The sequence below is a fragment of the Streptomyces albipurpureus genome (assembly GCF_023701525.1).
Lineage (GTDB): Bacteria > Actinomycetota > Actinomycetes > Streptomycetales > Streptomycetaceae > Streptomyces > Streptomyces albipurpureus.
The window spans coordinates 27,112-84,782 of the sequence record NZ_JAMQAW010000083.1; the positions used below are offsets into that span (position 1 = coordinate 27,112).

The window sequence follows — 57,671 nt, forward strand, 5'->3', positions numbered from 1 at the left end:
GCCGGGCAGCTACATCCAGGTCGTCGGCTCCCGCGAGGAGGCCGAACGGCTGTCCCGCTCGCGCTACCACAACATCCAGGCCCTCGGCGCACAGCGGGCGCTGGACGAACTGCGGACGCGTTACCCCGGGCTGCGCCTGGACGGCGCGAGCCCGGGCGGCCGGCTCCCGGCCGATGCGCTCCCGGAGGATCCGGACGCGGTGTTCGCGGCCTTCGGCTCGCGCTATCTGCCGCTGTGGGACCTCGCCCGTACCCCCGGGCAGACCGCTGCGGAGTTCGCCGCGGAGGTGCTCGCCCTCAGCGAGCACGCCAGCTTCATCGGCACCCCCGAGCAGATCGGGGACGAACTGCGCCGCTGGTACGACGACGGTGGAGTCGACGGATTCCAGACGATCCTCGGCAATGACTTCGAGGCGCTCTGCGAACGCGTCATCCCCCGCTTCCGTGGCGACGACGCACGCGGCGCCCACGGGGGAGCGCAGCCCTACCCGGTGAACCGGCCGGCCCACCGGACCGCCTGAGGTGATCCCGCCCCACGTTTTGACCAGAGGGCCGCGTCTCCGCTCAGGGGTGCGCCGCATCCGTCGCCGCGCGCTGACCCACCCACCCCGTGCGGAACAGCCCTCTGCAGAGCAGGTCTCACGGAGCAGGAGAGGCAATCACGCATGACCGAACAGCAGCGGGCGCCGGACTCCGGCACCCCCACCTTCAGCCCGTCCGACACCACGCGCCGCACCGCCCTGTGGAGACGCCGTCTCTTCGAAGCCGAGGCGGGGCTGACCCGGTTCCTGGTCGAGGCCCGAGCCGGCGTGCACATGCAGGAACTCCTCCTCGTCAAGCAGGCCATCTTCGAGTCGCTGCCCGAAGGCGAGGAGGAGAACGACTGGAAGGCGGCGTTCTTCCGCGGGCAGGCCCTGATGGAGGAGTTCGTCGTGGCGCACTTCGGCCTCGACGACCTCGCCGCCTGGGCCGAGTCGAACAGCACGATCTACGCGGCCGTCGACCCGGGCCCCAAGCACGACGCCGCCGTCCCCCTGGAGCGGCTCAACGCCCAGGCCGACCTCTACGACTCCGACACCGAGTGGGTCGAGCACGGCGCCGATCGCTCGGTCCTGCGGATACGGCACTGCGCCATCTGGGACTACCGCGAACTCGCCCGGAAGCGCGGAGTCACCATCACCCTGGGATCCCCCTGCGAGTACTGCGTCCCCGCCACCACCGGAATGATCACCAACAAGGGTCTCAGCGCCACCCACGAGCTGACCGAGGACCAGAGCGGCAAGGGATGCGTCTGGACCACATCGCGCAATGTCTCCCGGCCCGCCGAAGGCCACCGCGCCGTTTCCGAAGGATAGCCACCATGACCGGACACACCGCACACACCGGAGTTGACTCCAACGCGCTGGGGGAGACGGACCGGGACCGCTTCAGCGGACTCCCCGCCCGCCAGCAGCCCGACTGGCCCGACCGCGAGGCGCTGCGCGAAACCCTGGCCGCGCTCCCGCCGGAGGACCTCGTGAGCCGTGCGTCGGTGGCCGAGCTGAAGCGCGAACTGGCAAACCTCGACGCCGGTGGCGGGCTGATCCTGCAACTCGGCGACTGCGTCGAGAACATCGAGACCGATGTGAACGCCAACACCCGCAACATGATCGCCTTCCTGACACACTTCCGGTCGCATCTGCGCACCCGTACCGGCCGGCACGTCGTCGGCGTCGGGCGGCTCGCGGGCCAGTACGCCAAGCCGCGCTCGCAGGACCACGAGACCGTGGACGGGATGACGCTGCCCAGCTTCCGCGGTCCCATCGTCAACTCGCACCATCCGACTCCGCAGGCGCGCCGGCCGTCACCGCACCGAGTCGCGCTGGCGCACGCCGCCGCGCAGACGTCCTACGCCGCGATAGCCGACTACCACCGGGCCACCGCGCACCTCGATCCGATCTGGACCAGTCATGAGATGCTCCTGCTGGACTACGAACTCCGGTATCTGCGCCGGAGCGAAGGCGACGGCCACCACCTCGCGACCGCCCACTGGCCGTGGATCGGAGCGCGCACCCGGCAGCTCGACGGGGCGCACATCGCCGTCGCGGCCACCCTCTCCAACCCGGTCAGTGTGAAGATCGGGCCGGACACCGCGCCGGACGAGGCGGCGGAGCTGGCGGCCGTCCTCAACCCGCGCGACGAACCAGGCAAGCTCACCTTCATCGCCCGGCTGGGCCACCAGAAGACGGACCGACTGGGGCCCATCGTGCGCGGTGTGCACCGGCGGGTCGAGCATGTGCACTGGATCAGCGACCCGATGCACGGCAACACCGTCCAGGGCGCTCACGGCTTCAAGACCCGCCATGTCGAGCACATCATCGCCGAGTTGACGCGGTTCCAGGAGATCGTCGTCGCCAACGGCCGGCGCCCCGCGGGACTCCATCTGGAGGCGACGCCCGAGGACGTGTACGAGTGCACCGAGAACTCCCACGAGCCACAGGACCCGGCCCGCTACCGGACGCTGCTGGACCCCCGCCTCAACCCCGAGCAGACGGCGCGCGTGCTGAGCCACTGGTCCGTGTGATCCGACGCAAGCCCCGATGTGGAGCACCCATGACACGTTCACTCCTCGAACTCGAAGAACTCGACGATGCCGCGACCGTCGACCCGGAAGAGTATCTGCGGGCCGCCCTGCGCTGGCACTTCTCGGAAGACACCGGGTCCCGGCTCTGGCTGGAGCTCGCGGGCAAGCTGGACTTCGACCCCCTCGCCGACATCCGTTCCTACGACGATCTCGCCAGGTTCCCCGACATCGCCGAGCACCTGCGGGACAGGCCGGTCGAGGACCTCGTACCGAGGGGGCTGGCCCATGAACCGCCCCCGTCGGTGTTCGAGACCGGCGGGACGACCGGGGCCCCCAAACGCCTCCTCTACACCGATCGCTGGATCAAGCGGGCCCTTCGCTGGAAGACGGCCGAACTGCGGGCGGCCGGATTCCCCGCCGGTCAACCGTGGCTGGTGGCGATGCCCTCGGGGCCGCACGCCTTCGGGCACACCACCCGCCTCCAAGCCAACGCCCTGGGCTCCGTCCTCCACACCGTCGACCTCGATCCGCGCTGGGTGAAGAAGCTGATCCTGTCGGGCGGCAGTCCCGACGCCTACCTCACCCACCTGACCGACCAACTCGGTCACATCATCCGCACCCAGAACATCGCCGCCATCACCATCACCCCGCCGATCTTCGCCGAACTGCTGCTGAACGACGAGCTGACCGAACGGCTCCGGCGCAGCCTCACCTACCTGGCCTTCGCCGGGGCGCATCTCGACGACGACACGCGCGACATCATCGCGGAGACCTTCCCCGGCACCGTCATCCAGAACATCTACGGCAGCACCATGGTCCTGACCACCGCCCGGGTGCGCCCAGGCACCGACCCCTCGGCCACCGTCTACGACGGCTACCCGCCCTTCGTCGTCTTCGCCGTCGTCGACCCCGAGACCCGCCGGCCCGTGGCGTACGGCGAACGGGGGCAGGTACGCATGACCCACCTCAGCAGCGGGGTGTTCATCCCCAACAACGTCGAGCGGGACTCGGTGATCCGCGTGCCCGCTCCCCAAGGGGCGATCGGTGACTCCCTCGGCTCGCCCCGGCCGCTCGCCGCGTTCGACGGGGAGCCGGTCATCGAGGGGGTGTACTGATGACGCCGACCGCGTCCGGCGCGGCCGAGGAGGACGATCGCCTCGCGCTCCCGCTGCTGACCCACCGCGGCGAGCTCACCACCCGTGCCCGCGAGGTCCTGTACGGAGTCGACGGGCGCCCGCTCGCCTCCCTCTCGCTCGCGCCCGACCTGCTCGTCTCGCAGAGCGTCCAGGCCCAGGGGCGGGCCGAACCGCTGCCCGCCGAGGAGCGCGCGGAGCGCCTCGCCCAGGCGTCGCGGCGCTTCCTGGACGACGTCCTGGGCGGGCTCTCGTTCGACGAGCACCTCGCGTACGTCAACCGGGCCTCCGGGCACAACGCGCGGCTCACCGAGGAGCTGAGCCGGGCCGTCGCGGTGGCCATCGCCGAGGCCCCGGCGCGGGTCGACCGGGCCCGGCCGAACGGCTCGGCCCGCTCCTGGCGGGAGGCCGCCGACGGAGCCGGGAGCGGAGTGTGGACACGGCGCGGCGAAACCCTCGCGGCCGTGCTCTCGGGCAACGCGCCCACCATCCAGAACGGTTGGCTGCAGGCGCTCGCCCTCGGGTACCGCGTCGCGGTGCGGCCCTCCCGCCGCGAACCGTTCACCGCCCGCCGGGTGATCCTGGCGCTGCGGGCGGCCGGCTTCCCCGACACCAGCGCCGTGTACCTACCGACGACGCACGCCGGAGTGCCGACCCTGCTGCGCCGCGCCGACCTCGGGTTCGCTTACGGCGGGGCCGATGTCGCGGCCCGCTACGGCTCCACCGCGACGGTCAAGGTCGGCGGCCCGGGCCGGTCCAAGACACTGGTGACCCGGGGCCACCTCACCCCCGCCACCCTCGACGCCGTCGCGAACTCGGTCGCGGCGCTGTCGGGCGCGGCCTGTGTGAACACCACGGCCGTACTCGTCGAGGGCGACCACCGGCGGTTCGCCCGCGACCTCGCCGACGTGCTCCGCGGCAGGGCCGGCGAACGGCAGACCACCCGGCAGCACCTCGGGCCCCGGGTGACCCGGGAGTCGGCGGACGAACTGCTCGGTCATCTGGAGCGGAGCGCGTCCCACGCGATCGCGGAGATACCGCTCAAGGAGGTGGCGACAGCGCATCCGGACGGCGGGGTGGTGCTCGGTCCCGCGGTCTTCACCGTCGAGGATCCCCGGGACCGGCTCCTCGGCACCGAGCTGCCGTTCCCCTGTGTCTTCGTCGCGCCCTGGACGGCGGCGGACGGGGTCGGTCCGCTGCACGACTCCCTGGTGGTCAACGCGATCACCGAGGACGCGGACCTCGTCGGCGCGCTGCTGCGGGCTCCGAGCGTGGGGAATGTGCACGTCAATGTGGAGACCGTGCACAGCGACGGCAACCTCCCGCACGAGGACTACATCGGCGACTTCCTGATGCGGAACAAGGCGGTCGTGTCCCTCTGACGGGCGAGGGACATCGGCGTCCCGTCGGACGGTCGCGGCACCGCAAGCGTCCCCGCCCCACCGCCACGCGCGGTGGGGCGGGGACGGCCGCACGAGGTGTCCGCCCCGGCTCCCTACCGGGACCGGCCGGCTCCCTGCTCCTGCCGCTGGGAGCCCAGTGCCGGCAGAACCGTCTCCGCCACCCGGTAGGCCTCCTCCAGCAGGGGGTTGCCCGACAGGATGAACGTGTCGACGCCGAGGGACTCGTACTCCGCGAGTCGCTCCACGACCTGAGCGGTGGAGCCCACGACCGCCGTGCCGGGGCCAGGCCGGAACAGGCTCATGCCCGGCCAGATGCTGCGGTGCTCCTCCAGGTCGCGGGCGCGTGCGGGGATCCGGCCGCCGTGCCGGAACTGGCGTTGCCAGCCGACGCCGTCCTCGGTGGCCTTCACCCCGAGTTGCCGGGCGTAGGTCGCGTCGCTGGTGACCTCCAGCAGACGGTCGGCCGCGGCCCAGGCCGCGTCCTCGGTGTCCCGGACGATCAGATGGACCCGCAGCCCGATCCGCAGGACCCGTCCGTACGCGGCGGCCCGTTCGCGTACCCGGTCGAGTTTCTCCTTCAGCAGGTGCGGCGGCTCGGCCCAGGTGAGGTACACGTCCACGTGTTCGGCGGCCATCTCGATCCCGGCGGGGGAGGAGCCGCCGAACCACAGGGGGATGTGCGGTTCCTGGACGGGGGCGAGTTCACGCAGTCCCGCGCCCGCGTCCCGCAGGTCGTAGTAGCGGCCCTTGTGGTCGAACACCTCGCCCGCGGTCAGCCGTTTCACGATCGACCAGTACTCGGCGCTCAGTGCGTACCGTTCGTCATGCTCGACGTGCAGCCCGTACTCGCGCAGGGACGCGGTGGAGCCGTTGACGACATTGAACCGCAGCCGCCCGCCGAACAGGGTGTCGAACGTCAGCGCCATCTTGGCGAGCAGGGTCGGTGCGATCAGTCCGGGGTGGACGGCCAGCAGCGGTTTGAACCCGGGCCCGGTCGCCGCGGCGAGGGCGCTGCCCAGCGGCCATACGTCGTGAAGGTCGGTGGCCAGCAGCGCGCCGCTGTACCCGAGTCTGTCCACGGTCCCCGCGAGTTGCTGGAGATAGCCCAGGTCCACGGGTCGGCGGCCCTCGGGTTCCCAGGGATAGGCGCCTTCGCGGGGGATGATGTACCAGAGGAAATCGGAGGTCATCGATCAGCCCGCCGTACGCGCGACGGCGTGTGCGGTGGTGACCGGGCGGGACAGGAATCCCGCCCGGTGCAGGATGTCGGCGGCCTCCTGCTGCTCCGCCAGGAACGCCTCGGTGACCGGTTCGACGCGCCAGGGCAGGGCGGCGAGGGCACTCTCCCAGTCGTCGGTGGCGCCCCCGAGGTCGCCGGCGGCGATCCTGGCTGCTTCGCGGGGGTGCGCGGCGGCCCAGTCGTCGGCCTGCTGGAGGGCGGTGACCAGGGCGGCGACGATCTCGGGGCGTCGCTCGGCGAAGTCGCGGCGGGCGAAGAAGACGGAGCGGTCCGCGATGACGTCGCCGGAGCGCAGCAGGACGCGGGCGTCACCGGTCCGCAGGGCGGCGGCGAGGTCGGCGCCCTGGGTGATCCAGCCGGTGACCGTGCCGTCCGCGAGGAGCCGGGCGCTGTCCGGTCCGGCGGCGGCGGGGGTGATGTCGGTGCCGTAGGAGAGTCCGGCCGAGTGGAGTGCCTTGGCGAGCAGATGGGTCTGCCAGGACCCGATGCCGAGATGGACGGTGCCGCCCTTGAGTCCCGTGATGTCGTGGACCGGTCCGTCCGCTGCGACCAGCAGGGCGCCGTGGTCGGGTCGGGGCGCCGAGACGGCGGTGTAGACGATGTCGTGGCCGTCGGCCTGTGCGCTGATCGGCGGGGTGGAGCCGGTGCCGCCGAAGTCGAACACCCCCTCGCCCAGCAGGGCGCCGGTGGTGACTCCGTTGGTGTAGTGGTGGAAGGCGACACTCTCACCGAGGGGCGCGAGGGCCCGCTGCGCGTGGTCGAGCCGGGAGAGATAGGTCAGGGTCGGGTTGTTGGCGTGGACGCCGATGGTGACGGTCATGACAGGGTCGCTCCAGTGGGTGCGGGTGTGGGTGCGGGTGCGGTTGCGGGTGATTCGGGTTCGGGGGACGCCGGGTCCTGGGTGTCCTGGTGCACACCGAGGTCGCCGAGGAGACGGCGGCGCAGTGCCGCGAAGGCGGGGTGCGCCGGGTCGCGGGGATGGCCGATGCCGACCGGTGCGTCGGTGACGAGACGTCCGTCGCGCAGCACCGCCACCCGGTCCGCGAGCCGGACGGCCTCGTCGACGTCATGGGTGACCAGCAGCACGGCGGGCCGGTGACGGCGGCACAGTTCGCCCACGAGGTCCTGCATCCGCAGCCGGGTCAGCGCGTCGAGCGCGGCGAACGGTTCGTCCAGCAGCAGGAGTTCGGGACGGCGCACCAGGGCGCGGGCGAGGGCGACCCGCTGTGCCTCGCCGCCGGAGAGGGTGCCGGGCCAGGCGTCGGCGTGTGAGTCGAGTCCGACCTCGCGCAGTGCCCGTAGCCCGGTCTCCCGGGTGGCGGCGCCGCGCGGCATGGCGACGACGGTGTTGGCGAGTACCTTCTTGGAAGGGACGAGCCGGGGCTCCTGGAAGACGATGGTGCGGACCTCGGGTACCAGCACCTCGCCGCCGTCGGAGCGGTCGAGGGCGCCGAGGATACGCAGGAGAGTCGTCTTGCCGCTGCCGCTGGCACCGAGCAGGGCGACGAACTCCCCCCGGGCGATGGTCAGATCGAGCCCGTCGAGGACGGCCCGCTCGCCGAACACCCGGCGCAGTCCACGGACCCGGACGGCGGTGTCGGTCATCGGACCGACCCCAGCCCGCGCCAGGGCATCAGGAACCGCTCCAGGAGCCGGACGAGGCCGTCGGCGGTGAGTCCGAGCAGGGCGTACACGAGGATGCACACCGCGAGGACATCGGTCCGGGCGTAGGCCTGGGCCTGGGACATCAGATAGCCGATGCCCGCGGTGGCGTTGATCTCCTCGGCGGCGACCAGCGCGATCACGCTCAGGGTCATGGACAGACGCAGCCCGGAGAGCAGCGACGGCAGCGCGCCGGGCAGCACGACCTCGCGGACGAGGGCGAGCCTGCCCATCCCGAAGGACCGCATCGCCTCCAGGAGTTTGCGGTCGGTTCCCCGCACCCCGCCGGCGGTGCTGACGTACATGGGAAACGTCGTCGCGAACGCGATCAACAGGATCTTCGCCGTCTCGGTGATCCCGAACCACACCATGAACAGGGGGACCAGGGCGAGGAAGGGGATCGTGCGCATCGCCTGGAGGGAGGAGTCGAGGAGTTCGTCGCCTGATCTGCTGAAGCCGGTGACGACTCCGAGCACGACGCCCGCGACCAGTCCCAGCACCAGCCCGGTGCCGGAGCGGGTGAGTGAGGCGGCGAGGGCGTCGGGCAGTTCGCCGCTGCCCCACAGTTCGCCCACCGCGCGGACGACGTCGGGGGGTCCGGCGAGGATGTCGGGGGTGAGCAGCCCGGTGGCGGACGCGGTCCACCAGGTGCCGATCAGCAGCAGCGGGCCCAGTGCCCGTACGGTGAGGGAGACGGGCCTTGGCCTGTCCGCGGGCAGATCGGGCCGCGGGGTGACGAGCTTCCCGGCCGGCCGGGTCGCGGTGCTCATCCCAGGGCCTCGGCGTCAAGGATGTGCGGCTTGATGTCGACCGGCTTGCTGAGCACCTTCTGGTCGAGGTAGAAGCGCGCCACGGACTCGAAGCGCGTGATGTCATCGGCCGCGATCGGCTCGACGGTCCCGCCCTCGCGCAGGATGCGGAGCTGGAGCTCCCGGGCAGCGCCGGTGACCGCGGTCGGGCCGCGGTCGGTGAAGACGTTGACGTACTTCTCAGGGGCGGCCTTCTGGGCCGCGCTGCCGGTGCGGAGGTAGTCGTAGAGGGCTTTCACCACCTTGGGGTGCTTCTCGGCGAAGCCGGTGCGCACGGCGTGGAAGCTGTAGTTGTCGGAGCCGACGGCGGCTCCGTCGGCGACGAAGCGGGAGTCGCCGCTGCCCAGTTCCGCGACGGAGTAGGCCGCCCAGGAGGCCCAGGCGTCCACCTGACCGGTCTTGTAGACGGAGGCGGTCTGGTCGGGACGCAAGTAGACGCGCTCCACCTTGTCGGCGGGGACGCCGTGCCGGGCGAGCGCCTTGAGGAGGAGGTACTCGCCGGTGCCGCCCCGGTTGACGGCGACCTTGCGTCCGGCGAGGTCCTTGACGCTGCCGATCCCGGAGTCCTTGCGGACGAGGATGCCCTCCCCGGCACCGTCCGGGGTGGTGGCGCCGAAGAGCTTGAACCCGGGTTTCTGGGTGAGGGCGGTGACGCCGGAGGTGATGGACCCGGTGGCGATGTCCAGTTGGTCGGCGTTGAGTGCCTGGGCGGCGGGGGCGAACGGCCCGGTGCTGCCGGTCCATTCGACGCGGGCCCCGGCCTTGGCGAGTGCCTTGCCGAGGCTGCCGTCCTTCTTACCGAGGGCGAGGACACCGGCGTTCTTCGGATCGGGGATGCGGACGACGACGGTGTCCTCGCCCGCCGCGGTGTCCCCCGCGGCGGAGCCGCACGCGGTGAGGGGGAGGAGAACGGCGGTGGCGGCGGCGAGGGCGGCGGCGGAGCGCGCGGCTCGGCGGGTCAGGGGATTCACTTGCGGTCCTCGGTGATGTCGGTGATGTCAGTGGTTGAGGGGCTGGGGGTGAGGTCGGCCGCCCGCCGGAGGGGTTCGGGGGCGACCCACTCCCGTACGTCGACGGGTTCGGCGAGGAACCCGTGGGCGCGCAGGGCGTGTTCCTGCCGGGCGAGCAGGTCGAGGCGTTCGCCGGACAGGTCGATCCGCAGATCGCGGTGGCCGCGCGCTCGATAGGCGCCGGCCACGCCCGTGGCACCCGCGCCGGTCTCCCGGCTCAGCACCCGGGCGAGGTCGTCGGGGTGGCCGGCGGCCCAGTCCGCCGCCCGCACGAGGACCGCGAGGAAACGGGCGACCAGCTCGGGGTGGTCCTCCAGCAGGCTCTCGCGGACGGTGATCGGACGGGGGGTGCCGTTGTTGACACGGGTGCGTCGGTCGGGGTGGTCGTCGAGCTCGACGGCGATCCGCGCGCCGGAGCGGGCGGCGGCCTCGACGGCGGTGGCCCCCTTGGCGTACACCGCGTCGACCAACCCGGCTCGCAGGGCGTCCAGTTCGGCCGACCACTGGTCCGCGTGGGCCTCGGCCGGCACGTCGACGGGAACGGTGTCGGCGAGGGTCAGCCCGGCGCTGGACAGCGCGCCCTCGAAGCCGCGCAGGGCCATCGCCCGCCAGAAGTCGATCGGCAGCGGATGCCGGGGGACGGCGAGCCGTCTGCCCTTCAGGTCCCCGGCCCCCTCGATGGCGGAGTCGGCCGCGACGAGCACGACCTGGCGTTCCTCGATCCAGGTGAGGCCGATGAGACGGGTGGGTTCACCGCGCGACCGGGTCCACAGGGCGGGGACATTGCCGCCTTCGCGGAACAGGCCGTCCAGTGCGTGGGTGTAGTGGTGGTCGCGGGCGGTGGTGGCGGGTGCGTTCTGGAGGGAGGCGACGGTGATTCCGTCGGGGCCGAACTCGTCGGCCAGCCAGCCGAGATCGGCGGCGATCCCGGTAGCGGTGGGCACGGGGCAGCGGGTGAACCACAGGGTGGCGGGCAGTGTGGAGTGCGTCATGGGCCCTTCTCGGCCAGGGAGACGGTGGTGACCGCCGTACGGATCGACGGACGGACGTCCGGGGGTACGGAGGTGCGGTGATCGGTGGGGTACCGGGGATGCGTGGATACGTCGTGGTGCGGCGCGCCGGAACGGCAGGTGTCAGCGGGGTGCCGCCCGTTTCGGCGCGTGCTTCGGCTCGGGGAACGTCACACGGTGGGACGGGGGAGCGGGGGCGGTTTCGGCGCTGGGCCGGGGTCCGCGGTCAGCGACAGCCGGAGCTGGCGACCCGGACCAGGTCGATGTGGCGACGGCTGCTGAGCGCAGGCGTCACCAAGGGCACCAGGGCGGTGAAGGTCCGGCGGACGGTCACGGCGGTGCTCCTCTCGACAAGCGACGGGATCGGTGCGGCGACTCTCGCACGGCCCTTGCCCCACGGACAAGTTGCTTCCCACATCGTGGGACATCCGGCTATCTGTTCATCTCCCGCACACACGGTCCGAGCCCTTGATGCCCCTACGGCCAGCAGGACACGGTGAGTTGACCCGGCCGCCGAGTCAGGGAAGGCTGCCACATCATGGGAACCTCACCCGACGACACCCCGACCGTGCCACCTCCCGCCCGGCGCTCACGGGCCGCCGCGCCACCGGTGGACCCCGTTGTCGACCCTGGGCGTACGGCCGCGACAGCCCCGGCCGCCCCCACCGGATCGCAGGCCGTGAGCCGGGCACTCGGAGTCCTGAACTGCTTCCGTGACAACGGAACCCCGCTGAGCGCCTCGGACATCGCGCGCCGCACATCACTGTCGGTCTCGACGGCCCACCGGCTGGCCAGGACCCTGGTGGCGGCCGGATTCCTCGAACAGGACGCCCATACCGCCCGCTACCGGCTGGGCCCCGCCGTCACCGAACTCGGCCAACTCTCCTACCACCAGCGGGGACTGCACCTCGCCGTCCCGGAACTCGCCGACCTCGCGGCACGCACCGGGGCCACCGCCGACCTCGCCCTCCGGGACGGCGTCCACGCGCTGATCCTCGTCGGCGGTTCGGTACGCCACGACACCGGCATCGGACTGCGTCGGCCGCTGCATTCCACCGCGCTCGGCAAGATCCTGCTCGCCTGGCCCGGCGACGATCCTGACCCGGTCGGAGCCCTGCCCGGGCTGGCCGCCTTCACGGACCGCACCATCGTCGACCCGCACGCCCTGCGCGCCGAACTCGACCAGGTGCGCGAGCGGGGCCATGCCGTCAACGACGGCGAGTCGGCACACGGTGTCCGCACCGTGGCGGTCCCGGTGTTCGACCACACCGAACGGGCCCGCTTCGCCCTCGCGCTACGCGCGACCCCGGCCGTGCTCACGGACGACCGGCTGTCCTGGTTCGCGGGCCAGGCGCTGGCCTGCGCCGCCGCACTGGAGGTACTGCTCCTGCCGCCGGCCCAACGCCGCGCCGCCGCCCGGCCATGAGCCGACGGCTACGCCGCCCGGACAGCGCGGAACCGCGCCGGTACGGGCGGCGGTCATTCTCGGCACGCACAGCCGGCGCCTGGGGCCCGTACGCACACGCGTACCGCGATCAGAGGCCCGTGTGTCCACCACGCACGGACGCGGTGAAACGCCGTCGCAGCATCCGGACCGTGGTTGACGAGAAGCGCGATGTACTGCTCAATTGGTCGTATGACTGCCGATCAGCGTCTGGTCACCCGTGATCACATCGACTTCGGCCGGGTGTGGTCCGCGGCGTGTTGTGGCTGAGGCGGCAGCGAGCCATCCGCCCGGCTCCTCCTCCCCGGTAACCCCGTTGCGGGCCGGTTCCCGTCCTCGCGGCACCCTCGTACGCACGCGCTGAGCAACCAGTGGGTCCGCGTACGGACGGTCCAGCCAGACGCGCTCGCGCTGCCGCCGCCCGATCGCGCCCGAGGTCCCGCCCCGGCGTCGTCCCACCCGTTCAGCTACCTGTTCCCAAGCCCTGAGGCACCGTCATACCCGACTGCCGAGGGCTGCTCCGCCGTACCCGGGTGCTGTCCGCGGCACGGCCTCCGAGGATCTGAGGAAAGGCCATCTCCCATGCCAGTGGGGTTCCTTGGCGCCGCCACCGACGACGGCTTCGCAACGGCCCCGCGCTCCGCGCTGGCAGAAACCCCGTCCGCCCGGGGTGGTCGGACCCCGTCAGATCAGGCCGGGCCCAGCCGGCTCCTGTCGGACCCAGCCCCACCCGCCCGCACAGGGCGGACCGCGCTGCTCCGGCGAGGCCCCCCCCCGTAGCTCCCGTACCGTCGTGCCGCGCGGCGAATCCCACCTCACCCCACACTCCCGAAGGGCCCACCATGGCCACCGTCCTGTCCGTCTCCGGAAGTCCCTCCGCCACCTCTCGTACCGCGCATCTGCTCCGTCATCTGGACGAGCGGCTCACGGACCAGGGGCACGAGGTGATCTCGCTGGATGTCCGCACCCTTCCCGCCGAGGCACTGCTCGGCGCCGACTTCAGCCACCCGGCGATCGCCGCGGCGACCGCGCTCTTCGACCGCGCCGAGGGAGTCGTCATCGGCACGCCCGTCTACAAGGCCGCCTACTCCGGGGTGCTGAAGGCCCTGCTGGACCTCTTGCCGCAGCACGCCCTGGCCGGTAAGACCGTCCTGCCGCTGGCGACCGGCGGGACCACGACGCATGTCCTGGCGATCGACTACGCCCTGCGCCCGGTGCTCAGCTCCATGGGCGCCGGACACATCGTCCAGGGCTGGTTCACACTCGACAAGGACATCGCGGTGGGCGACGACGGAGTCGTGACCGTGGCACGGGACACGGCCGAGTCCCTCGCACGGGTCGTGGACCGGTTCTCCGAGGCTCTGGGCGGGCGAACCGCCCTCCTGGCGGGCGTCGGCGGCCCGCCGTGACCGTCGGCGGTGAACGGCGGACCACGGGCCGGATCCGGGCGGCGCGAGGTGTGGGAACCGAGCCGCGCGGCCACAGCGAGCGGGGCGGCTTCACCGGCGCAGTCGCCCGGTCCGGCGACCTGCCAGACCGGTCCGCGCCCCGTCGTCGTCGCGAAACGCCCGCGGGGCCGCTCATTGCGCGGGGAGGGCACGCGGGCAACCAGACCCTGTTGGCCCGCCGCCCCTGAGAGACAGCTCGCCGGGCCGCGACCGCACCATGGATCGGGCTCCGGCTGGTGAAGGTGCCCGGGCGGCGGAGGCTCCTGTATGACCTGAACCCGACCGGTGCCCTCGACCGGGAATCGACGCGTCCGGCTGAGTGCCCCGTCGTCGGACGGGTTCACCGCGTCTGAGCCGGAGCGGTCCCGCGTCATCTATGGGCCGTCGGCAGGACGCGCATGCGGGTCGGCGGGGCCATGAGGAGGGTGCCGATCAGGGGGCGGTCGGTGACCGGGCCCGCGTGCTCAAGGTGCCAGCGGCTGAGGACGGCGGCCACGGCGACCGTGGCCTCGATGACGCCGAAGACATCGCCGATGCATTTGCGGCGGCCGACTCCGAAGCCGAAGAACGCCTGGCGCTGTGCGGGCGTGACCTGCTCGGGGCTCCAGCGCTCGGGGACGAAGGCTTCCGGGTCCGGGAAGAGTTCCGGGTCGCGGTGGAGCGCGTAGGGGCTGTAGAACACATCGGCGCCGGCGGGGATGTGCCCTTCGCTCCACTGGACGTCGGCGGTGGTGGATCTGCTGACGATCCAGCCGGCCGGGTACAGGCGCACGGTCTCGGTGATGACCTGCTGGGTGTAGGGCAGGTCGGGGAGGTCACTGTGATCAGGCGGGCGTCCGCCGAGTGCCGCGGTGATCTCCGCCAGGAGTCTCCGGCGGATGTGGGGGTGGCGATCGAGTAGGCGCAGCAGCCATACGAGGGTGGCGGCGGTGGTTTCCACCCCTCCCATGAGGATGGTGACGACCTGGTCGTAGATGGCCTGCTGGGGGTCGGCTTCCTTCTCGCAGGCGGTGATCACCATGGAGAGCAGGTCCCCGTAGTCGGTCGTCGTCGAGCGGTAGTGGGAGACGACCTGGTCGAGGACGTGGCGGGTGAGCCGCATCTGCCGGTCGAACCGACGGTTGACCGGCAGCGGGATGCGGGGGAAGAGCCTGCTCGGGATCACCATGCGCCAGTACAGGCCCCGCAGGACCTCCGGGAGGGCTCGGGCGATCTGCGCCGCCGCGGGTCTGGCCTCCACGGCCGAGATCAGGGTCCGGGAGGTGACCTTGGAGGTGATCCGATGCATCTCCTCGTTGAGGTCGATGACCCGCCCGGGCCGCCAGGAGCCGGTGACCTCCGCCACGCAGTCCTGCATGATTCCGGTGTATCGAGAGAGCTGGGCCGGGTGGAACGCGGGTTGCATCAGGGGGCGTTGGCGGGCGTGGTCGGCGGCCGGGCAGGTGGCCAGGCCGTTGCCGAGGAAGAGTCGGGACTTCTCGATGAGAGGTCCGCCCTTGTCGAAGAGCCTCTGGTCGGCGAGGTGGAGCCGGCGCACCAGATCGGGCCGCGTCACCACGTACGCGGGACGGTTCCCCAGCCGGATGCGCACGACGGGGCCGTGATCGCTCAGCCGGTGGAAGAAGGCCAACGGATCGGGTGCGAGCCGGGGCACGTGGCCCAGGAGCGGCCATGCCCCGGGGACAACGGGGCACGGGGGGACGGGCGTTTCCATACTGTCCTCGTGGAGTGGTCGGGCTGTGCGCGGGCGGTCGTCGACTGGCGCCGGGCTGCGGATCGGGCTCAGGCGGCGGGGCAGGCGGTTCGCGCGCGTGGGGTGAGCGTCAGGTGGTGGGGGCGGACGGTGGTGCTGGCGACGGGTCTCACCGGGCGGTTGCGGTGGGGGTGGAGATCCCAGCGGCCGGCGATCTCGGCGACGGTGAGGAGCATCGCGGTCCAGGAGAAGTTCTCACCGAGACACTGGCGGCTGCCGAGCCCGAAGGGGAGATAGGACGAGCGGGGCACGGCGAGTGCGTTCGGCAGCCAGCGATCCGGGTCGAAGCGCTGCGGGTCCGGGAAGACGGCAGGGTCGTGGTGGACGATGTACTGGCTGTAGGCGACATTGGCGTGCGCGGGAATCAGGTAGCCGCCCAGGTCGACCGGTGCGGTGGTCCAGCGGGTGAAGAGATAACCGGGCCCGTGATGGCGCATGGTCTCGGTGAGGACGCGGCGGGTGTACTCCAGGGATGCCAGATCGGCGTGGGCAGGCGACCGGCCCCAACACGCCGCGTCCACCTCGCTCTGCACCCGCCGCTGGATCCCCGGGTTCCGGCTGATCTCGTGCAGCGCCCACGCGAGGGCGGTTCCCGGCGCTTCGCCGGTGGTGCCCAGCATGGTGACGGCCTCGTCCACGATCTGAGCGTCGGTCATCCCCTCACCTGTGTCGGGGTCCCGTGCCGCCAGCATGGCCTGGAAGACCCCTCCCACCGTCCCCGGATTCTCTCGACCCTCGCGGATGAGGGAGCCGACGATCCCCCGAAGCCGGGCCAGGGCGCGGTCGAACTCCCGGTTGGCGGTGACCATGACCCGGTTCGCCCAGGACGGTGCGACCGTCTTGCGCATGACCCCTTTCATCAGGGTCCGCAGCAGCCGGTAGAACTCCTCTTCCCTCGGCGCGGGGAGCGTGGGCCCGAACAGGGTCTTCAGGAACGCGGCCACCATGATCCGGTCCATTTCAGCGGCGGCTTCGAAGGGGGCACCGTCCCGCCAGCCGGAGACACGCCCCCGGACGGCATCCGCCAACACATCGGAATGGGCCGTGATGTACGACCGGTTGAACAACGGCTGAAGAATGCGCCGTTGACGCAGGTGCCCCGCACCGTTGATCGTGCCGACTCCATTGCCGAAGATCAGCGCGAGATTGTCACCCATGCGGCCTCCGGTCTCGAAGTAGCGGGATTCGGAGGTGAGTACTCTGCGTGTCAGTTCGGGATCGGTGACCATATACACCGGCAGCGTTCCGATGTTGATACGGACGACGCCTCCATAGGAACGGAGGGAGTCCAGGAATGGAAGGGTGTGGCGCCAGAGTTGGTAGGCGTGCCCCAGGGCCGGGAGATTTCCCCGGGCCACGGGAATCAGACGTGGTGATTCCTGTGCGGTGGGTGCTGTCATGGTGCGGTCTCCTGCTCGCGGGGGGTGTTCTCGGTCGCATAGCGGCCGGACTGCTCGGCCCAGTCGTAGTCGCCCCGCATGACGGCTCGCAGAGCGTCGGCGAAGCGGTGGACCGACACGCGCCGCGCCTCCGTGAGGCGGAAGCTGTCGCACAGGCCGGTCAGTCCGGTTTCCAGAACCAGGAATCGTTCCGTGCGGGAGCGGATCATCCGGCGCATCTCCTCGACGGCCTCGGCGCGAGTGCACCCTTGCCGCTCCAAGATCAGCAGCAGATTGTGGATCTCCCCGCGGGCCTCCTCCTTCTCCACCGAGCAGAGATCGTTGTGGATGGTGTCCACTTCTGCCGCGATATGCCGCATCGCCGTCAGACGGCCGTCGGCGTAGACATGCTCAGGCACCTCGAAACCGCCGATCCGCTCGGCCAGGTCCACGGTCGGATAGACGCCGATGGTCTCCCGGCGCAGCAGTAGATGCTCCTCGACCGTGGGCATGAGGCCGAGCTGCCGGTGATTCGCCTCCAGGACGTAGCCGGAGAGATAGGTGCGCCAATGCTCCGCGGCGCGCTGACGCCACTGAGGGGACATACCGTCACAGCTCCGCCGCCATAGATCGGAGAACGCCCGGACCGCGGGGGGATCGGCGGGTGTCGCCGGGCGCCGCAGGACCTGGGTGACGCTTTCAACGAGGAGCCCAGCCCTGGCGGGGTCCTCACCATCCGGCCCGTCAAAGGTGTCGTCGAACAGGAAGAACCAGCTCATCAGGTCGACGCCGAGATCGAGTTCCTCGCCGACCGCGTCGGGATAGAAACGTGCCGCCAACTCCGCGTAGCGGGCTCCCGCATGCCTTCTGACGACCTCCTCGCCCTCCAGGAGGCCATGCGACCGCGGCCAGTGAAGGTGCTGATCCCTCGCGCGGTCGACATCACGACTGATCCGACGCGGGAACGGAATATGAAGATCGATACCTCTGGGCACGGCTTCTTCCTCACAGAGTGGTCGGCGTCGATCAACTCCGGACGGTCCCCGCGGACTCAGGCTCACCGGACGGCGACCCCAACGCCCCGCGTCCCGACGGCCTGCCCACGGGTGACACCAGATCTCCTGAACGGCACCTCCTGGCAGTCGGAGTCCGCAGCGAACCGACGCCCATACCGGAGGCGGCTCTGTGCCACTTCGTCTCAACGTCGCGTGAAGCGGCCTTCCCTCTGGGTGCTCGACGGCCGGAGCCACTCCCTGTTCTGGCGATATGGGCGCCACGGAGAAAGGAGAATCCGGGGACCGCCGGTCAGCAGATCCTCGAATACGCGTGGGCTGGATATATGTACGAACAACGAAGGGATTCCTTATGTACTGAGCCGCTTGCCGGTCACAGTCCCGCGACCTATCCAGAATGCGCTGGCCGCCGTTTTCGGTAAATGCTTGCCAGTCCGGATAAGTTGCGCCAGAGTCCTTCCATGGGTGCACCGCCGTATCTGGGATCGACCAATCCTGACCAGCTCACCCGCACCCTCAAGGTCACCGGTGCCCGCTGCGTACTCGCTCGCGGTCTCACCGCCGGGGGAGCCTGGGCCCTGAGGTTTCCGGCCCCCGGCAGACTCAAGGTCCACGCCGTGTTGCGCGGCGTCACCTGGCTGACGGTCGACGGCGACGAGCGACCGGTGTTGCTGGAGACGGGGGATGTGGTGGCCTTCAGCGGAGGTCTGCCCTACGTCCTGGCCGCCGATCCGTCCGTGCCCCCGCAGGACGCACTGGCACTGCTGGGGACCTCCCCCCACCTCTCCGCCCACGCCGGGGACGAGGGCATCATCGAAGTGTTATCGATCGGGGCCCATTTCGAACTGAACACCGCGGGCGAGGACTTGCTGCTCCAGGTGTTGCCCCCGGTGATTCACCTGCCCCGTGACGGTCAGGAGGCACCCACGCTGTGCTGGCTCCTCGAACAGGTGCTGTGCGAAATGAGCTCCGACCGTCCAGGGGGGAACTATGTGACCGAGCACCTCTCCCAACTGGTCTTCGCCCACGTCCTGCGCGCCTATCTCGCCCGGAGCGAGTCCTATCCCGCCGGCTGGCTCCGCGCCCTCGCCGACGAACGCATCGCCCCGGCCCTGCACCTGATGCACACCGATCCCGGCCGGGCCTGGCAGCTGACCGAACTCGCCCGGGCGGCGGCCATGTCCCGCAGCGCCTTCGCCGGAGCCTTCACCTCCGTCGCAGGCGTACCACCGCTCACCTACCTCCACCAATGGCGCATGCGCCTGGCCGAACAGGCCCTGCTGGATGACGACACACCGCTGTCGGAACTGGCGCTCTCCCTCGGCTACGCCTCGGAGAGTGCCTTCAGCCACGCCTTCAAACGGGAGACCGGAGTCGCCCCCAAACGCTTCCGCGACGCGGCTCGCGCGCCACGGGACCGCGACGAAGTCGAACGATCGGTCGCCGCCGCCTTCGGAGGGGTGCCCCAACCCGGCGGGGAGCGCCTCCAGCCGGTGAACCACCCATCGCGGCAACGGCGCGGGCAGGACGGCTCGTAGCGTGTTCGCCGCCGTTCCGTTGCTGTGTTCCTTGGGCGCGTGGACCCCGGCGCGTACGGCCGAGGCGCTTCCGGATACCCATGGCGAGGTTGTTCCTTCTGCCTCTGCCGCAGTGCCGAGGGTGCCGTCCGCGCCGCTCGGACGGGTTGAGTCATCCGCCGGTTGCCGGGGTTTGGCGCGGGTGGGGGACGACGTGAAGTTGTGCGGGGCCGTTGAGGGAGAGCGAGGGGACCGGGAGCGGGGGCTGGTCGGGGTGGGCGAGGGCGAGGTGGGGGAAGCGCTCGAAGAGAGTGGTGAGGGCGATGCGGGTTTCCAGACGGGCGAGGTGGGCGCCGAGGCAGAAGTGAGGGCCGTGGCCGAAGGCGAGATGGTCCTTCCCGGCACGGGTGGGGTCGAAGGCGTCGGGGCGCTCGGGGTGAATCCCGGGATCGCGTCCGGCGGCGGCGAAGGCGATGATGACCGGCTCGCCCCTGCGGATGACAACGCCCTCGCCGAGGTCGATGTCCTCGATGGCGTAACGCATCGGGTGGTGCATGATCGGGCCGTTGTGGCGCAGCGTCTCCTCGATGACGTCGTCCCAGCCGATGGTGCCCAGACGGACGAGGGCGAGGTGTTCGGGTTGGGAGAGCAGGGCGTGGACGGCGCTGGTGATGAGGTTGACGGCGGTCTCGTATCCCGCCGCGAGCATGAGGAAGAGATGGTCGAGCAATTCCCCATCTGTCAGCGGCGCCTCCCCGTCCGCGGCCGGGGCCAGCAGATCACTGGTGAAGTCGGCACTCGGGTGTGCCTTCTTGTACGCCAGCAACTCGACCAGCCGGGTGTTGAGTTCGCCCAGGCGGGCCTGTCCCTGTTCGGGGTCGGCCGTGGTGTCCATCAGCGCGTCGATCGAGGCGCCGAGCCTTTCCCGTAGGAAGTCGGGGACCCCGAAGAGGTCGCAGATGACCGTCATGGTCAGGGGCAGGGAGAGCGCACGCCGGACATCGGTGCTCTCTCCGCGCTCCAGGGCGTCGAGTGCGTCGATCAGTCGGTCCGCGGTCGACTGGATCTGCGGCCGCAGCGCCTCAACCCGCCGGGGTGAGAACGACGGGGCCATCCGGCGGCGCAGCTTGCGGTGTTCCTCACCGTAGGCGTTCAGGAAGTTCTGCATGAGGCAGGAGACGGCGAGCGGCCAGCCCTGGGGTACGTCGGCGATGCCGGGCCAGTGCCGCCGCGGGTCACGGGAGACACGGGGGTCGCTGGTCAGCTTCTGGATGACGCTGTGGCGCGTGACCGACCAGGCGCGGACACCTCCCGGGAGTTCGACCGGTGTCGCCGGGCCCATGGCCCGCAGGGCGGCCGCCTCTGCGTGGGCGGCGCGGGCGGTGGGATCGATGACGGGGCACGGGGAGTCGGACAGAGCGGTCATAGGGTGGTCCTCTCGGCTGTTGTGCCTCGGGGCACGTGTCGCAGCGGCCTTCGCCGGATGCGGAAAGCCCCGAACCGAGCCGCCGGCCGTCGTGGCTCGTCGCGCTTGTCCCCACCTCTTTTACGCGCCGATCCGGAACCTGGCAACGGTGACGAATCCGCCACCCGCACATATGTGCGTTCATACTTCGAAAGCCGTATGTGTGTTCCCTGTCGGTGTGACCTTCTGTGCGGGGTCAGATCCAGATTCCCAGGTCCCTTCAGCGGCCGTCTCCTGACCTGTCCACCCGCTGTGGACCGTCCAGAAGGCCTGAGCTGCCTCCCGCGTGGGACCGCCATGGGTGTTGGTGTGCTCCCGACAGGTTCCGACGAGCTCCCGCTCAGCACAGAAGGGAGCCGGATGAACTGCCACGGTGTGACGGGACAGGATTGTTGGTTAGGGTGGCAAGTGGCGAATGATTGCGCTGCCCTTGACCGGGTGGTGGACAGACTGGCGAGTGCGGGGCGGCGCAGACCGACGGCTTCCACACGGGTCACGTCTGAGACGACGGGGGCACGTTGGCGGTGTGTCGGCGCCAACGGACGCCGAAGGCCGCGGCGACCGGCGTCCAGTGGCGTGGGAGTGTTCGGCCGGAGCGGGCCGGGAAGCCGGCGCTGCCCTGTTCGCGTCTGACATGTTCGCCGTCCTGCTCGGTCCAGCCGCACAGCCCGCGGCATCCGCACGGACCCGGCCATGTCGGCGGCGCCAGCGGGCAGTTCCCGGGAGCGCGCCATCGCGGTAGCGCCGGCTGGCATGGCGTCATGGGTACCGATGGGAAGAGGAGGTGCATCGCATCCACCGGATGGTCTTCGACGGTGTGCGGGCTCTTGCGCGTCTCGGTCGTCAGCCAAGTGTCCGGCACGACCGCCACCATGTCGGGGGTCGCGGCGCGGTCAGGTCCGGTGCTGAAGTGCGGGCTTCCGCCGGTCGACCGGACGCGGTGGGCGGGTGAGCGGCCGGCCGGCGCCCGCGGTGCTGCCCGTATCGCTGCGCGCGTGCCTCGCGCCGATCGCGGCCCTCGCCACCCTGGTGGTCGTCGTGCTCGGGGTCCTGTACGCCGGCGACAGCCGGCCCGGCACGGTGGACGCGTGGATCCAGTCGGCGGTGGACGGTGCCCGGCCGCCCTGGCGGGATGTCGCTCTGGCCATCGACTTCCTGGCGGAGCCCGCCGGGGCGGTGCTGCTGGTCGGGGTCGCCGTGACGGGTTGTCTGCTGCTTCGGCGACCTCGCGCGGCGGTGCTCGTCGTTGCCGGCTCCGGCCTGACCGTGGCGGCGACGACGCTGATCAAGCCTGTGGTGGGGCGCACCATCCACGGCGACCACCTGTCCTACCCGAGCGGGCACACCGCCTTCCTCACGGCGTTCGCCCTCATGGCGGCGCTGCTCGCGACCGGCTGGCTCGGCCTCGGCAGGACGGCCGGCACCTCACTCGTGCTCGTGGCGGCGCTGGTTGCCGGCGCCGCCATGGGCTGGGCGCAAGTCGCTCTGGGGGCGCACTACCCGACCGATGCCCTCGGCGGCTGGTGCACCGCGCTGGCGGTGGTCCCGGCGAGCGGGTGGCTGGTCGACTGGATGGCTGACGCCAGTCGGCGCAAGCGCCGCTGACGTCACGTCACCTCATGCCAAGCGGCGGAACACGGGCTTCACCGGTTGCCCGGCCAGCCAGGGGCTGGGGTCCCCGGCGTCCAGCGCCTTCCGGTACACCGCACAGGCCTGGGCCACCGTGTCGACGGTGTGTTCGATGTCGGCGTCGTCCAGCGCGCTGCTCACCACGAACGAGGGGGCGAGCACCCCGCCCGTGAGGAGCTGGCGCAGGAACAGGGTGCGGTACCGCTGTGACGGCCGCCGGTTCTCGTCGAGGGTGGCGAAGACCAGATTGCTGGCCCGGCCCCGGACGACGATGTGGTCGCCGACGCCCATGCTGGCCGCGGCGTCCCGGATACCGGCGGCCAACCGCTCGCCGATGGCGTGCAGTCGCGCGGTGACACCCTCCTCGACGTAGGTGGTGAGCACGGCCATCGCGGCGGCCAGGGAGTGGGTTTCCGCACCGTGCGTGGTGGACAGCAGGAACACCCGGTCTCCGGAGTGGCGCAGCCCGCCCCGCTCCATGAGATCGCGGCGCCCGGCCAGCGCGGAGACAGCGAAACCGTTGCCCAGCGCCTTGCCGAACGTGGAGAGGTCGGGGACGACGCCGTACAGGCCCTGCGCGCCCGCCTCGGACCAGCGCAGGCCGGTGATCATCTCATCGAAGACCAGTACGCAGCCGTGCCGGTCGGCCAGCTCGCGCAGACCGGCGAGGTAGCCGGGAGGCGGCTCGGTGTGGGTGGCGGGTTCGAGGATCAGACAGGCGACCTCGTCCCGGTACCGGGTGAGCAGCGCCTCGGTGGCGGCCAGGTCACCGTAGGGGAACGCCACGGTGAGCTCGGTGGTCGCCGCCGGGACACCGGCGGACATCGGCGTGGTGCCGATGAACCAGTCGTCGACGGAGTAGAACGGATGGTCGCCGCAGATGGCCACCCGCAACCGCCCGGTGACGGCGCGGGCCAGGCGCACCGCGGCGGTGGTGGCGTCGGAGCCGTTCTTCGCGAACTTCACCATCTCGGCGGTCGGCACGGTGGCAAGGAAGCGTTCCGCGGCCTGGACCTCCACGATCGATGGCCGGACGAAGTTGCTGCCGCGGTCGAGTTCCCGCCGCACCGCCTCGATCACGCGGGGGTGGGCGTGGCCGAGGCTGACCGACCGCAGGCCGGAGCCGTACTCGATGTAGCGGTTGCCGTCGATGTCCCACACATGGGCACCGTGACCGTGGCTGATGACCGGGGCCAGGTTCTCGGGGTACTGGTCATCGCCCTTGGCGTAGGTGTGCGCGCCCCCGGGGACCATGGCGTGCAGCCGCTCGTTCGCCAGCCGCGAACGGGGCAGGAGGAACTCTTCGGTGTCCACGCTGACCTCACCTCTCCTTTTGCTGGAGGACCTCGGCGAGGCTCGGCGCCTCCCGGTCCCGCTGGGACATCGATGTGACCGGCAGCGGCCAGGGAATGGCGAGCTCCGGGTCGTCGAAGGCGATCGTCACGTCCTCGGCCGGATCGTGCGGGCGGTCGATCCGGTACGAGACATCGGCGGTTTCGGTCAGCGCCTGGAAGCCGTGAGCGCACCCCGCCGGGATGTACAGGGTCGACTGGGTCTCGCCGGACAGCTCGAAGAAGGCCCGGTTGCGGTAGGTCGGCGAGTCCGCCCGCAGGTCCACGACGACATCGAAGACCTCCCCGTACGAGCACCGCACCAGTTTGGCCTCGCCGGCTCCGGAACGCAGGTGCAGCCCGCGCAGCACCCCCGCGACCGAGCGGGACACACTGGCCTGGACGAAGGCGTCCGGGTCCAGGCCCACCGAGCGGACCACGTCAGCGTCGAAGGTCCGGCAGAAGAAGCCGCGCTCGTCGGCGTACGGCGTCGGTTCGAACAGGTACGCGCCGACGATCGAGGGGATTGGGGTCGCCTTCATGGGGCCTTCCGCAGGGCGTGGGTGGGGGTGTGGTCGGTCGCCGGGAACAGGGCCGCGGTCAAGGCGGTGAACTGGTGCGCAAGGCGCCGGGTGGCGACCGCGTTCCGCTCGGTCAGGGTCCGCCGTAGCTCCGCCGAACTCCGCTCCAGCGCCCGGAACTGCTCAAGCAGCCGGTCGGCGTCGACCTCGCGAGCCGGGTGGCAGTACGCGGCAAGACCCATCTGGGCCATGAGCGCGTCGCTCTTTGCCGCATAGCTGAGCGCGAGTGTCGGCGTGCCGACCTTCAGCGCGCAGACCAGGTTGTGGTAGCGGGTCGCCACCACGGTGTCGGCGGCCGCCATCTCCTTCATCAGATCGGCGAGCGAGGACGTCTCGGCAGCGGTGACCAGCGGCGAGTCCACCGCCTCCAGGATCGCGGCGACCACCGACACATCGACCTCGTCGCCGGTGAGCAGCCGGACCGGCCTGCCGTCCTCGACCAGCGCACGGACGAAGCGGGTCGTCCCGTCGAGGTAGCGCCGGTAGATCTCGTCCGCCCTGGCGCGGTCGTCGTTACCGCCGTGGAAGGCCATCACCCCCACGCAGACCCGGCCCGGTGGGCCCGGGGGTGCGCTGACCTGCGGGGTGGGCAGGGCGAACGCGAGGTCCGGGTAGACCTCGTCGCGCGAGGTGTCCACACCCATCGCCCGCATGGCGTCGCGGGACTGGGCGTCCCGGTACGACCGGTAGGTGGCCAGCCGTGCCGACCAGCTCACCAGGGCTCGGGTAGGCCGGCGGCTGATCGCGGCGGCGCCGACGCTGACCAGCGCGACCCGGGTGCCGAACAGCCGGCCGGTCGCGCTGAGCAGGAACAGCGAGTAGGGGAAGCCCCACGGACGCAGCGGCAGGGTGGCCTCCAGGACGCCCATGCCCGGCACGATCACCACATCGTGCCGGCGCACCCAGGCGGCGGTGCGGAAGACGTCGACGATTTTGCCCAGGCCCTTCCCCGCGATCGCGCCCGCACGCGACGCGGTCCGGTACTCCCCGCGGTACCAGTGCAGCCGCGTCGCGGGGATCCGGTACCGGGTCGCGACGACCTCGGGTACGCCGCACAGCGCGTCCACGACCGCGTCGGGGTGCTCGGCGCGTAGGTACCCGAGCACGGCCTCAAGCGACCCGTCGTTGCCGAGGTTCCCGGAGCCGAGGAGGCCGAACACCCCGACGCGCGCCGGAGTCCCGTTGCCGGACCTCACGCCCGCCTCCCGTCACGGCCGGCGACGAGGGCGTCGACGGAGAAGGCGAGCCGGTCCGGGTCGACCGGGGCGCGGTCCTCGACCCGCTCGCCGGCGCCAGGCCGGACCCGGCTCGCCATCCAGGCGGCCAGATGGCGGTGGCACGCGCGCCGGTCGGCCGGCGACAACGGCGCCCGCCGGATCGTCGAGACGAAGCCCCAGACGTACTCGGCGAGCAGCCGGGGCGTCGGGTGCAGCGGGCCTGCCCGGCGCGGGTCCAGGTTGACGCATCGGGAGCGCTTGCCCGGGTTCGCCCGCTCGGCGCGGGTGGGGTGGTCGCGGCGGAAGTACAGCAGCTCCGGCACCTGGTGGAAGGGTCCGTGCAGGGCGATCTCGGCGACGAATGTGCGGTCCGCGTGGTGGTAGCTGTCGTGCGGCTTCACCCGGCGCAGCACATCAGCCCGCATCACCCCGTAGAAGTCGTCGCCACCGGGCTCGAACAGCAGACTGCGAAAGCGCTCCGGCGCGTGCGGCGAGTCGGTGGTGAGCCCGTACTCGTAGGGGACCTTCACCTGGCCGTCGCCGTCGATGACCGCTTGGCCGCTGTGCGCGAGGATCATGTCAGGCTGCTCGTCCAGCGCCTCCACACAGCGCCGCAGCAGGTCCCGGGCGTAGAGGTCGTCGTGCGAGGCCCACTTGAACAGCTCGCCACGGCACTCGGTGAACACCTGGTTGTGGTTCGGCGCGGCACCGATGTTCCGGGGCAGCCGGATGTACCGGATGCGCGAGTCCCGTGCGGCGTACCGGCGGCAGATGCCCTGGGTCCCGTCGGCCGAGGCGTTGTCGGAGATGACCAGCTCGAAGTCCTCATAGGTCTGGCCGAGCAGGGCGTCCAGGGCCTCCGCGAGGTACTCCTCGCCGTTGTACACGGGCAGGCCGATGCTCAGCCGGGGAATGCGGCGAAAACCAGTCATGACGTCCTCACTTCGCGGATGGTGTTCTGGTGGTGCTCGCGTAGGGCGGATCGCAGCTGGAGCCACCACACGGCCGAGCCGCTCAACGTCGCGGCGGCCACACCCCAGGCCGAGCCGACCGTGCCGGCCACGGCCGCTCCGCCGAGCCCACCGCTGACATAGCAGGCGGAGGCGAACAGCTGGCAGCGCAGGCTGCGCCGGGCCGCGGCGAGTGCGCGCAGCCCGGCCGCCGCGCCGACGCCGAGGCTGGCGCCCACGACGCCGAGGGTGGCCGGCACGATGAGCTCCGAGGCGGAGTGCCAGACATCGCCGAGCACCAGCTCGCCGACGTGGTCCGGCACCAGCAGCAGCGCCGCGCCCCAGAGCAGTGCGGCGGCGGCCTGCGCGCCGCCGAGCAGCAGGCAGAACGCGCCCAGCCGGTGCGGGGCCTGCCGCAACACCCGTGCCGCCTCCGCGACGGTGACCAGCGAGAGCCCCATCAGCACGGCGAGGAACGGGCCGAGCAGGAGCTCGGCGCCCCGGACCACTCCCACCGCGCTGACCCCGACGATCAAGCCCAGTCCGTACGCCCGCAGTTGGGCCGCGCCGCTGACGCCGACGTTCTCGACCAGATACCGGTAGCCGAGGTCCCGGTGCTCGCGGATCCACTCGCGAGCTCCGGTCAACCGGGGCCGGATACCGGACTGGAGGCAGCCGTACCCCGCGGCCACCGCGGCGGCCGCGCCCCAGGCGAACACAAAGGCGGCCACACTGCCCACGCGGGCCGCCACCAGCATGGCCGGGATGAGCGCGACGCCCCCCAGCAGGTCGTTGACGAAGGCCTTCCGCCCGGTGCCGGCGGCGAAGAACGAGAACCGCCAGGCGTCCTGGAGCAGCAGCCCCGGCAGCATGATGCCGAGGGCGGCGAACGCGGGTCCCACCCGGCCGCCGAGGCCCAGCCCGACCACCAGACACACCGAGCCGATGGCGACACCGACGCCGAGCGCGGTACCCGACGACCGGGCCGCCGCCGCGCGCCAGGACGCGACCGGCACGCCGCTGAAGCGGACCACCAGCGGGTCGGTGGCCAGCCCGCGGGAGACGCTGAGCACCACGCCGTAGGTCACCCAGGCCAGGCTGAACACGCCGAACGCGGCCAGTCCCAGCGAGCGTGCCACACAGATGCCCACCGCGAAGTTGGTCATGCTGCAGACCGCTTGGTCGGCCAGTCCCCAGGACAGCCGGCCGACGATGGCCCGTTTGGCGGTGGGCCGGGCGGGCGCGGCCCGGGCCGCCGAGGTCGTCGCCTTCTCCCCGTCGGTGGTCATCGGCGTCATGCCTTGATCAGCCCGGCGGCGCCCAGGGCGTCGGCGGCGACGGCGACGGTGTCGAACGGCAGCCCGGACCGCTCGGCGACATCCAGCAGGCTGTGCTCGCCGTCGGAGAGGTTGAGCACCCAGAGCATGGCCATCTGGGCCTGCTTCGCGTCGCTGCGGCCGCCGAGCGAGTCGTACAACCCACGCCGACCCAGCTGTGGTTCGCCGTAGGGGCTGAGGTTGACGTACCGCCGGTTGCGGTCAAGCACGGCGAAGGCCTCACGGCAGACGGCGAGGGTGTCCGCCATCGCCTGAGGGGAGACGAAGTCCAGATTGTCCGCCGAGGTGTGGTATTCGGGGTATCCGGCGTAAGGGGTCCGACTGAGCGAGCCCACGCCGAGATTGAACCCGGGCGAGCAGAACTGCCGCTCGTCGTAGCCGTACGGAGTGAACTCGGCGACGTGGTGCGGGCGGTCGGAGGCCGCCAGCACATGCCGCATCACCCGGTCGATCTCCGCGTCGCCGCGCCTGCTCCGCTTGTACGTCAGCCGACCCGAGTCACCGGCGCAGGCCAGCACCAGGCCGTGCTTGACCTGCTCCACCCGCTCCGCGTTGCGGGCCAGCCAGGTGATCGCGCCGATGGTGCCGGGCGCGAACAGGAACCGGTAGGTGTACCAGGGCGTTCGCTCCGCCAGCGCCCGGGCCAGGAACACCGCCACCGCGATCCCGGCCAGATTGTCGTTGGCCAGCGAGGGGTGGCAGACATGGCAGGAGACGATCACCTCGTCGGCGACCTGCCCGGGGACCACGTGCTCGGCGTAGGTGAGGTGGCCATCCGCGAGGGTGGAGTCGATGCGCACCTCGTACTCGTCGTCCGGCAGCGCGTCCAAGGTCTCCTGGGCCAGGCAGAACCCCCACGCCGGCTTGTAGTAGCTGGTGCGGTACGGCACCCAGGTCGGGTGGTCCGGCAGGGTGTACAGGTGTCCACGCAGCTCGGCCAGCGGCATGGTCGCCGACACCGGCAGGCTGTAGCCGAGTACGTGCAGGCTGGACTCGGCGAAGTCGACGACCCGGTTGCCCGCGGTGTCGGCGATATACGCGTCCCGGATGTTCCACTCCTGTGGCACCGTCCAGTCGAGCACCTGGGTCCCCGTCGGCACCTCGTGCAACTGAAGCGGAATGTACTCGCCGACGATCTCCAGGGTGGCGCGCACACCGTCGCCCGTGATGCTCCGGCACAGCGGGTACAGCCGCTCCACCAGTGCGTGCATCTGCTCGCCCGCCGCGGTCATCGGCGCCACCGCAGGGTGTCGTCGACGGGGCCGGTGCCGGACGCCGCGCGCAGTACGGCCAGCCGGGTGAAGCGTCGCTCGAAGTCCTCCCGGGTCAGCCCGTGTTTCCGGTAGGCGTCGGCGAGTTCGAGCGCGCCCTGCTGCACCGTCCACTCGCAGTCGAAGCCGGGCACCGCGGCGCGGAACCGGGAGAAGTCCACCCGGTACGACCGCGGATCGGCACCGTTCTCCCCGGTGATCACCACCTTTGAGCCGGACACCGCATCGGCGACCTGCTCGGCTATCTCGGCGACCGTGACGTTGTTGACCTCGCTGCCGATGTTGAACGCCCGGTCGTGCACCGCCTCCCGCGGCGCGACCAGCGCGGCCGCGAAGGCCCGTGCGATGTCGACGGCGTGCACCAACGGGCGCCAGGGCGTGCCGTCGGAGAGCACCAACACCTCGCCGGACAGCAGCGCGTGGCCCACCAGGTTGTTCAGCACGATGTCGGCGCGCAGTCGGGGCGAGTAGCCGAAGGCGGTGGCGTTGCGCATGAACACCGGGCTGAAGTCACCGTCGGACAGCGCGTGCAGGTCGTCCTCCACCCGCACCTTGGACTCCGCGTACGGTGTCACCGGGCGCAGCGAGGCGTCCTCGGACACCAGGTCGCCACCGCCGGCGGCGCCGTAGACCGAGCAGGTCGACGCGTAGAGGAAGCGTCGCACTCCGGCGTCGCGGGCCAGCCGGGCCAGCCGCACGGACGCGTGGTGGTTGATGTCGTAGGTGAGGTCGGGCGCCAGCGCTCCCAGCGGGTCGTTGGACAGCGCGGCCAGGTGGATCACCGCGTCCACCCCGGCCACGTGTTCGGCCGTGACGTCGCGCAGGTCCACCCGATGCCCCGGCGGGTCCGCGGGCGGCGGGCCCAGCACGCAGTCGGCGAACAGACCGGCGTCAAGGCCGACGACTTCGTGCCCGGCGGCGTTGAGTATCGGGGCCATCACGGTGCCCAAGTAGCCCTGGTGTCCGGTCAGCAAAACGCGCAAGGTTCATTCCCCTAGATTGAGAGTGAGTTTGGTGACGGCGAACGCCTCGGCATAGCGCGCGTGGCATTCGATGCCGCGGATTCGAGCGAGGCCGAGGAAGGCCTCCCGGTCGTACCAGGGCCGGTGCCGCTGCGAGGGGTAGTGCTCCTGCAGCAACTGCACCTTCCGCTCGGCGATCTGGGGCGACAGCGGCTGGTACGCCGACGGACGGCCGAGATCGCCGTCCCACTTGGCGATCTCGTAGCCGAGCACGAGGTGGTCGCGGAACGCGGTGGGTATCAGCTTCGCCAGGCCGCGGTGATCCTGGTGCGCGTCGTCGGTACGCGGGGCCAGCACGAGATCGGGCTCGCTGCGTCCACGCAGCTCCTCGACCGCGGCCTTGGCCTCGGCCCAGTGTGTCGGCAGCCTGCCGTCCGGCAGTTCGAGCACCGTCAGCCGCAGTTCGGCACCCGGGCAGAAGGCGGCGAGCGCGGCCCGCTCCTCCTGCTCCCGGTCGCCGCCACCGCCGGAGAGCACCAGCGCGTCGACGCGGATGCCCGGCCGCGCGAGGCACATCGTCAGCAGGGTGCCGCCGGCGCCGATGGCGATGTCGTCGCAGTGCGCGCCGACCGCGACGAGCCGCTCCAGGCGCCCGGTCCCGAGCCGGATCACCCGGTCCTCACCGCGGCGCCGTCCCCGCTGCCGTGCTGGTACGCCCCCGCCCCCGCGCCGTCCCGTTCCCACACGGCCCACGGGCGATCGCCCCGGGTGTAGGCGGTGTCGAGCGCGGCCCGCTCCTTCACGGTGTCGGTCGGCTTCCAGAAGCCCCGGTGCTGGTACGCCACTAACCGGCCGCGCTTGGCCAGTTGGGCGCATCCGTCGGCGACCAGGTCCCCGTTCTCGGGGATGTGGTCGAAGACCTCCTGACGGAGCACGAAGTAGCCGCCGTTCTCCCACAGCGGCAGTTCGCTCACCGCGGTGATTCCTCCTACCAGTCCGTCCTCGCCCAGCTCCACGCAGTGGAACGAGGACTGCGGCGGCACCACCGTCATCGACGCACCGGCGTCGCGCCGGGCGAACTGGTCGATCATCTGCGGCAGTGGGGCATCGGTGAGCACATCGGCGTAGTTGGCGAGGAACATCTCGTCGCCGTCCAGATGGTGCCGCACCCGGCGCAGCCGCTCCCCGATGGGTGACTCGATACCGGTCTGCACGAACGTGATCTTCCAGGAGGCGATGTCGGTGGACAGCAGCTCGGTCCGCCCGTTGCTCAGCACGAAGTCGTTGGACGTCGTCTCCTCGTAGTTGAGGAAGAAGTTCTTGATGTGGTGCGCCCCGTATCCGAGGCACAGGATGAACTCGGTGTGCCCGAAGTGCGCGTAGTAGCGCATGACATGCCAGATCAGCGGCCGCGGGCCGACCATGGCCATCGGCTTGGGTATGTCGTCGTCGGACGCTCCGTTGCGCATGCGCAGCCCGTAACCGCCGCAGAACAGTACGACCTTCATGCTGTGACCTCTCTCACGACGCGACCTCGACAATGCTCAGTTCCGGGATGGGAAAGACCAGCCGGCCGCCCCAGGCGTGCACGAAGGACAGCTGCTCGACCAGCTCGGCCCGCAGGTTCCAGGGGAGGACCAGCACATAGTCCGGTTTGTCGATGCTGATCTGCTCGGGCGACAGGATCGGAATGCGGGTGCCCGGGGTGAACCTGCCGTGCTTGTAGGGGTTGCGGTCGACCGTGTAGGGGAGCAGGTCGGGCCGGATGCCGCAGTGGTTGAGCAGGGTGTTGCCCTTGCCCGGGGCGCCGTAGCCGACGACCGTCTCCCCGCGCTCGGCCGCGTCGATGAGGAACCGCAGCAGGTCCCGGCGCACCTTGGCCACCCGATCGGAGAACTCGGTGTACCCGGACAGCTCCTGGAGCCCGGCGGCCTTCTCCTGGTCCAGCACGTCGGCCACCCGGCGGGTCGGCTCACCGGCCGTCTCGGTCGGCCGGGCCCACAGCCGGATGGAGCCGCCGTGCGTGGGCAGCAGTTCGACGTCCACGAGTGTCAGTCCGCCACTCGCCAGCGCCCGGATCGCGGACGCGACCGTGTAGTACTGGAAGTGCTCGTGGTAGATCGTGTCGTACTGGTTCTTCTCGATCAGGGTCAGCAGGTGCTGCACCTCGATGGAGACCCAGCCCTCGTCCGAGACCAGGGCGCGAAGCCCCCGGGTGAACCCGACCACGTCGGGGATGTGCGCGTACACGTTGTTGGCCACGACCAGGTCCGCCGGGCCGTGTTCGGCGCGCACGGCCGATCCGGTGGCCGGGTCCAGGAACTCGGTGAGCGTGGGCACACCCGCGTCCCGCGCCGAGGCGCCGACGTTCACCGACGGCTCGATGCCGAGGCAGCGGACCCCGCGGTCCACCAGGTGCTTCAGCAGGTACCCGTCGTTGCTCGCGACCTCGACCACGAAGGCGTCCGGGCCAAGGCCCAGCCGCTGTACGGCGCCGTCGACGAAGGTGCGCGCGTGCTCCACCCAGGAGGTCGAGTAGGAGGAGAAGTACGCGTACTGCGTGAACGTCTCCTCCGGAGTGATCAGCGGAGGGATCTGCGCGAGCCAGCAGTCGGTGCAGACCCGCAGGTGCAGCGGGTACGACGGCTCCGGTTGATCCAGTTGGTCCGCGGCGAGGAAACTCTCGCACGGCGGGGTCGTTCCAAGGTCGACGACGCTTGCCAGCGCCGCCGAGCCGCAGAGTCGGCATCGTGTCATCTACTGCCCCCATCTCCGCTCGCGCGGGTGCCCCACCGCGAGCCAGTGCTTCCGTCCCCTGACGGCGGCGGGCTGTCCCCGCCGCCTGACCGCACCGCGATCGCGGTGCGGTACCCATCCACCAGGCGCTCCAGCCCGACGGTCGGGCTGAAATCCCGCTCGTAGCGGTTCCGGGCCGCCTGGCCCATCTCCCCGTTGCGGACCGGCTCCGCCGTGATCCGGCGCAGACAGGACGCGAGCGAGGCCGACTCGCCCGGCCGGTGCAGCAGTCCGGTCACCCCGTCCTCGACGAGCTCGACGAACGCGCCGTGACCGGCGGCGACGGCCGGGACCCCAGCCGCCATCGCCTCCGCGACCACCAGACCGAACGCCTCCAGCCACGTCGAGGGAGCCACCACCGCGACCGACCGCGCGATGGCCTGCCGGCACTGCGCCGCGTCATACAGGCCGACGTATCGCACATCGTCCCGGCCCGCCGCCCAGGCGGTCACCTCCTGCTCCAGCGGCCCCGCGCCGGCGATCACGAGCGGCACGCCCACACCGCCCTCCGCGGCGATCTCGTCCCACGCGGCCATCAGCAGCCGCACGCCCTTGGCCTCCGCGAGTCGGCCGAGATAGAGCAGATGCTCACCGGCGCCCGATCGGCGGGCGCCCGGGTCGGGCACGAAGTTGTGCTTCACCGCCAGCCGCTCCGGTGGCATGCCCGCCCGCACCAGCACATCGCGCTGCGCCGCGGAGATGCAGAAGAACCGCTCCACACCCGACCACCACCGCCGCCGGTTGACGAGAAGGCTGACCGCGAGCGGTACCGTCGCCAGCCGGGAGTTCCGGTAGCAGCCGTGCCGGACGGCGGGCAGCGGCGCCGACCCGACGCACTCGGTGCACGGCCGACCGTCCCGCTGCAGTGTGCCGGGCGGGCAGACCTGGGTGTAGTTGTGCAGCGTGGCGACGGCGGGTACACCGGCGTCGGCGCAGGCGGCCAGCACCGCGGGTGACAGGAGCGGGAAGACGTTGTGGACGTGCACCACATCCGGCCGCTCGGTGCGGAGCCGGGCCGTGAGCTCCGCGCGGACCGTCGGGTTCCACGGCACGAGCAGCGGCAGCGCGGCCTTCCCGAGCAGGGACCGGGCGGCGATGTCGTCGCTGCGCCGCTCGAACAGCTCGACCCGGTGGCCGGCCGCGCGCAGCAGCCCCACCTCCTGGTCGACGACCTTGTTCTCCCCGCTCGGCTGCGCCGAGGAGTAGCGGTTGTGCACCACGATGATGTGCATGTTTCAGGTCACTTCCGATCCCCGCGCCCATCGCGGGAGACGTCGTCGAGGTACTGCGGGCGTCGAGAGCGGCGTGGCGGCGGCGGGTGCCGCCAGCAGCGAGGCGGCCACGGCCAGATGCAGCAGATACGGCGAGGCGTCGCCCAACCCGGCCTCCGTGTACGACGCGATCGCGCAGTAGCTGATCAGGAAGATCGCGCTGGCTCGCTGGAGCGACGGCGGCCGCAGCAATGCGACGCCGCCCAGCGTGATGAAGATCGCCGTCACGATGGCGGCGCCGGTCAGACCCTGCTCGTGGTAGACGGCCAGCCAGCTGTTGTCGATCGGCAGCCCGCCGAACGACTTGTCGCCAAGACCCACGCCGAACAGGTGCTCCGAGGTCGTCCGGGGGGCTGCCAGCAGGGCGTCCCACACCTTGGCCCGACCGGTGAGGTTGGAGAAGTTCTCCTGGCTCTGTCCGCGCAGGAACCACGCCTGGAGCGCGGAGCTGAACGCCACGGCGGCCACCACGGCGCACAGCACCGCCCAGGCGAAGAACCGGCGGGCGGCGGGGCTGGTCAGGACGAGCGAGCTGATCGCCAACCCCAACCCGATGAGCAGTCCGAGGGTGGCCGTGCGGGTATGGGTCAACGCGAGCAGGACGAGCGACGGCACGATGACCACCACCGCGCTGGCCCGATCGGTCCTGCGGCCCAGTACGAGCAGCGTGGTGAGCCCGATGATCACCGCGGCGTACTGTCCGATCTGCGGCGGGGTGAGCGGCCACAACGCGCCGACCAGCCGCCCGCCGTAGAGCTCGGGTACGGCCGCGCCCGGTGAGATGACCGCGCCCGCGGCCACTGACCCGAGCACCGCGAAGTACATCCGGATGTGGTGCCGGACGAACGTCAGACCGCCGTCCCACCAGCGGCCGAGTAGCCACAGGGTGCCGATGAAGAGCGCCAGCCGGGTACAGCGGAACAGCGCGCCGAACCCGGACACCAGATGCATGCTGGAGATCACGCTCGGCACCAGCAGCAGGGTGAGCAGGAGCACGAAGGCGCTGGCCCGGACGCGCAGCCGGAGATTGAGCGTGAGCGCCAGCGCGAACGCGGCGACCAGCGCGCCCATGGTGACCATCTGGATGAGGGAGCGGGGCAGCGGGATGATGGTCTTCGCCCCGGCGGAGCCGAGCGTGTTGAGGATCAACAGCCCCCAGACGATCCCGACTGCCTTCGGTGTACCGGCCGGGCGCGGTTGCGCGCCGGGCCGCGTGCCCGCAGTGTTCGCGGTGTCCTGTCCGCCCGATGGCCCACCGCGCCCCGACTCCCCGCCCATCTCAACCACCGGCCCGTGGGTCGAGGGTGCTGCCCGCGTCCTGCTGGTAGGGCGCGCTCTGCCACTGCCCGAAGTCGAGCACCCGGCTCGGGTCGTGGGCGACGAACTTCCACGGCCCGAGGTAGACGTTGTCGCGCCAGCGGTTGTGCTGCTTGTGGGTGATCGCCTCAGCCACCCGTTCACCCTGGTACGGCGACCAGTCCGGATAGGTGCCGTAGTTGGCCAGCACCGCCATGCGGTCGCACTTCGCCGTGCACCCGACGACGGAGGTGTCCAGCACGAAGCGGTTGTGGTGGATGTCGACCCGCTGGGTCTTCCACCGGCAGTCGGCGAAGAGCGGTGCGGTGGCGATCGCCGGCCGTGTACAGCGGTCGGTGTCCCGCACCAGCAGGGTGCAGTCACCGGAGGAGGTGTTGGCCGGGCTGTTGCAGAACCGGTCGGCGTTCTCCCACAGGGTGATTCCGGACCAGTTGTTCTCCAGCACGTTCCGGTAGATCTCGATCTTGTCCGTGCGGGCGTGGATCCGTGGCTCGCCGCCGGCCTCGGACAGGTAGACGGTCGCGAACGGGAAGGTGTCGCCGCCGTCGGCGTACCGGCGGCCCTCGACCCAGTTGTTCCGCCGGATCGTGTTCTTCCGGATGACCGCGTTGTAGCTGATCTCATAGATCAGTGCGGCACCGTCATTGGCCTCGATCACATTGTCTTCGATGCGGAAGTCGTTGTTGTTGGTGTCCGCCCATAACCCGGCTCCGCGGTTGTCGTGCACCCAGTTGCCCCGTACGTCGGCGCCGTCGACGGCCCAGAACTTGACCCCTCCGGTGCAGCCGCAGCCAGGCCGTCGCCGCTCCCAGTCGTCGGTGTTGTTGGCCACGATCTCGTTGCCCTCGACCACCAGGCCACTGACCCGACCGGTGCCCTTGTAGGCGTTCATGCCGTACTGGCCGTTGCCGCGCAGGCAGTTGGCGCGGACCCGCTGACGGGCACCGACCATCAGTCCGGCGCCGGAGTTGTGCTGGATCTTCGTGTGCTCGATCACCCACCCGTCGGCCGAGTCGTGGTTGACCACGCCCTCGTTGTGCGGCGCGACAAAACCCTCCACGGTCAGGTGGCGGATCGTGACATCGCTTGCGGTGCCGCCGAACGCGTACTGGTTGGTCTTGCGGCCGTCGAGCACCGCGCCCGGCGCGCCGACGTAGCGGTTCCCCTTCTTGGGGATGACCTGGGAGTAGCGGTCCGGCTCAAGCCTGTGCTTGCCAGGTCGAAGCCAGAACGTGGAGTTCGGGGGGCTGCTCAGGGTCTTCGCGGCCAGGTCACCGACGACCGCGGGGTCGACGGTCACCGCGCCGGCCGGCGCCTTCGCCGGCCCGGCCGCTGGCTTGGCGCACACCCGGGCCACGGACCGGGCCCCGGACGCGGATGGCGCGACGGTCGGCTCCGCCGGGGCGCCCTGGGTGCTCACACAGCCGGTCGCCGGCAGGGCCAGTGCCGCCACCGGCAACGCCCAGTTCCGCCACTTGATCCCCACGCGTCCGTCCCCCCTAAGCGCTCATGTTCGGATCGATCCTGCCGGGCTCGCTCCCCTTGGGCCTTCGGCCTGGGAGGGACCCCCAACCCCGCGTTGTCGTCAGTCGCCGACGCTCCGCGCCAGCCCCTCACCGCGGAACCTGAGTACGGTGGTGAACTCCCCCGACAGCGCGGTGCCGTCGGCGAAGCCGGTGCCGACCAGTGTGGTGGTGGGCTCCTTGCGCCCGAAGCCGGCGGAGTACCAGCCCAGCGGCGGGTCACTCTCGCCGCGATGTGCCCGCCAGCGCAGCTGCTCGGGCAGGTCGAGTACCGCGGAGCGGTCCTCACCGTCCCGGGTCCAGGTGAGCACCGCCCGGTTCTCCACCAGGTCCGCGGCGATCGTTGGCCCGAGGTGGAACGCCAGCCGCGCGGCCTGGCGCGGGCCGCGCACCTCGTCGACCACCCGCAGCTCCTGGCTCGCCGCGGTCAACTCCACCCGGCGGCGGTGCACGGAGGGTCGGTAGCCGTCGTGCTCCGCGCACCAGCGGGCCACACTCTCGTCGGATGTGTCCGCGACCAGGACGCGGCTGCGGGCATGCCGGGTCCAGAGGAACGGACCGCCGGAGACGGACTGGTCACCGCCGTTCAGCTCCAGCGTGTTGTGGCCGAGGGTCGACCGGAAGTACTGCCGCCACTCGGGCTGCCCGTGGTAGCAGAACGTCCCCGGGTCGGCGAGCACGTCGACCCCGTCGTGCCGGACCTCCACGGACAGCGCGTCCGCGTGGGCATGCGCGGCGATGGACAGGAAGCCGTGCGGACCGGCGTCGCAGCGGCACCAGATCTCCCCGGGGCCGCGCAGGATGGTGAGCCCCGCGTCGGCGAAGTGGGCCGGTCGGCTTGCCGGGCGGGTCGCGCTCGGCGCCGTTCCATCTTTCGGGTACGGCCGGATGAGGGCGGCCAACAGCGGGGTGCGCACATCGGTGCCGGTCACTGCCGGCCACCAGTCGAGCCGACCGAAAACGGCGTCCCCGGTAGCCAGTAGCGAGGCCCAACGGTCGGTGCCCGTACCGTCCACGACCAGACCGTGCCCGTCGTCCGCGTCCCCCTGGCGCGGCGGCCGTAGCCGGTTGTCCACGATGGCAGCGAGCGCGTCGGTCATGCGCAGCAGCACCAGCCGGACGGACGCGGGAACCGGCACGCCGACGGCGTCCGCCTCGGCCACCGCGGCCAGGCCGAGCTCCAGGACCAGTCCGTGGTACTCGGTGGCCAGCTCCCGGTTGAGGCCGGAGCCGAAGGTGTTGCCTCGCAGGTGCCGCTCCAGCGACCGCAGGGCGTCGGCGCGCCAACGCGCCGATGAGGGGAACCACCCGAACGCGCAGGCCGCGGCGAACTGCCCGGCTGCCTCGGCGATGATGTGGTTGTTCGCGGAAGACCCCCGGCTGGGGAAGGCGGCCAGCCAGCGCTGGTGGTGCCAGATCTGGTTGAGCGCCACCGGGTTGGACTCGAACAGCCCGGCCACGCCCGGCCAGCCGTCGAGCAGCCGGCGTATCCACACCCAGGACAGCAACCGGATCCCCAGCTCGATGCCGCTGATCCAGTGCACTCCGCGCAGCGGCGCGTTGGCCGCCCACCACGACCGCAGGTGCTCGGCCACTCGCTCGGCGTACCGCTCGTCCCCGGTGACCGCGTAGGCGGCGGCGAGCACGGTGAGGTACTGATGCCGGGACAGCTCCCAGATCTGCTTGATGTCCCCGACCGCGTCCTCACTGCGGTACGGCACGTCGAAGGCATAGCCCCACGGAGCCCGGCGCCCGGTCTTCGGGTCGTACCACCAGTCCGGGTCGGACAGGTCGTCGCGGTCCACCCCGAAGTACTCGGCGTGCCCCGCCATCAGCCGGTCCGCCTCGGCGACAAGACGTTTCGCGGCGTCCGGCGGCACCGCGGCGAGCGTTCCGGCGGGCAGGACCGCGGTGAACCGGGCGCCGGTCACGCTCGGGCGGTCCGGCACCGCCGACCGCCACCGCTGCCTGCGCACCGTGTCGCCCACCCGGCCGCCGACCTCCCGCGGTCCCATCCGGGACAGCCGCCGCAGATACCAGCCCATGGAGGTGCTCATCGCGTCCCCGCCAACGTCACCGGCGCACCGCCGACCAGGCTGTCCTGCACGGCGAGGGTGGCCGCCGTGGTGGCGACCAGCGACTCCAGCGGCACCGGCATCGGCCCGCCGGTCCGCACGGCCTTGAGGAACGCGTCCAGCTCTGCGCGCTGGCCCTTGTCACGGGCCTTGGACAGCCGCGAGCTGGTCCACTGCTTGCGGCGGCCGTCGTACACAGCGGCACGGACGAAGTCGTCGAGCCGCAGCACCTTGCCGTCCGCGATCAGGTCCAGCGTCTCCTTGGGGAAGCCGGGCGAGCCGGTGGTGACATAGCTGATGGTGGCGGTGGACCCGCCCGGGTAGCGCAGCACCACCTGCAGGTCCGAGTTGTCGGGCGTGGCGACCGAGTACACCGAGACCGGGTCGGCCGCGAGCAGCCAGCTCGCCGTGTCGATGAAGTGCCCGCCCTCGCCGGCGAACCGCGAGCCCTCGGTGCCCTGCTGGAGGTACCAGCTGCCGTGATCCAGTCGGCCCGCGTTGACCAGGTAGCGGACGTTCGCCGGACCGGTCCGGGCGCCGAACCGCTTCCTGGCCTCCTGCAGCAGCGGCGCGAACCGGCGGTTGAAGCCCACCTGTAGCCGGTCGTTGCCGGACTCCTCCACCGCCGCGAGCACGCCCGCCAACTCGTCCTGGTCAAGCGCCAACGGCTTCTCCACGAACACCGCCTTGCCTGCCAGCAGCGCCCTGCGGGTCAGTTCGGCGTGTGAGCTGTGCCGGGTGACCACGAACACCGCGTCGATGGACGGGTCGCCGAGCACGGCGTCGAGATCGGTGGTCGCCTCGGCGAAGCCGAACTTCCGCTTCGCGTTGACCGAGGACAGCGCCGTCGTGGTGACGACCTTGGACAACTCGACGCCGTCGCGCTGGGCCAGATGCGGCAGCAGCATCGATGTCGCGTAGTTCCCCGCGCCGACGAACGCCAGCCGCACCGGCGCCTTGGCCGACCGGGCCGGGGCGGACACCTCGCCGCCGCGTCGCACCGTGGGCACGGCCACCACCGGGGCTTCCGCCGCGGCTGTGCCTTCAGCGGGGCCGGGGTAGCGGAACAGCACGGCCACCGCCTTCAGGTCGCCGCCCTGGAGGCTCTGGTACGTCTCGACGGCGTCATCGAAGTCGGCGATGTGGGAGACCAGGGGCTCCACGTCGACGGAGCCGCGGGCGACGAGATCGAGGAAGCACGCCAGATTGCGGCGCTCGGTCCAGCGCACATAGCCGATCGGGTAGTCCCGCCCCTCAAGCTCGTACGCCGGGTCGTAGCGCCCGGGGCCGTACGAGCGGGAGAACCGGACGTCGAGCTCCTTCATGTAGTAGGCGTTCCACGGCAGGTCCAGCCGGCACTTGCCGATGTCGATGACCCGGCCACGGTCCCGGCTCAGCCGGGCGGCCAACTCGACGGGCTGGTTGCTGCCGCCCCCGGCGGCCAGGTACACCTGGTCCACACCGTGGCCGCCGGTGAGTTCGGCGACGGAGCTCTCCACGGCAGCGGACGCGGGATCGCCGCAGGCCACAGCGCCCAGGCGCGCGGCGAGCTCACAGCGCACCGGGTCGGGGTCGACCCCGACGACACGGACCCCCGAGGCGGCCAGCAACTGCACCACCAGCTGCCCGATCAGCCCGAGGCCGATGACCAGCGCCACTTCGCCCAGCTGTGACTCGCCGCGGCGCACGCCCTGCAACGCGATCGACCCGACGGTGCCGAAGGCCGCGTGCCGCGGCGCGAGGCCGTCCGGCACCGGCGCGTAGAGGTTCTTCGGCACCCAGTTCAGCTCGGCGTGCAACGCGTGCTCATTGCCGGCGCAGGCCACGAGGTCGCCGACCTTCACATCGTCGATCCCGGCGCCGACCTGCTCGACCACCCCGCACAGCGAGTAGCCCAACGGTGTGTAGGAGTCCAACTTGCCCATCACCTTGCGGTAGGTGGCGGGTACGCCGTTGGTGGCCACACTCTGCATGACCTTGGCCACCTGGTCCGGCCGGGAGCGCGCCTTGCCCAGCATCGACATGCCGGCCTCGGACACCTTCATGAGCTCGGTCCCGGTGGAGATCAGCGAGTAGGCGCTCCGGACCAGCACACCGTCCGGCTTGCACCCCGGCACCGGCACGTCGAGCAGCGCCAGCTCGCCGCTCTTGTAGTTCTGCACAACCTGTTTCACCCGAGCTCCTCTTGATTTCTACGCTGTCAGGCCTTCTGGCTCTGGCCGGAGCCAGAGGTCGCGCCGCGATACCAGTACTCAAGGGTCAGCACATGCCACAGATGCTTGGAGAAGTCCCGGTGCCCGGCGGCGTCCTCGGCGACGAGCCGTGCCAACGCGTCGCGGCGCAGCAGCCCGGAGCTGACGAGCACGCCGTCGTTCACCACCTCGCGCACCAGCGGCGCCAGATCCCTGCTCATCCAGGCGCGCAGCGGGGCGCTGAACAGGCCCTTGGGCCGGTACACGATCTCCCGGGGCAGGATCGAGGCGGCCGCCTCCTTGAGGACGGCCTTGCTCTGCCGTCCGGCGATCTTGCGATTGCCGGGTACGGCGAACGCGGCCTTCACCACCTCGACGTCCACATAGGGCACCCGTACCTCGGTCGACGCGGCCATGCTCGACCGGTCCGTGTACGCGAGGTTCAGGCCCGGCAGGAACATCCGGGAGTCGCCCAGGCACATGCGGTTGACGAAGTCGTCGAGGTCGTTGTCCTGGTAGATGTCCGCGTGCTCGGTCAGCACGTCCTGGACCGTCCCGGCCAAGTCCGGATTGACCAGGGCGAGCAACTCGTCCTGGTCGTACATGGTGTAGCTGCGCCGGAACGCGGTCTCCTCCGGCAGATCGGCGAAGGAGAGGAACCGCTTCGCGAAGCGCACCGACCGGTACCCCCGGCGGGACGTGGCGACCGGTAGCCGGTCCACGGCCCTGGACAGACCGCGCCGCAGGGGCCGCGGGATGCGCTGGTAGCGCAGCGCGAGCAGGTTGGCCAGATGCTTGCGGTACCCGGCGAACAGCTCATCGGCGCCCATCCCCGAGAGCATGACCTTGACCCCGGCCTCCCGGGCGGCCGAGCAGATCAGAAAGGTGTTGATCGCGGCCGGGTCGCCGATCGGCTCATCCAGGTGGTACGTCATCTGCGGCAGCAGGTCGAGCACCTGCGGAGCGATCTCGATCTCCCGCAGGTCGACGCCGAACTGCTCGGCAACCTGCCGGGCATAGCGCAGGTCGTCCGGCATCGCCTCGAACTTGGCGTCCTCGGCGCGGAACGCGATCGTGTACGCGGAGATCCCGGGCTGGTGACGCGCCGCCAGCGCGGTCAGGTAGCTGGAGTCAAGACCGCCGGAGAGGAAGGTCGCCACCGGTACGTCGGAGAGCAGGTGCCGTCGGTTCGACTCCTCGACGATGGCGGCCAGATCCGGTTGCTCGCCGCTGCGGGCCCGCTCCTGGCCCTCGGCGGCGACGTCCCGCAGGTTCCAGAACCGGCCGCGCTCCACCCGGCCGTCAGGCCGGCACCGCAGCCAACTCCCCGGCGGCAGCTTCTCCGCCTCGCGGAACGCGCAGCGCGAGTCCGGCACCCAGTAGTACAGCAGCGAGGCGACCAGCGCCGCATGGTCCACCTCCAGCGAACCGCCGTTCACGGCGGCGAGCGCCTTGAGCTCGGAGGCGAACATCAGGCCCGCACCGCGCCGGAGCAGGAACAGCGGCTTGATGCCGAGCTGGTCGCGGGCGAGCACCAGATCACCGGTTCGCTCGTCGAAGACCGCGAACGCGAACATGCCGCGTAGCCGGGGCAGGCAGTCCGTACCCCAGCGCCGCCAGGCCTCCAGCAGGACCTCGGTGTCGGAGGTGCCGCGGAAGCGCACCCCGGCGGCCGCCAGCTCGGCACGCAGTTCGGGCGCGTTGTACAGCTCGCCGTTGTAGGTGAGGGCGAGGCCGCCCGAGACCATCGGCTGGGCGCCGGTCTCGGACAGGTCGATGATGGCCAGCCGGCGGTGCCCGAGCTGTACTTCGCCGTCACCGACGGGGTGGCCGTACCGGCCCGCCCCGTCCGGACCGCGGTGGGCGAGGACATCGGTGAGCCGGTCGGTCACGACCTTCCCGTCCGGCCACCGGTAAGTGCCTGCGATGCCACACATGTTCTAGCGCCCCTCCTGGTCGTTGTCCGGGACCAGAGCGGCCGGCATCGACGGCCGCTCCGTCCGCGGCTGGGTGGTCCCGTTCTGCCGGGCCAGCCGCTCCGTGCGCGGCTGGCTCGTCGCGTTCTGCCGGGCCTGTCGCTCGTGCTGGCCGCGCAGCGCGGTGTGCGGCCCGTCCCACAGCGTGCCGTCGGTCCGGTCACGCGGATCCGGGTCGATCAGCACCACACCGATCACCGGAATGTGCTGGTCCGCGAGCTGCCGCGCCACGGTGTGCAGCCATGCGGCGCTGCCGTGCCCGGCCCGCACCACGAGCACGGTCTGGGTACCGAGGTACTGGAGGTCGGTCCACGCCGTGCCGGGTGAGACCGAGCCGACGCCGAGCCGACGCCCCTGATGCGGCACGGCCTCGGCCCGCTCGCCGCTGACCACGGTCGGGTCTCCCGGCTTCGCGCGCCTCTTGGCGAGCTGCGGGCCCGGTAGACCGTCGATGACGACCACGGGCCCCTCCTCCGCCAGGGCCCTGGCGACGTCCAGGGCGATCACGCTCGTGCTGTGGGCACAGCCCAGTTCCAGCAGCGACACCGGGTCGGTCGAGCCGCGCACGGCACGGGCCAGGGTCGTGGTGAGCCGTTCGCGTGCCGCCCGGGTACGCCGCCGCTGCCAGAGTCCGACCGACCGGCGGGGCGTGCGGCGCAGCTCCGCGATCACCGAGGCGCCCAGGTTCGCCGCGATCTCCCGGCGCAGCACCGGCCGATCCGCCACCACCGTGCCGACCGCTGCCAGCGCGAGCCCGAGGAAGAGCCCGAGGGCGAATCCGATCGCGGCGTTGGTGGCAGCGGTCCTGGGCAGGGAGTGCCGCACCGCGCGCGGTGCGTCGACGATCTGCGTGCCGGCCACGAGCTGGGGCGTGCCGGTGCGGGCCTCCGCGGCGCGCTGGTCGAACTCGGCGATCCGCGAGTTGAGCTCGGCCCGGCGGGCGAAGAGCGACTCGATGCTCGCCGACGCCTTCGGGTCGCTCTTCGGCGATCGGTCTCCGATCGTCTTGTTGACCTGGGCGAGCTCTTCCCGCATGCGGTCACGCTGGTCGAGCAGGGCCTTGGCCTCGGCCTTCGCGGCTTCCCACATCCGTCCCACATGGTCCGCGACGAACGCATCGGCCAGCGCCTTGGCGCGGGCCACCGCTTGTGCGTCGGTGTCACCCGTCACACTGATCTGCAGCAGGTTGTTGGTCAAGCCGGTACCCCGGTAGTCCTGCATGAAGTCCTCTGGCTTTTCAGGGGACTTGAGGGACCGCAGGGCCTTGCTGGCGATCCGGGTGGTCCCCAGCAGGGCCACGTCGGTGCGGATCAGTGTTCCGGTGTCGTTGGGCTGGTCGTCCTTGTGCGCGACCAGCACCGTGGTCACCGCGGTCGGTGGCGGCGGCAGCAGGACCGCCACCGCCGCGCCGGCCAGCAGCCCCAGTAGCGCCACGGCGCACCAGAGCCGGCGGCGCCTGCGCACCGCCACCACCAGCGCTTGCAGGTCCAGCAGCGGAGCGGCTGCCGCCGACTCCGAAGTCGTGCTCGATGTCACACTGACTCTCCCGTCGCGCGGCCGCGAGACGCGAGCGCCAGAGTGGCGTTGTCCGGAGGATGGCCGGCGGACCGTGGTGGATCAGCTCGTACCGTGCCCGCGACGACGATGCCGACGACCTCATGCCGGCCGTCCGCACACGCCTCGGCGATGCCGGCGAGCTCTCCCGCGGTCCAACTGCCCGCGCTGAGCACGACCAGGGCACCGGACTCGTTGTCACGGTCCGGCACCATCGGCTGGGAAACCGAGACCTCCACCACCCGCAGCGCGGGGAATCCCCTGCTCGAAGACGTCGGGGAAGGATCGCTCCCGGCTTCGGCGACGAGCTGCCCGGCGGCCCGGTGGGCGACCTCGTCGCCCTCCGGTACGACAACCAACAGCCCTTGAGAGGAGGACATCCGGTCCCGGAGGCGAGCGCACACCCGCCGATAGCGGATCCGCCGGCTCGCCTCGTCGCCGGACGTCTGCGGGATCGGTGTGTCCCACCGGATGTCGATGCCCAGCAGCCGGCGGACCCAAGCCCGCGGGCCAAGGTCCTTCGGTCGTTGCACACGCCGTTCACCAGGCACGTCGACGGTACCCAGCAGCGCTGAGCCCAGCGCCGCAGCGATTTCCGGTTCGGTGCGCAGTCGGCCGTTCCCCCGTGCGGCGGCGAGATGGCCGATGACCGCGAGCAGGAAGAACAGCAGCGCCCCCGCGCCGATCAGTTGCGTCCGCGTCGGCGGTGCCTCGCTGGTCGGCCGGGCCGCCGGCCCCATGACGATCATGCCGGCCTTGTTGGTCGCCGGGTCGGCCTGGTCGAGCTTCTTCATGGCCTCCTCCAGCGCGATGCGCAGCTTTTCCAGCGCGGTGCGGGCCTGCACGCTCTCCACGGTCTGCCCCGGATCGGCCGCGTTGGCCAGTTCGGTGATGCGGCGGTTGGTCTGCACCACCTTCTGCCGCAGCGCCTCGGGCCCCGTAGCCGCTTCCGGATCGGCGCTGTCACCCGCGATCCACGCGGCGAAGGTGACGAGTTGCTGAGCCACCCGGTCGGAGAGCTGCTGAGCCCGCCTCGGGGTGTCGGCCGTACCCGAGATCTTGATGATGTTCCCGTCGGCGGCCTTGGCGCTCACTTGATCCCGTAGCTCGCCGCCGCTGACGCCCGCCCAACCGAGGCTGGCAGCCGCGCGGTCCACTACCGCCGAACTGGTCGCGATGTTCACCTGGGTCAGCAGCTCGCGCTCCTCCCACTGCCCCGGCAGCAGTACCGATGCCGAAGCCGTGTAACGCGGCGGAAACAGCACCGAGGCGCCGTAGCCGACGAGCCCGCCCACGACGGCGAGGACGGCGAGAAGCCGCCAACGCCGACGGAGAATCCGCCCGATCGTGACCAGGCGTATCGTGTCATCGCTCAATGGAGCGGCCTCTTCCCGGTTCTGACCGGGTCGACCGCCGCACCGGAGTGTGATCACGACACGCAGAGGCGTAGGCGGCGAGCAGCGATTGCTGGGAGTTCCGCCAGGAGAGCTCCCCGCTGATCCGCTCCTGGCCGATCTTCCCCATCCGGGCCCGCTTCTCCGGATCGTCCAGCAGCAGCGCGATGAGCTCGGCGAATTGGGCCTCGTCGTTGGCGGGCGCGTAGAGGGCGGCGTCACCTGCGGAGACTCGCGCCTCCCGGAGGTCGAACGAGACGATCGGTCGGCCCATCGCCATGTACTCCAGGACCTTGTTCATGGTCGACACGTCGTTGAGCGGATTGCGCGGGTCGGGGGAGAGGCACACATCCGCGGTGGACAGGTAGCGCACCAGGTCGGCGTCCGGAACGCGCCCGGTGAACTGCACCTGATCAGAGAGCCCGAGCTGCTTGGACAGCTCCACCATCGCGTCGAAGGCGTCACCGGCGCCGACGAACACCGCATGCCAGTCGGTCCGCCCGAGCTCGTCGCGCAACTTCGCCAGGGCCCGCAAGGCGTAGTCGACACCGTCCTGAGGGCCCATGACGCCGAGGTAGCACAGCAGATGAGACTTGCCACGCTTCAACTCGGGCTCGGGCTCCACCGGTTGGAACCGGTCGGTCTCCGGTGCGCTGCGCACCACGAACACGTCCTCCCGCCGCTGACCGCCACGGCGTATCGCGACGTCCCGGTAGCTCTCGTTCGTGGCGAGCACCACGTCCGCCGCCCGGTAGGTCAGTCGTTCCAGCGCACACACGGCGCGGTAGAGCAGGTCCTCGCCGCGGTCGAACCGGGAGAGGTACAGCTCGGGTACCAGGTCGTGCTGGTCGAAGACGAACCGCGCGCCACGCCGCTTCAACCACAGTGCCGGCAGGAACAGCAGGTCGGGCGGGTTGCAGGCGTGGACCACATCGACCGGTCCGACCTTGCGGGCCAGCCGGGCCGTGTGCCACAACGCCGATCCGTACTCCCGCAGATAGCCGGCCGGCCCTCCGGTGGCCGCGCGCAACGGGTAGCGATGTATTCGCACCCCGTCGATCTCCACCTCCAGCTCCGTGTCCCGTTTACTCCCCTGGGGACAGATGACGTGCACCTTCCAGCCCGCGTCGCGCAGCGTCTTGCACTCCTGCCACACCCGCCGGTCGAAAGGCACCGACAGGTTTTCCACCAGAATCAGCGCGTGCCGGTTCGACCGGTCGCCGCTGGCCGTGTCATTGAACGATGTGTCACCAAGCAAGGCCCACGTACCCAGGTTCGGCCCGGCGCGCATCGGCGTCGGGAAGGTGGATGAGATCGATGAGTATCGGGCTCTCGCCATGGGGAAGTGCCGACAGCACGGCCGGATCCCTGGTCCCGATCAGGCACACCTCGGCGTGTTCGAGCACCTCGTCCACGGAGTCCGCGAGCAGTTGCGCGAGATGCGGCAGCCGGGTCTCGATGTACTCGCGGTTCGCGCCGAGCAACCGGGAGAGGCTCACATTGGCGTCGTAGATCCGCAGGTCGTAACCCTTGCCGAGGAGCCTCTCCGCCAGTTCGACGAGCGGGCTCTCGCGGAGGTCGTCGGTGCCGGGTTTGAAGGACAGCCCGAACAGGCCCGCCCGGCGCTTGCCGGTGCGCTCGACCAAGTCGACCGCGCGCTGCAAATGCGCGGAGTTGGAGGGCAGTACGTTGGCGAGGATGGGTACCGAGACATCGGCCCGCTGCGCCGCGTGGACCAGGCTGCGTAAGTCCTTGGGGAGGCAGGAGCCTCCGAAGGCGAAGCCGGGCCGCAGGTAGGCGGGGCTGATGTTCAGCTTGCGGTCGGCCAGGAACACATCGATCACCTGGTGCGAGTCCACCCCGAGCGCCTGGCACACCGCGCCCAGCTCGTTCGCGAAGCCGATCTTGAGGCCATGGAAGGCGTTGTCCGCGTACTTGATCGCCTCGGCCGTGGGGATCGGCACCCGGAACACCTCGCCGGGTAAGCCCTCGTACAGTGCCGTCACCGCGTCGCCGCTTGCCGGGTCGAGCTCGCCGATGACGGTCTTCGGCGGGTCGAAGAAGTCCCGCACACTCGTGCCCTCGCGCAGGAACTCCGGATTGACCGCGACCCCGAAGTCCACCCCGGCCGTGCCACCGACGTACTTCTCCAGAATCGGTACCAGCAGTTTCAGACAGGTGCCCGGGAGCATGGTGCTGCGGAACACAACGGTCTGCCACCCACCCCGCTCAGCCAGTACGGCGCCGATCTGCTCGGTGACCCGCTCCAGATATGTGGTGCACAGGCTGCCGTTGGACTCCGACGGTGTGCCCACGCAGACCAGCGACACCTCGCTGTCCATGATCGCCTCGCGGACATCGTCGGTGGCGCGTAACGCCCCGGTCCGCACGACCTCGGCGATGAGCTCGCCGATCCGCTCCTCGACCACCGGGGCCTTGCCGTCGTTGACCAGGTCGACCTTCACCCGGTTCACGTCCACCCCGATGACCTCGTGACCCATGCTGGCCAGGCACGCGGCCGACACGCAGCCCACGTAGCCGAGACCGAAAACGCTGATCCTCATGACTCGTCCTTCCCCCCAGGCAGGCCCTCCCGGCCTGCGGTCCGCGCACCAGCCGGATGACGACTCCCGCGCATCAGTAGGCCCCCTGCCCGTACAGCACCGCACGCAGCGTCTTCCACAAGATCACCGTGTCCAGGGCGAGTGACCAGTCCTCCACGTACCGCAGGTCCAGCCGGACCGCCTCCTCCCACGGCAGGTCGCTGCGTCCGCTGATCTGCCACAGGCCGGTGAGCCCGGGCTTGACCAGCAGCCGGCGCCTGATGTCCGGGCCGTACGCGGCGGACTCCTCCGGCAACGGGGGCCGTGGACCGACGAGCGACATCGATCCGGTGAGCACATTGAAGAGCTGTGGGAGCTCGTCGATCGAGTACCGGCGCATCACCGCTCCCACCCGGGTCACCCGCGGATCCCGGCGGAGCTTGAACAGCAGGCCGGCGCCCTCGTTGCGGTCGGCCAGCTCGGCACGTGCCCTGTCGGCCCCGGCGACCATGGTGCGGAACTTGAGAATGGTGAACTCGCGGCCGTCCTTGCCGACCCTGCGCTGGCGGTAGAAGGCCCCACCCCGGCTGTCCACCAGCACCAGCAGTCCGGTGAGCACCATCAGGGGTGCGAACAGCATCAGCAGGATCGCCGCGCCCATCCGGTCGACGACCGCTTTGACCGCCCGACGGCCCCCGGTGAAGGCCGGCATGCTCACCCGCAGCAGCGGTATCCCGAGCACCGCGTCGACGTGCAGTCGCGGGCCGGCCACCTCCATCAGCACGGGGGCCACGACCATCTCGGCATCGCTGCCTTCGAGGTTCCAGGCCAGCCGTTGCAGCCGGTCCGGTGACCAGTGCGGGTCCGGTGTGACCGCGACGACACGGTAGCCGTCGCGGCGGACGTGATTGGCGACGTCCGCCAGTCGGCCGACGACCGGCACTCCGCCCAGTTGGTTGCCGTCGAGCCCGAGACCGTCCGTCGTGCACACAGCGTCCACCCGCCAGCCCAGGTGCGGGGACTTACGGGCTCGGGTGATCAGGTCGAGCACGGTGGCCAGGCTCCCGGCGGCGAGCACCGGTCGCAGACACCGCCCTTCCTTCCGCTGTTTGTGCAGCCACAGGCGCAGCAGATACCGCTCGGTCATGGTGATGAGCGCGATCGCAGGGATCGCGACGAAGATCCAGAGCTTGATGTTGCGCGAGGTGAGGGCGATTCCGCCGAGCGCCAGGATGACGGCCGCCGCGAACAGCGAGCGCCCGAGCCGGCGGAACTCCTCGGCGCCCTGGCCGAGCACGGCCGGAGTCCACGCCCTGCTCACCGCAAGCGCTCCCAGCACCAGCAACTCGGTGCCGAATGCCAGGATTCCCCACTTCTCGTGCCAGTTGGCCGCGTCCCGGGCCCCGAAGAAGTTGCCGATCGCCGCCACCACGATGGCGGTGGCCACCGTATCGCTGATGATGACGGTACGGCGGTACCGCTCCTCCCAGTCGATCGCGGGCTGGCTGATCGTCCCGTTTGCCAGACGCTCACGCGCCGACGGAAACGGGTTGACTAATTCCCCCTGCTCCACAGAACCCCCCAGGTCCCCAGCAGTTCGACGTATTCGCCTAAGACTGTTCCTCCTCACGGGAGGCCCCCGCCTCCCGCGCCGCGCTGTTCCTCCCCACGGCAGGCCCCTGCCTCCCGCGCGCATGACATCTCGGCCAATTCAGCGATATGTGAACAACCCACCCTGGCGGCACCGGACTTGCCCGTCCTGCCAGGCTCTTGAGGTGTGTGGGAACCCGTCGAAACCTTGGGTGCTCCCCGCACCCAAGCCCCCTCCCGGGCTCCAAGAATTGATCACCCCCACGTCTGGGGGCAGGGACACGACTGCTGTCTCTTTTTAGGGTCGAACCTATAGATCATTGTTGTTCGCCTTGTGCCCGAACATCTGAAGCACGGTCAATCTAGACCATCGGGGCCAGCATGAGGAGGGGATGTGTGTAATTTGTGCTGAGGCTTGAGACTGGGTCCGCTGACCGGTGATCGTCCACGGGTGTTGTGAGGACGATGACGTGCCTGGTGACCTGTGATGATGGGTTGTCTGGGCTGCCGTCACCGGGACCAAGAGGCCTACGGATACGGACAGTTGGGCCGAGCCCGGGCGCGGTCGCGCCCTCCGGCGAGAGCCTCGTGGTGGAGTGCTTCGGCGTCGGCCTGCCCCGGGCGCTGGCGTGGAGGCGATGCCCGCAGGCCACCGCACTGCGCCGGCACTCCGCCCGGCTCGACTCGGGCGCGGTTTCCCGGCTGTGGCAAACCGGTGAGCGGCAACAGGCCTTCTATGCGGCCCAGTTCGGCGATGACTCCGCTCTGGTCGTGCACCACGATGGCCGCTGTGGGGTCCCCGGGGCGGGCGGGGCGTGGGTGACGGGATCCATCCGCTCGGCCACGTGTGATGCCCCGGACACAACGCCCCCATCCGCGATGCTCGGACACAACAACCCAGGGGAGCGCCTTCCTTCCGGTGGTGAACGGCCTCATGGTCCGACCGGGGTCGCCCACCGTCCGCCGACCAGGGCGCGTTGTCGAACTGTTCGTGGGTAGTGCGGAACCCGGCGGCGACGGGCCTATGAGTCCACCACCCCGACCGGGCTTTCGCCGGGGTGCCGGAGCGGGTGCGGCTGGCGCGTTCGGCAGTGACTCACGCCCGGCGCCCGCCCCGCCACAACAGCCCCACCACATCAACCACAGCACAACGGTCCCACCGCATCGACCACCGCGCGGCGGCCTCAACGCGCGTGCCCCTCAGGTCGGTTGATCCATCCCGCCATGGCCCCGGGACCGCCTGGACGATCCGGACCCTCCCGGTCCGCCAGTACGGCTCTCCGCGGGGTCCGAGGAGCCCCTGTGGTCGCCCCGGCTGCTTCGCCGGGGTCGCCGGAACCGGGGATCGGCAATTCGGGTGGATCAGGAAAGCGGTTGCTTCGGTTTTCGGTCATGTTTGTGCCCTACATGTAATACGTCGAGGGGTGCGGAGTCCTGAAGGATCTTCACGTGGGGATCACGTCCGCGGGGGAATCTCCTCTCTACGGGGGAGCGGGGTGCTCGCTCGGAGCAAGATCGATGACGACGGTCCGTGCGCGTCCCGCCCGGATGTGTCCGTATGTCAGCCAACCGAATGAGTACCCCTACACCGGTGATCACCCTCCGTGTTGGTATGGCCAAGGCGGTCCCGCTGAATCCTGGGCCGCCGTCATTCACAGCTCTGGGGGTTGTCAGTCATGTCCCAACTCACCCGTCGTCAGGCCGTGGGCGCCGTCACCGGCGCCGCCGCGGCCGTCGCACTCACCGGTGTGGCCACCGCCTGGGCGGACAGCGCGCCGGCCAAGGGCAAGCACGAGGGCGCCGCACCCGGCGGCCGAGGCAAGGACGAGTCCTTCGACGAGGTCTTCCAGGGTCGGCGCATCCAGGGGGAACCCATGGGCGGAGCCGGGGGCCACGCCTTCGGACACGGCGAACACAGGGCCCACCGAGGGCACGGTGATGTCTACCGCGTCCTGATCGACGGTCGGGAACTCCAGGTGATGCGGCACGGGAAGAGCGGCTGGAGCAGCGCGATCAACCACTACGAGAGGTTCGCGACCCCGCTCGACGCCGCGCGTACCGCGGTCACCTCACTCAAGGGCGCCTCCGTCGTCCCCTTCGATCCCAACGTCTGAGCCGGGAGCAGCCGCCATGACCGTACGCAAGAACCAGGCGAACCTCACGTCCGCCGAGAAGAAGGCATTCGTCGACGCCGTATTGGAGGTCAAGCGCATCGGTGTGTACGACGAGTTCGTCGCCGCCCACCGCCTCCGCTTCGCGCTGGACATGAACACCGGCGTCTACGTGGGCCACTTCGGCCCGTCGTTCCTGCCCTGGCACCGCAAGTTCCTCATCGACTTCGAGAACGAGCTCCAGAACGTCGACCCGTCGGTGTCGATCCCCTACTGGGACTGGACCTTTGACAACACCGTCGCCGCCTCGGTCTGGGCACCGGATCTCCTCGGCGGCACTGGACGCCCCCTGGACGACCAGGTCATGGACGGCCCCTTCGCGTACTCCGCCGGGAAATGGCCGATCAACATCCAGGTCGACAGCCGCCCGTTCCTCGCCCGCAATCTCGCCTACCGCGTCCCCACGCTCCCGACCCGGGCCGAGGTCGACGCCGCCCTCGCCATGCCCACCTACGACTCCGCGCCCTTCCGCGACGGTTCGGCGGGCTTCCGCTCCACGCTCGAAGGCTCGGCGGGATACATGAGCATGCACAACCGGGTGCACACCTGGGTCTGGGGCCAGATGGAGTCGAGCGTCTCCCCGAACGACCCGGTGTTCTGGCTGCACCACGCGTTCGTCGACAAGCTCTGGGCTGATTGGCACGCGCTCCACCCGACCAGCGCCGAGTACCTCCCAGCCGGAGGCACGGTCGATGTGATCGACCTGAACGAGACCATGCCACCCTGGACCAACACGACCCCGCAGAGCATGCTGGACCACACTCTCTTCTACACCTACGCCTGACGGCCTCCGAGGGCGGACGCCAGCAACGGCGCCCGGTGGATCCGCGCCCGTGAGCCAGCTCGGCCGGGATCCCCGCGGCGATGACGCGTCCGCCCTCGTCGCCACCGCCGGGCCCCAGGGGCGAGCGCCGCGCCGCCGAGAGAGACCACTTCCTGGTCCGAAGGCGCCGCTTGAACGATCCGCTGCGGCGATCTCCTCGGCGGTCTCGTCCATCGGCAGGGTGGTCTTCACCCTCTTGGGACCGGCGCCCGGGGACCGGTCGGACGGCGGCGAGATCGGCGTGGATCTGGCCGGTTCAGGTTCTCCCCGAGGTGCCCGCCGGGCGGCGTTGGAATGCTCGGGGTGGCCTGGGTGACCCGGCAGCACGCGGTGAGTTCGGAGTTGGTTACCGAAGGAGGCTTCGTCTGTTCTTCGGCCGCGCCCTCCCCGGATGCGGACCTGCTCGGCGACTCGGGGCGGGTCTCCCGCGCTCGCGGCTCGCGGTGGCGGCGACCGCTTGCTCCAGCGGGGCGGTGATGTGCGAAGAAGTCCGGATCGGTCAGGGGGGATTCATGGGCATGCGGTCCACCTCTTGACAGGCAGCGGGGCGGCTGGATTACTGGGCGTGCGCCGCACGCTAACCGAATGTTCGGTCGGGATACAGGGTGGTGAGGACAGCGACGCAGACCACTGATTCGACGCTTGCGGAGGCGACCCCCGCCGAGGGCCGGGATTCCCGGGTTCCCCGCACCCGACCGCCGGCACGCCGCGGCGAGTACCGGCCGGCGGAAGACCGTGACGCCGGTGAAAGCGAACGGGCGCGAGGCCGCCCGTGACGGCTGTCCGTTCCTCTACGCCGTACCGGGCCCGATCGTGTCGGGGTACCGGGCCCGGCCGCCGAGGCCGTGACCGTCGTTTCCCGTCGGCAACGACTTCGCGGTCCAGGCCCGGGAAGGCGGCACTCGTCGGCACCCGCGGCGGAACGCACCTGGTTCGCCCCAACCGCAGCCACGACAGGGGCATCCGGCGTGTCGGCCGTCCACCGGACGCAGCCGCCCCTTCCGGGCACCGACATCACCCGTGCCCCGGACGGGGCCGCGCCGCGCCGAGAGAGACCCATGCCAACAGAGCGAGAGGTACGACGGTGACCAGGGCACCGCGCACGACGACGAAGGAGCCGCGATGAGCAGCGAACACATGGGCACGGCGGACCCGGCCGGGGACTCGGCGGTGGACTCCCGCCCGGGCGGTCACCTGGGAGAGGCGATTCCTGCCGGCCTGCTGGACGACGGCGAGCGGTTGACCCGCGACCGGCTCCGGGAACTCCAACTCGACCGGCTGCGGGCCACCCTCCACCACGCCTACGAGAACGTGGAGCTGTACCGCCGCAAGTTCGACGCCGCCGGGGTCCGGCCGGACGACTGCCGGTCGCTCACGGATCTGTCCCGGTTCCCCTTCACCACCAAGGCCGATCTGCGGGACACCTACCCGTTCGGCATGTTCGCGGTGCCCATGGCGGATGTACGGCGTATCCACGCCTCCAGCGGTACCACCGGCCGCCCCACCGTCGTGGGCTACACGGACGACGACCTCTCCATGTGGGCGGATGTGATAGCCCGCTCCATCCGGGCGGCCGGCGGACGCCCCGGCCACAAGGTGCACATCTCCTACGGCTACGGCCTGTTCACCGGCGGACTTGGCGCGCACTACGGCGCCGAAAGGGCCGGCTGCACCGTGATCCCGGCCTCCGGCGGGATGACCGCACGCCAGGTGCAGATCATCCAGGACTTCCAGCCCGAGATCATCATGATCACCCCGTCCTACATGCTCACCCTGCTCGACGAGTTCGAGAAGCAGGGCATCGACCCCCGTACCAGTTCTCTGAAGGTCGGTATCTTCGGCGCCGAGCCGTGGACCGAGGAGATGCGCCGGGAGATCGAGGAGCGCGCGGGCATCCACGCCGTCGACATCTACGGCCTCTCCGAGGTGATCGGCCCCGGCGTCGCCCAGGAATGCGTGGAGACCAAGGACGGCCTCCACGTGTGGGAGGACCACTTCTACCCCGAGGTGGTCGACCCGCTCGCGGACACCGTGCTGCCCGACGGCGAGGAGGGCGAACTCGTCTTCACCTCGCTCACCAAGGAGGCGCTGCCGATCATCCGCTACCGCACCCGCGACCTGACCCGGCTCCTGCCCGGCACCGCCCGGCCCGCCTTCCGCCGGATACAGAAGATCACCGGCCGCTGCGACGACATGATCATCCTGCGCGGGGTGAACGTCTTCCCCAGCCAGATCGAGGAGATCGTGCTGCGCACCCCCGGCGTAGCGCCGCACTTCCAGATCGAGCTGACCCGCCGGGGCCGGATGGACCATATGACCGTCCGCGTCGAGGCACGGCCCCAGGCCGGTCCCGGGCAGCGCGAGACAGCCGCCCGGTCCATCGTGCAGAGCGTCAAGGACGGAGTGGGCATCACGGTCGAGGTGGGGATCGTCGACCCCGAGACCCTGGAGCGCTCACTCGGGAAGCTCCGCCGGGTCAAAGACCTGCGCCAGCCATGACAGCCGCCCCCGGCGGCCAGGCGCGTACGGCACTGTCCGTGCCCGGCCGCCGGGGCTATGGAGCATCGGCCTTCTCGATCGGCGATCGGCGGTGCGAGCGCGCACCACGGTCTGATCGCGCGGGAGGCAGCCCATGGCCACCACTACTCCTGACGTGAGCACAGTGAGCGGTTCCCGGCGCTGGTCTCCGACGCGTTCGCCCCCCAGTGCGTCCGCCCTGACGAGACCACCACCGCCGAAAGCCCCGTTCCCGCACTCGGGAGCGCCAAGCCGGGACAGATCCTGGTCACCCGGACCACCGGCGGCCCGTGCACGGTGCCGCGCACCCCGCCACTCATCGGCTCGGGCGACCGGGAGCTGGTGAGAGTCGCGCTGCACGGGTGAGGACGGGCAGGTGTCGAGCGGGATGGCCGCCCATGCCCTCCGCCCGGCCGACCCGCGTCGCACCGGCCATGTCGGTGGCCGCCCTACCGGGCTTCGGCCTGATGGCCCGCGGCCTCGCCCGAGGGCTGGGCGAGCGGGCGTTGGCCTGTCCCCCTACAGTCCCGCGGGCGCATCGACTCCTGCGGGGTGGGGCGCTCACCTGGGCGGGGCGGGATAGGAAAGAGTAGACTTCTGCCATGAAGAAAAGCATGGCTGGCCCTGTCGATGGAGCCGGGTCCGTCGGGCCCGCGCCCCAGTATCCGATCGAGTCGGTCGACAACGCGCTGAAGATCCTGCTGCTCCTCGGCGAGCGCGATGATCTGCGGCTCACCGAGGTCGCGGAGTATCTCGGGGTCGCGTCCTCCACGGCACACCGGCTGCTGGCGATGCTGCTCTACCGGGGCTTCATCCGGCAGGACGCCCGCTCCAAGGCCTATCTGCCGGGCACGGCGCTCACCGCCGTCGCCTTCTCCATCCTCCAGCGGTTCGACGTACGGGACACCATGCGGCCCTTCCTCCTCCGCGCCAACGAGGCACTGGCGGAAACGGTTCACATGGGGATGCTGGAGGGCACCACGGTGCGATTCGTCGACGCGATCGAGAGTCCCCGGGCGGTTCGGGTCGCCTCCCGTCTGGGGCAGTCGATGCCGGCGCACTGCACCTCCACCGGCAAGGCCATGCTCGCGCAGCTTCCCGACGAGGAACTGCGGCGGCTCTACCCACACGAACGGCTGGAGGGACTGACGCCCAATTCGCTGCGCACCCGCTCGGAGTTGGAGCACGCGATCGAGGGGATCAGGCTGCGCGGCTATGCCGTCGGTGACGAGGAGAGCGAAGAGGGTGTGGCCTCGGTGGCGGTGGCGTTCCCGGCCCGGCGGCTGCCCGTGCAGATCGCCTTCAATGTGGCGGTGCCGGTGGGGCGGATGGACCGGGCCGGGGAGCGCCGGATGGGGGAGCTGCTGGCGCAGCTGGTCACGGAGGCGTCAGAACTGCTGCACTGACCGGCTACCGGGGGCGGTGAGCCTGGCCCGTTCATGCCGCCAGGCCACCTGCTCGTTGAAGGTGCTGCCGAGGTCGGGGAGGTGCGCCAGTTCCTCGGCGGGCAGAGCGACCGGGGTGCCGCCCGCGGCGGCGATCGCCAGGGAGACGCGGGCGATCGAGTCCACGGAGATCGCGCGCAGTACCGCCTGCTCCGGTGTGGCTCCGGTGGTGGTCAGCCCGTGGCCGCGCAGCACCACGGCAGGTCGTTCGCCGAGCGCCCGGGTCATCTCGCGGGCCAGTTCCGGGGTGCGGATGAGGACCCCGCGCGGATACACGGGCACCCCTTCGGCCGCCAGCCGCGCGCCGGGGATGTCGTAGGCGCCGACGATCGGCTCGATCGCCAGCCCGGCGAGGTCG

The 57,671-nt window shown here is 70.8% G+C and carries 44 protein-coding genes and 2 pseudogenes (1 of these 46 running past the window's edge); 13 read left to right on the forward strand and 33 right to left on the reverse strand.

Annotated features, from left to right (window positions below):
* The 5 genes and pseudogenes from NBG84_RS36305 to NBG84_RS36325 form a co-directional block, all read left to right on the forward strand.
* Positions 1 to 520 (forward strand): annotated as a pseudogene (locus NBG84_RS36305) (hypothetical protein); the annotation flags it as partial.
* Positions 521 to 664: 144 nt separating this feature from the next.
* Positions 665 to 1,354, forward strand: coding sequence for a hypothetical protein (locus NBG84_RS36310; protein ID WP_250923966.1), 690 nt, complete (start codon positions 665 to 667; stop codon positions 1,352 to 1,354).
* Positions 1,355 to 1,359: 5 nt separating this feature from the next.
* Entirely contained in the window at positions 1,360 to 2,562 is a 1,203-nt protein-coding gene (locus NBG84_RS36315) for a 3-deoxy-7-phosphoheptulonate synthase (protein WP_250923967.1), read from the forward strand.
* A gap of 29 nt (positions 2,563 to 2,591) precedes the next feature.
* Entirely contained in the window at positions 2,592 to 3,677 is a 1,086-nt protein-coding gene (locus tag NBG84_RS36320; protein ID WP_250923968.1) for an AMP-binding protein, read from the forward strand.
* Complete coding sequence (locus NBG84_RS36325; protein ID WP_250923969.1) at positions 3,677 to 5,077, forward strand: aldehyde dehydrogenase family protein; 1,401 nt, start codon at positions 3,677 to 3,679, stop codon at positions 5,075 to 5,077. Before NBG84_RS36320 ends, NBG84_RS36325 begins: the two co-directional genes overlap by 1 nt.
* A 113-nt stretch (positions 5,078 to 5,190) precedes the next feature.
* On the opposite strand, the gene NBG84_RS36330 is transcribed toward NBG84_RS36325, so the two are convergent.
* The 7 genes from NBG84_RS36330 to NBG84_RS41405 form a co-directional block, all read right to left on the reverse strand.
* Positions 5,191 to 6,288 carry an LLM class flavin-dependent oxidoreductase gene (locus NBG84_RS36330; protein ID WP_250923970.1) on the reverse strand — a complete coding sequence of 366 codons (1,098 nt, stop codon included), beginning with the start codon at positions 6,286 to 6,288 and terminating at the stop codon, positions 5,191 to 5,193.
* 3 nt (positions 6,289 to 6,291) lie between these two features.
* Positions 6,292 to 7,158, reverse strand: a complete 867-nt coding sequence (locus NBG84_RS36335; protein WP_250923971.1) for an ABC transporter substrate-binding protein — start codon at positions 7,156 to 7,158, stop codon at positions 6,292 to 6,294.
* A complete protein-coding gene (locus tag NBG84_RS36340) occupies positions 7,155 to 7,943 on the reverse strand; it encodes an ABC transporter ATP-binding protein (RefSeq protein WP_250923972.1) in 789 nt (262 codons plus the stop codon). Before NBG84_RS36340 ends, NBG84_RS36335 begins: the two co-directional genes overlap by 4 nt.
* The gene (locus NBG84_RS36345) at positions 7,940 to 8,770 is read right to left on the reverse strand and encodes an ABC transporter permease (protein WP_250923973.1); all 831 of its coding nucleotides are present in this window, start codon (positions 8,768 to 8,770) and stop codon (positions 7,940 to 7,942) included. The genes NBG84_RS36340 and NBG84_RS36345 overlap by 4 nt, the downstream gene beginning before the upstream one ends.
* Positions 8,767 to 9,780 (reverse strand): NrtA/SsuA/CpmA family ABC transporter substrate-binding protein, encoded by a 1,014-nt coding sequence (locus NBG84_RS36350; RefSeq protein WP_250923974.1) that lies wholly within the window; start codon positions 9,778 to 9,780, stop codon positions 8,767 to 8,769. The genes NBG84_RS36345 and NBG84_RS36350 overlap by 4 nt, the downstream gene beginning before the upstream one ends.
* The gene (locus tag NBG84_RS36355) at positions 9,777 to 10,811 is read right to left on the reverse strand and encodes an ABC transporter substrate-binding protein (RefSeq protein ID WP_250923975.1); all 1,035 of its coding nucleotides are present in this window, start codon (positions 10,809 to 10,811) and stop codon (positions 9,777 to 9,779) included. Before NBG84_RS36355 ends, NBG84_RS36350 begins: the two co-directional genes overlap by 4 nt.
* A 244-nt stretch (positions 10,812 to 11,055) precedes the next feature.
* On the reverse strand, positions 11,056 to 11,163 hold the full coding sequence (locus tag NBG84_RS41405; protein WP_345780622.1) for a putative leader peptide: 108 nt from the start codon (positions 11,161 to 11,163) through the stop codon (positions 11,056 to 11,058).
* A 345-nt stretch (positions 11,164 to 11,508) separates the two neighbouring features.
* On the opposite strand from NBG84_RS41405, the gene NBG84_RS36360 reads away from it, so the two are divergent.
* Positions 11,509 to 12,255: an IclR family transcriptional regulator gene (locus NBG84_RS36360; protein ID WP_250924038.1), complete on the forward strand. Its 747-nt coding sequence runs from the start codon at positions 11,509 to 11,511 to the stop codon at positions 12,253 to 12,255.
* Positions 12,256 to 13,115: 860 nt separating this feature from the next.
* Positions 13,116 to 13,682, forward strand: a complete 567-nt coding sequence (gene ssuE, locus NBG84_RS36365; protein WP_250923976.1) for an NADPH-dependent FMN reductase — start codon at positions 13,116 to 13,118, stop codon at positions 13,680 to 13,682.
* 409 nt (positions 13,683 to 14,091) lie between these two features.
* On the opposite strand, the gene NBG84_RS36370 is transcribed toward ssuE, so the two are convergent.
* The 3 genes from NBG84_RS36370 to NBG84_RS36380 all read right to left on the reverse strand — a co-directional run bounded on the left by NBG84_RS36370 (position 14,092) and on the right by NBG84_RS36380 (position 17,848).
* A complete protein-coding gene (locus NBG84_RS36370; protein ID WP_285368708.1) occupies positions 14,092 to 15,435 on the reverse strand; it encodes a cytochrome P450 in 1,344 nt (447 codons plus the stop codon).
* A gap of 68 nt (positions 15,436 to 15,503) precedes the next feature.
* Positions 15,504 to 16,874 carry a cytochrome P450 gene (locus NBG84_RS36375; RefSeq protein ID WP_250923978.1) on the reverse strand — a complete coding sequence of 457 codons (1,371 nt, stop codon included), beginning with the start codon at positions 16,872 to 16,874 and terminating at the stop codon, positions 15,504 to 15,506.
* Complete coding sequence (locus NBG84_RS36380; RefSeq protein ID WP_250923979.1) at positions 16,871 to 17,848, reverse strand: terpene synthase family protein; 978 nt, start codon at positions 17,846 to 17,848, stop codon at positions 16,871 to 16,873. The genes NBG84_RS36375 and NBG84_RS36380 overlap by 4 nt, the downstream gene beginning before the upstream one ends.
* A gap of 479 nt (positions 17,849 to 18,327) precedes the next feature.
* On the opposite strand from NBG84_RS36380, the gene NBG84_RS36385 reads away from it, so the two are divergent.
* A complete protein-coding gene (locus tag NBG84_RS36385; protein WP_250923980.1) occupies positions 18,328 to 19,404 on the forward strand; it encodes an AraC family transcriptional regulator in 1,077 nt (358 codons plus the stop codon).
* Positions 19,405 to 19,555: 151 nt separating this feature from the next.
* On the opposite strand, the gene NBG84_RS36390 is transcribed toward NBG84_RS36385, so the two are convergent.
* Positions 19,556 to 20,809 carry a cytochrome P450 family protein gene (locus tag NBG84_RS36390; protein WP_250923981.1) on the reverse strand — a complete coding sequence of 418 codons (1,254 nt, stop codon included), beginning with the start codon at positions 20,807 to 20,809 and terminating at the stop codon, positions 19,556 to 19,558.
* Positions 20,810 to 21,796: 987 nt separating this feature from the next.
* On the opposite strand from NBG84_RS36390, the gene NBG84_RS36395 reads away from it, so the two are divergent.
* The gene (locus NBG84_RS36395; protein WP_250923982.1) at positions 21,797 to 22,453 is read left to right on the forward strand and encodes a phosphatase PAP2 family protein; all 657 of its coding nucleotides are present in this window, start codon (positions 21,797 to 21,799) and stop codon (positions 22,451 to 22,453) included.
* Positions 22,454 to 22,465: 12 nt separating this feature from the next.
* Here NBG84_RS36395 and NBG84_RS36400 read toward each other — a convergent pair whose 3' ends face one another.
* The 21 genes and pseudogenes from NBG84_RS36400 to NBG84_RS36500 form a co-directional block, all read right to left on the reverse strand.
* Complete coding sequence (locus NBG84_RS36400; protein ID WP_250923983.1) at positions 22,466 to 23,791, reverse strand: glutamate-1-semialdehyde 2,1-aminomutase; 1,326 nt, start codon at positions 23,789 to 23,791, stop codon at positions 22,466 to 22,468.
* Positions 23,792 to 23,798: 7 nt separating this feature from the next.
* Positions 23,799 to 24,350, reverse strand: coding sequence for a dTDP-4-dehydrorhamnose 3,5-epimerase (gene rfbC / locus NBG84_RS36405; protein ID WP_250923984.1), 552 nt, complete (start codon positions 24,348 to 24,350; stop codon positions 23,799 to 23,801).
* Positions 24,347 to 25,585 (reverse strand): polysaccharide pyruvyl transferase family protein, encoded by a 1,239-nt coding sequence (locus NBG84_RS36410; RefSeq protein WP_250923985.1) that lies wholly within the window; start codon positions 25,583 to 25,585, stop codon positions 24,347 to 24,349. The genes rfbC and NBG84_RS36410 overlap by 4 nt, the downstream gene beginning before the upstream one ends.
* On the reverse strand, positions 25,582 to 26,538 hold the full coding sequence (locus NBG84_RS36415; RefSeq protein WP_250923986.1) for a glycosyltransferase family 2 protein: 957 nt from the start codon (positions 26,536 to 26,538) through the stop codon (positions 25,582 to 25,584). Before NBG84_RS36415 ends, NBG84_RS36410 begins: the two co-directional genes overlap by 4 nt.
* The gene (locus tag NBG84_RS36420) at positions 26,535 to 27,854 is read right to left on the reverse strand and encodes an MATE family efflux transporter (RefSeq protein ID WP_250923987.1); all 1,320 of its coding nucleotides are present in this window, start codon (positions 27,852 to 27,854) and stop codon (positions 26,535 to 26,537) included. The genes NBG84_RS36415 and NBG84_RS36420 overlap by 4 nt, the downstream gene beginning before the upstream one ends.
* Positions 27,851 to 29,134, reverse strand: coding sequence for a DUF4910 domain-containing protein (locus tag NBG84_RS36425; protein WP_250923988.1), 1,284 nt, complete (start codon positions 29,132 to 29,134; stop codon positions 27,851 to 27,853). The genes NBG84_RS36420 and NBG84_RS36425 overlap by 4 nt, the downstream gene beginning before the upstream one ends.
* Positions 29,122 to 30,147: an NAD-dependent epimerase/dehydratase family protein gene (locus NBG84_RS36430; RefSeq protein ID WP_250923989.1), complete on the reverse strand. Its 1,026-nt coding sequence runs from the start codon at positions 30,145 to 30,147 to the stop codon at positions 29,122 to 29,124. Before NBG84_RS36430 ends, NBG84_RS36425 begins: the two co-directional genes overlap by 13 nt.
* A gap of 3 nt (positions 30,148 to 30,150) precedes the next feature.
* Complete coding sequence (locus NBG84_RS36435; RefSeq protein WP_250923990.1) at positions 30,151 to 30,798, reverse strand: PIG-L deacetylase family protein; 648 nt, start codon at positions 30,796 to 30,798, stop codon at positions 30,151 to 30,153.
* Positions 30,795 to 31,634 (reverse strand): glycosyltransferase family protein, encoded by an 840-nt coding sequence (locus NBG84_RS36440; protein ID WP_250923991.1) that lies wholly within the window; start codon positions 31,632 to 31,634, stop codon positions 30,795 to 30,797. Before NBG84_RS36440 ends, NBG84_RS36435 begins: the two co-directional genes overlap by 4 nt.
* A 13-nt stretch (positions 31,635 to 31,647) precedes the next feature.
* Complete coding sequence (locus NBG84_RS36445) at positions 31,648 to 32,883, reverse strand: class I SAM-dependent methyltransferase (RefSeq protein ID WP_250923992.1); 1,236 nt, start codon at positions 32,881 to 32,883, stop codon at positions 31,648 to 31,650.
* A complete protein-coding gene (locus NBG84_RS36450) occupies positions 32,880 to 34,154 on the reverse strand; it encodes a glycosyltransferase (RefSeq protein WP_250923993.1) in 1,275 nt (424 codons plus the stop codon). Before NBG84_RS36450 ends, NBG84_RS36445 begins: the two co-directional genes overlap by 4 nt.
* Before the next feature lie 3 nt (positions 34,155 to 34,157).
* Complete coding sequence (locus NBG84_RS36455; RefSeq protein ID WP_250924039.1) at positions 34,158 to 35,471, reverse strand: O-antigen ligase domain-containing protein; 1,314 nt, start codon at positions 35,469 to 35,471, stop codon at positions 34,158 to 34,160.
* A gap of 1 nt (position 35,472) precedes the next feature.
* A complete protein-coding gene (locus NBG84_RS36460; protein ID WP_250923994.1) occupies positions 35,473 to 36,996 on the reverse strand; it encodes a right-handed parallel beta-helix repeat-containing protein in 1,524 nt (507 codons plus the stop codon).
* Positions 36,997 to 37,095: 99 nt separating this feature from the next.
* Positions 37,096 to 39,090, reverse strand: coding sequence for a heparinase II/III family protein (locus NBG84_RS36465; RefSeq protein WP_250923995.1), 1,995 nt, complete (start codon positions 39,088 to 39,090; stop codon positions 37,096 to 37,098).
* On the reverse strand, positions 39,087 to 41,282 hold the full coding sequence (locus tag NBG84_RS36470; protein WP_250923996.1) for a bi-domain-containing oxidoreductase: 2,196 nt from the start codon (positions 41,280 to 41,282) through the stop codon (positions 39,087 to 39,089). The genes NBG84_RS36465 and NBG84_RS36470 overlap by 4 nt, the downstream gene beginning before the upstream one ends.
* A gap of 26 nt (positions 41,283 to 41,308) precedes the next feature.
* Complete coding sequence (gene asnB / locus NBG84_RS36475) at positions 41,309 to 43,237, reverse strand: asparagine synthase (glutamine-hydrolyzing) (RefSeq protein WP_250923997.1); 1,929 nt, start codon at positions 43,235 to 43,237, stop codon at positions 41,309 to 41,311.
* Positions 43,238 to 43,240: 3 nt separating this feature from the next.
* Positions 43,241 to 44,812: a Wzz/FepE/Etk N-terminal domain-containing protein gene (locus NBG84_RS36480; protein ID WP_250923998.1), complete on the reverse strand. Its 1,572-nt coding sequence runs from the start codon at positions 44,810 to 44,812 to the stop codon at positions 43,241 to 43,243.
* Entirely contained in the window at positions 44,809 to 46,206 is a 1,398-nt protein-coding gene (locus tag NBG84_RS36485; RefSeq protein WP_250923999.1) for a Wzz/FepE/Etk N-terminal domain-containing protein, read from the reverse strand. Before NBG84_RS36485 ends, NBG84_RS36480 begins: the two co-directional genes overlap by 4 nt.
* Positions 46,203 to 47,515: pseudogene (locus NBG84_RS36490) on the reverse strand (glycosyltransferase family 4 protein). Before NBG84_RS36490 ends, NBG84_RS36485 begins: the two are co-directional and overlap by 4 nt.
* On the reverse strand, positions 47,472 to 48,788 hold the full coding sequence (locus NBG84_RS36495; RefSeq protein WP_250924000.1) for a nucleotide sugar dehydrogenase: 1,317 nt from the start codon (positions 48,786 to 48,788) through the stop codon (positions 47,472 to 47,474). Before NBG84_RS36495 ends, NBG84_RS36490 begins: the two are co-directional and overlap by 44 nt.
* 73 nt (positions 48,789 to 48,861) lie before the next feature.
* Positions 48,862 to 50,340 carry a sugar transferase gene (locus tag NBG84_RS36500; protein WP_250924001.1) on the reverse strand — a complete coding sequence of 493 codons (1,479 nt, stop codon included), beginning with the start codon at positions 50,338 to 50,340 and terminating at the stop codon, positions 48,862 to 48,864.
* A 1,693-nt stretch (positions 50,341 to 52,033) separates the two neighbouring features.
* Between NBG84_RS36500 and melC1 the strand changes: the two genes are divergently transcribed.
* From melC1 to NBG84_RS36520, 4 genes are all read left to right on the forward strand, one after another.
* Entirely contained in the window at positions 52,034 to 52,471 is a 438-nt protein-coding gene (melC1, locus tag NBG84_RS36505) for an apotyrosinase chaperone MelC1 (RefSeq protein WP_250924002.1), read from the forward strand.
* 16 nt (positions 52,472 to 52,487) lie between these two features.
* Positions 52,488 to 53,312, forward strand: a complete 825-nt coding sequence (locus tag NBG84_RS36510; protein ID WP_250924003.1) for a tyrosinase family protein — start codon at positions 52,488 to 52,490, stop codon at positions 53,310 to 53,312.
* 1,176 nt (positions 53,313 to 54,488) lie between these two features.
* Positions 54,489 to 55,850, forward strand: coding sequence for a phenylacetate--CoA ligase PaaK (paaK, locus tag NBG84_RS36515; RefSeq protein WP_250924040.1), 1,362 nt, complete (start codon positions 54,489 to 54,491; stop codon positions 55,848 to 55,850).
* A 620-nt stretch (positions 55,851 to 56,470) separates the two neighbouring features.
* Entirely contained in the window at positions 56,471 to 57,274 is an 804-nt protein-coding gene (locus NBG84_RS36520) for an IclR family transcriptional regulator (RefSeq protein ID WP_250924004.1), read from the forward strand.
* Here NBG84_RS36520 and phtC read toward each other — a convergent pair.
* Positions 57,257 to 57,671, reverse strand: partial view of a 3,4-dihydroxyphthalate decarboxylase gene (gene phtC / locus NBG84_RS36525; RefSeq protein WP_250924005.1) — the 3' portion only. It continues 368 nt past the right edge of the window; 415 of the gene's 783 nt are visible here — the last part of the coding sequence; its start codon lies off the right edge, out of view — the gene reads right to left on this strand; it ends in the stop codon at positions 57,257 to 57,259. The two genes, NBG84_RS36520 and phtC, sit on opposite strands and share 18 nt — an antisense overlap.

Excerpts from the sequence above, each read along its gene's own strand:
- NBG84_RS36520 (WP_250924004.1), top strand. The coding sequence starts at position 56,471 with ATGAAGAAAAGCATGGCTGGCCCTGTCGATGGAGCCGGGTCCGTCGGG.
- melC1 (WP_250924002.1), top strand. The coding sequence starts at position 52,034 with ATGTCCCAACTCACCCGTCGTCAGGCCGTGGGCGCCGTCACCGGCGCC.
- NBG84_RS36375 (WP_250923978.1), bottom strand. The coding sequence starts at position 16,874 with ATGACAGCACCCACCGCACAGGAATCACCACGTCTGATTCCCGTGGCC.
- NBG84_RS36335 (WP_250923971.1), bottom strand. The coding sequence starts at position 7,158 with ATGACCGTCACCATCGGCGTCCACGCCAACAACCCGACCCTGACCTAT.
- NBG84_RS36330 (WP_250923970.1), bottom strand. The coding sequence starts at position 6,288 with ATGACCTCCGATTTCCTCTGGTACATCATCCCCCGCGAAGGCGCCTAT.
- asnB (WP_250923997.1), bottom strand. The coding sequence starts at position 43,237 with ATGTGTGGCATCGCAGGCACTTACCGGTGGCCGGACGGGAAGGTCGTG.
- NBG84_RS36450 (WP_250923993.1), bottom strand. The coding sequence starts at position 34,154 with ATGCACATCATCGTGGTGCACAACCGCTACTCCTCGGCGCAGCCGAGC.
- NBG84_RS36385 (WP_250923980.1), top strand. The coding sequence starts at position 18,328 with ATGGGTGCACCGCCGTATCTGGGATCGACCAATCCTGACCAGCTCACC.
- NBG84_RS36325 (WP_250923969.1), top strand. The coding sequence starts at position 3,677 with ATGACGCCGACCGCGTCCGGCGCGGCCGAGGAGGACGATCGCCTCGCG.
- NBG84_RS36355 (WP_250923975.1), bottom strand. The coding sequence starts at position 10,811 with ATGACGCACTCCACACTGCCCGCCACCCTGTGGTTCACCCGCTGCCCC.
- NBG84_RS36495 (WP_250924000.1), bottom strand. The coding sequence starts at position 48,788 with ATGAGGATCAGCGTTTTCGGTCTCGGCTACGTGGGCTGCGTGTCGGCC.
- NBG84_RS36440 (WP_250923991.1), bottom strand. The coding sequence starts at position 31,634 with ATGAAGGTCGTACTGTTCTGCGGCGGTTACGGGCTGCGCATGCGCAAC.
- NBG84_RS36465 (WP_250923995.1), bottom strand. The coding sequence starts at position 39,090 with ATGAGCACCTCCATGGGCTGGTATCTGCGGCGGCTGTCCCGGATGGGA.
- NBG84_RS36420 (WP_250923987.1), bottom strand. The coding sequence starts at position 27,854 with ATGACGCCGATGACCACCGACGGGGAGAAGGCGACGACCTCGGCGGCC.
- NBG84_RS36345 (WP_250923973.1), bottom strand. The coding sequence starts at position 8,770 with ATGAGCACCGCGACCCGGCCGGCCGGGAAGCTCGTCACCCCGCGGCCC.
- NBG84_RS36510 (WP_250924003.1), top strand. The coding sequence starts at position 52,488 with ATGACCGTACGCAAGAACCAGGCGAACCTCACGTCCGCCGAGAAGAAG.
- NBG84_RS36390 (WP_250923981.1), bottom strand. The coding sequence starts at position 20,809 with ATGACCGCTCTGTCCGACTCCCCGTGCCCCGTCATCGATCCCACCGCC.
- NBG84_RS36340 (WP_250923972.1), bottom strand. The coding sequence starts at position 7,943 with ATGACCGACACCGCCGTCCGGGTCCGTGGACTGCGCCGGGTGTTCGGC.
- paaK (WP_250924040.1), top strand. The coding sequence starts at position 54,489 with ATGGGCACGGCGGACCCGGCCGGGGACTCGGCGGTGGACTCCCGCCCG.
- NBG84_RS36415 (WP_250923986.1), bottom strand. The coding sequence starts at position 26,538 with ATGACTGGTTTTCGCCGCATTCCCCGGCTGAGCATCGGCCTGCCCGTG.
- NBG84_RS36445 (WP_250923992.1), bottom strand. The coding sequence starts at position 32,883 with ATGACACGATGCCGACTCTGCGGCTCGGCGGCGCTGGCAAGCGTCGTC.
- NBG84_RS36320 (WP_250923968.1), top strand. The coding sequence starts at position 2,592 with ATGACACGTTCACTCCTCGAACTCGAAGAACTCGACGATGCCGCGACC.
- NBG84_RS36310 (WP_250923966.1), top strand. The coding sequence starts at position 665 with ATGACCGAACAGCAGCGGGCGCCGGACTCCGGCACCCCCACCTTCAGC.
- NBG84_RS36455 (WP_250924039.1), bottom strand. The coding sequence starts at position 35,471 with ATGGGCGGGGAGTCGGGGCGCGGTGGGCCATCGGGCGGACAGGACACC.
- NBG84_RS36315 (WP_250923967.1), top strand. The coding sequence starts at position 1,360 with ATGACCGGACACACCGCACACACCGGAGTTGACTCCAACGCGCTGGGG.
- rfbC (WP_250923984.1), bottom strand. The coding sequence starts at position 24,350 with ATGAAGGCGACCCCAATCCCCTCGATCGTCGGCGCGTACCTGTTCGAA.
- ssuE (WP_250923976.1), top strand. The coding sequence starts at position 13,116 with ATGGCCACCGTCCTGTCCGTCTCCGGAAGTCCCTCCGCCACCTCTCGT.
- NBG84_RS36370 (WP_285368708.1), bottom strand. The coding sequence starts at position 15,435 with ATGGAAACGCCCGTCCCCCCGTGCCCCGTTGTCCCCGGGGCATGGCCG.